This is a genomic window from Pseudomonas sp. A125, assembly GCF_055409485.1.
The window spans coordinates 1-57,671 of sequence record NZ_JBUZVP010000021.1 but is presented as its reverse complement, the minus strand read 5'-3'; the positions used below and the strand labels follow the sequence as shown (position 1 = coordinate 57,671).

At 61.5% G+C, this 57,671-nt stretch carries 46 protein-coding genes (1 of these 46 running past the window's edge); 19 read left to right on the top strand and 27 right to left on the bottom strand.

What is annotated here, in order from left to right; all coding sequences use genetic code 11:
* Together treS and ACZRN6_RS25035 are read right to left on the bottom strand one after the other, a co-directional pair.
* Positions 1–1,492 carry the 5' portion of a maltose alpha-D-glucosyltransferase gene (gene treS / locus ACZRN6_RS25040; protein WP_464009113.1) on the bottom strand. It extends 1,856 nt beyond the left edge of the window, so 1,492 of the gene's 3,348 nt are visible here — the first part of the coding sequence; its start codon is at positions 1,490–1,492; the stop codon falls past the left edge of the window.
* A gap of 107 nt (positions 1,493–1,599) precedes the next feature.
* Positions 1,600–3,597, bottom strand: a complete 1,998-nt coding sequence (locus tag ACZRN6_RS25035) for an alpha-1,4-glucan--maltose-1-phosphate maltosyltransferase (protein ID WP_322144912.1) — start codon at positions 3,595–3,597, stop codon at positions 1,600–1,602.
* Positions 3,598–3,802: 205 nt separating this feature from the next.
* On the opposite strand from ACZRN6_RS25035, the gene ACZRN6_RS25030 reads away from it, so the two are divergent.
* Positions 3,803–3,961 (top strand): hypothetical protein, encoded by a 159-nt coding sequence (locus ACZRN6_RS25030; RefSeq protein WP_167664995.1) that lies wholly within the window; start codon positions 3,803–3,805, stop codon positions 3,959–3,961.
* Here the strand turns inward: ACZRN6_RS25030 and ACZRN6_RS25025 are convergent.
* Positions 3,958–4,452: an MgtC/SapB family protein gene (locus ACZRN6_RS25025; protein ID WP_322144911.1), complete on the bottom strand. Its 495-nt coding sequence runs from the start codon at positions 4,450–4,452 to the stop codon at positions 3,958–3,960. The two genes, ACZRN6_RS25030 and ACZRN6_RS25025, sit on opposite strands and share 4 nt — an antisense overlap.
* 121 nt (positions 4,453–4,573) lie before the next feature.
* Between ACZRN6_RS25025 and ACZRN6_RS25020 the strand changes: the two genes are divergently transcribed.
* The 4 genes from ACZRN6_RS25020 to ACZRN6_RS25005 all read left to right on the top strand — a co-directional run bounded on the left by ACZRN6_RS25020 (position 4,574) and on the right by ACZRN6_RS25005 (position 8,455).
* Positions 4,574–4,813, top strand: a complete 240-nt coding sequence (locus ACZRN6_RS25020) for a DUF3203 family protein (RefSeq protein ID WP_464009112.1) — start codon at positions 4,574–4,576, stop codon at positions 4,811–4,813.
* Positions 4,814–4,998: 185 nt separating this feature from the next.
* A complete protein-coding gene (ccoG, locus tag ACZRN6_RS25015) occupies positions 4,999–6,411 on the top strand; it encodes a cytochrome c oxidase accessory protein CcoG (protein WP_464009111.1) in 1,413 nt (470 codons plus the stop codon).
* Positions 6,412–6,486: 75 nt separating this feature from the next.
* A complete protein-coding gene (mapR, locus tag ACZRN6_RS25010; protein ID WP_464009110.1) occupies positions 6,487–7,896 on the top strand; it encodes a GntR family transcriptional regulator MpaR in 1,410 nt (469 codons plus the stop codon).
* Positions 7,897–7,996: 100 nt separating this feature from the next.
* A complete protein-coding gene (locus ACZRN6_RS25005; protein ID WP_464009109.1) occupies positions 7,997–8,455 on the top strand; it encodes a hypothetical protein in 459 nt (152 codons plus the stop codon).
* A 46-nt stretch (positions 8,456–8,501) separates the two neighbouring features.
* Here the strand turns inward: ACZRN6_RS25005 and ACZRN6_RS25000 are convergent, their stop codons facing one another.
* The 17 genes from ACZRN6_RS25000 to ACZRN6_RS24920 all read right to left on the bottom strand — a co-directional run bounded on the left by ACZRN6_RS25000 (position 8,502) and on the right by ACZRN6_RS24920 (position 32,260).
* Complete coding sequence (locus ACZRN6_RS25000; RefSeq protein WP_322144906.1) at positions 8,502–9,248, bottom strand: SDR family oxidoreductase; 747 nt, start codon at positions 9,246–9,248, stop codon at positions 8,502–8,504.
* A gap of 72 nt (positions 9,249–9,320) precedes the next feature.
* Positions 9,321–11,414: a putative bifunctional diguanylate cyclase/phosphodiesterase gene (locus ACZRN6_RS24995; RefSeq protein ID WP_464009108.1), complete on the bottom strand. Its 2,094-nt coding sequence runs from the start codon at positions 11,412–11,414 to the stop codon at positions 9,321–9,323.
* A gap of 381 nt (positions 11,415–11,795) precedes the next feature.
* Positions 11,796–13,274, bottom strand: a complete 1,479-nt coding sequence (locus ACZRN6_RS24990) for an efflux transporter outer membrane subunit (protein ID WP_464009107.1) — start codon at positions 13,272–13,274, stop codon at positions 11,796–11,798.
* Positions 13,271–16,378: an efflux RND transporter permease subunit gene (locus tag ACZRN6_RS24985; protein WP_464009106.1), complete on the bottom strand. Its 3,108-nt coding sequence runs from the start codon at positions 16,376–16,378 to the stop codon at positions 13,271–13,273. The genes ACZRN6_RS24990 and ACZRN6_RS24985 overlap by 4 nt, the downstream gene beginning before the upstream one ends.
* Positions 16,375–19,476 (bottom strand): MdtB/MuxB family multidrug efflux RND transporter permease subunit, encoded by a 3,102-nt coding sequence (locus ACZRN6_RS24980; RefSeq protein WP_464009105.1) that lies wholly within the window; start codon positions 19,474–19,476, stop codon positions 16,375–16,377. The genes ACZRN6_RS24985 and ACZRN6_RS24980 overlap by 4 nt, the downstream gene beginning before the upstream one ends.
* Positions 19,473–20,780, bottom strand: a complete 1,308-nt coding sequence (locus tag ACZRN6_RS24975; RefSeq protein ID WP_322144901.1) for an MdtA/MuxA family multidrug efflux RND transporter periplasmic adaptor subunit — start codon at positions 20,778–20,780, stop codon at positions 19,473–19,475. The genes ACZRN6_RS24980 and ACZRN6_RS24975 overlap by 4 nt, the downstream gene beginning before the upstream one ends.
* Before the next feature lie 230 nt (positions 20,781–21,010).
* Positions 21,011–21,511 carry a thiol peroxidase gene (gene tpx, locus ACZRN6_RS24970; protein WP_322144900.1) on the bottom strand — a complete coding sequence of 167 codons (501 nt, stop codon included), beginning with the start codon at positions 21,509–21,511 and terminating at the stop codon, positions 21,011–21,013.
* A 108-nt stretch (positions 21,512–21,619) separates the two neighbouring features.
* Positions 21,620–24,334 (bottom strand): cystathionine beta-lyase, encoded by a 2,715-nt coding sequence (gene metC / locus ACZRN6_RS24965; RefSeq protein WP_464009104.1) that lies wholly within the window; start codon positions 24,332–24,334, stop codon positions 21,620–21,622.
* A gap of 26 nt (positions 24,335–24,360) precedes the next feature.
* Positions 24,361–25,008, bottom strand: a complete 648-nt coding sequence (locus ACZRN6_RS24960) for a glutathione S-transferase family protein (protein ID WP_464009103.1) — start codon at positions 25,006–25,008, stop codon at positions 24,361–24,363.
* Between the two features lie 147 nt (positions 25,009–25,155).
* Positions 25,156–25,752, bottom strand: coding sequence for a cysteine dioxygenase family protein (locus ACZRN6_RS24955; protein WP_464009102.1), 597 nt, complete (start codon positions 25,750–25,752; stop codon positions 25,156–25,158).
* Between the two features lie 16 nt (positions 25,753–25,768).
* Positions 25,769–26,593: an amino acid ABC transporter ATP-binding protein gene (locus ACZRN6_RS24950; protein WP_464009101.1), complete on the bottom strand. Its 825-nt coding sequence runs from the start codon at positions 26,591–26,593 to the stop codon at positions 25,769–25,771.
* Positions 26,580–27,272 carry an amino acid ABC transporter permease gene (locus ACZRN6_RS24945; RefSeq protein WP_322144895.1) on the bottom strand — a complete coding sequence of 231 codons (693 nt, stop codon included), beginning with the start codon at positions 27,270–27,272 and terminating at the stop codon, positions 26,580–26,582. Before ACZRN6_RS24945 ends, ACZRN6_RS24950 begins: the two co-directional genes overlap by 14 nt.
* Positions 27,262–27,996, bottom strand: coding sequence for an amino acid ABC transporter permease (locus ACZRN6_RS24940; protein WP_322144894.1), 735 nt, complete (start codon positions 27,994–27,996; stop codon positions 27,262–27,264). The genes ACZRN6_RS24945 and ACZRN6_RS24940 overlap by 11 nt, the downstream gene beginning before the upstream one ends.
* The gene (locus ACZRN6_RS24935) at positions 27,993–29,204 is read right to left on the bottom strand and encodes an aminotransferase class I/II-fold pyridoxal phosphate-dependent enzyme (RefSeq protein ID WP_464009100.1); all 1,212 of its coding nucleotides are present in this window, start codon (positions 29,202–29,204) and stop codon (positions 27,993–27,995) included. Before ACZRN6_RS24935 ends, ACZRN6_RS24940 begins: the two co-directional genes overlap by 4 nt.
* A complete protein-coding gene (locus ACZRN6_RS24930) occupies positions 29,201–30,622 on the bottom strand; it encodes an FAD-binding oxidoreductase (protein WP_464009099.1) in 1,422 nt (473 codons plus the stop codon). Before ACZRN6_RS24930 ends, ACZRN6_RS24935 begins: the two co-directional genes overlap by 4 nt.
* Positions 30,615–31,421 (bottom strand): transporter substrate-binding domain-containing protein, encoded by an 807-nt coding sequence (locus ACZRN6_RS24925; protein ID WP_464009098.1) that lies wholly within the window; start codon positions 31,419–31,421, stop codon positions 30,615–30,617. Before ACZRN6_RS24925 ends, ACZRN6_RS24930 begins: the two co-directional genes overlap by 8 nt.
* Positions 31,422–31,423: 2 nt before the next feature.
* On the bottom strand, positions 31,424–32,260 hold the full coding sequence (locus ACZRN6_RS24920) for a transporter substrate-binding domain-containing protein (protein ID WP_464009097.1): 837 nt from the start codon (positions 32,258–32,260) through the stop codon (positions 31,424–31,426).
* 240 nt (positions 32,261–32,500) lie between these two features.
* On the opposite strand from ACZRN6_RS24920, the gene ACZRN6_RS24915 reads away from it, so the two are divergent.
* A complete protein-coding gene (locus ACZRN6_RS24915; protein ID WP_003207477.1) occupies positions 32,501–33,361 on the top strand; it encodes a LysR substrate-binding domain-containing protein in 861 nt (286 codons plus the stop codon).
* Positions 33,362–33,364: 3 nt separating this feature from the next.
* Here ACZRN6_RS24915 and dnaQ read toward each other — a convergent pair whose 3' ends face one another.
* The 3 genes from dnaQ to ACZRN6_RS24900 all read right to left on the bottom strand — a co-directional run bounded on the left by dnaQ (position 33,365) and on the right by ACZRN6_RS24900 (position 35,489).
* Entirely contained in the window at positions 33,365–34,105 is a 741-nt protein-coding gene (gene dnaQ / locus ACZRN6_RS24910; RefSeq protein WP_322148678.1) for a DNA polymerase III subunit epsilon, read from the bottom strand.
* A 70-nt stretch (positions 34,106–34,175) separates the two neighbouring features.
* Complete coding sequence (gene rnhA, locus ACZRN6_RS24905; protein WP_069075857.1) at positions 34,176–34,628, bottom strand: ribonuclease HI; 453 nt, start codon at positions 34,626–34,628, stop codon at positions 34,176–34,178.
* A gap of 102 nt (positions 34,629–34,730) precedes the next feature.
* A complete protein-coding gene (locus ACZRN6_RS24900; RefSeq protein WP_322144889.1) occupies positions 34,731–35,489 on the bottom strand; it encodes a methyltransferase domain-containing protein in 759 nt (252 codons plus the stop codon).
* 65 nt (positions 35,490–35,554) lie between these two features.
* On the opposite strand from ACZRN6_RS24900, the gene gloB reads away from it, so the two are divergent.
* The 7 genes from gloB (at position 35,555) to ACZRN6_RS24865 (ending at position 45,392) form a co-directional block, all read left to right on the top strand.
* The gene (gene gloB / locus ACZRN6_RS24895; RefSeq protein WP_322148677.1) at positions 35,555–36,322 is read left to right on the top strand and encodes a hydroxyacylglutathione hydrolase; all 768 of its coding nucleotides are present in this window, start codon (positions 35,555–35,557) and stop codon (positions 36,320–36,322) included.
* A gap of 98 nt (positions 36,323–36,420) precedes the next feature.
* Positions 36,421–37,833, top strand: a complete 1,413-nt coding sequence (locus ACZRN6_RS24890) for a transglycosylase SLT domain-containing protein (RefSeq protein ID WP_322144888.1) — start codon at positions 36,421–36,423, stop codon at positions 37,831–37,833.
* Positions 37,834–38,025: 192 nt separating this feature from the next.
* Positions 38,026–39,855 (top strand): extracellular solute-binding protein, encoded by a 1,830-nt coding sequence (locus tag ACZRN6_RS24885; RefSeq protein ID WP_322144887.1) that lies wholly within the window; start codon positions 38,026–38,028, stop codon positions 39,853–39,855.
* Positions 39,852–41,690 (top strand): extracellular solute-binding protein, encoded by a 1,839-nt coding sequence (locus ACZRN6_RS24880; RefSeq protein ID WP_322144886.1) that lies wholly within the window; start codon positions 39,852–39,854, stop codon positions 41,688–41,690. Before ACZRN6_RS24885 ends, ACZRN6_RS24880 begins: the two co-directional genes overlap by 4 nt.
* A gap of 1 nt (position 41,691) precedes the next feature.
* Positions 41,692–42,765 carry a microcin C ABC transporter permease YejB gene (locus ACZRN6_RS24875; RefSeq protein WP_464009096.1) on the top strand — a complete coding sequence of 358 codons (1,074 nt, stop codon included), beginning with the start codon at positions 41,692–41,694 and terminating at the stop codon, positions 42,763–42,765.
* A 1-nt stretch (position 42,766) separates the two neighbouring features.
* The gene (locus tag ACZRN6_RS24870; protein ID WP_464009095.1) at positions 42,767–43,786 is read left to right on the top strand and encodes an ABC transporter permease; all 1,020 of its coding nucleotides are present in this window, start codon (positions 42,767–42,769) and stop codon (positions 43,784–43,786) included.
* Between the two features lies 1 nt (position 43,787).
* Positions 43,788–45,392, top strand: a complete 1,605-nt coding sequence (locus ACZRN6_RS24865) for an ABC transporter ATP-binding protein (RefSeq protein ID WP_464009094.1) — start codon at positions 43,788–43,790, stop codon at positions 45,390–45,392.
* A 136-nt stretch (positions 45,393–45,528) separates the two neighbouring features.
* Here ACZRN6_RS24865 and ACZRN6_RS24860 read toward each other — a convergent pair whose 3' ends face one another.
* Positions 45,529–46,374 (bottom strand): oxidoreductase, encoded by an 846-nt coding sequence (locus ACZRN6_RS24860; RefSeq protein ID WP_464009093.1) that lies wholly within the window; start codon positions 46,372–46,374, stop codon positions 45,529–45,531.
* A 111-nt stretch (positions 46,375–46,485) separates the two neighbouring features.
* On the opposite strand from ACZRN6_RS24860, the gene ACZRN6_RS24855 reads away from it, so the two are divergent.
* The 3 genes from ACZRN6_RS24855 (at position 46,486) to ACZRN6_RS24845 (ending at position 51,884) form a co-directional block, all read left to right on the top strand.
* Complete coding sequence (locus tag ACZRN6_RS24855; RefSeq protein ID WP_464009092.1) at positions 46,486–47,397, top strand: LysR family transcriptional regulator; 912 nt, start codon at positions 46,486–46,488, stop codon at positions 47,395–47,397.
* A 159-nt stretch (positions 47,398–47,556) separates the two neighbouring features.
* Positions 47,557–50,997: a hypothetical protein gene (locus tag ACZRN6_RS24850; protein WP_464009091.1), complete on the top strand. Its 3,441-nt coding sequence runs from the start codon at positions 47,557–47,559 to the stop codon at positions 50,995–50,997.
* A gap of 62 nt (positions 50,998–51,059) precedes the next feature.
* Positions 51,060–51,884 (top strand): AraC family transcriptional regulator, encoded by an 825-nt coding sequence (locus ACZRN6_RS24845; protein WP_322144880.1) that lies wholly within the window; start codon positions 51,060–51,062, stop codon positions 51,882–51,884.
* Between the two features lies 1 nt (position 51,885).
* On the opposite strand, the gene ACZRN6_RS24840 is transcribed toward ACZRN6_RS24845, so the two are convergent.
* Together ACZRN6_RS24840 and ACZRN6_RS24835 are read right to left on the bottom strand one after the other, a co-directional pair.
* The gene (locus ACZRN6_RS24840; protein ID WP_322144879.1) at positions 51,886–52,473 is read right to left on the bottom strand and encodes a LysE family translocator; all 588 of its coding nucleotides are present in this window, start codon (positions 52,471–52,473) and stop codon (positions 51,886–51,888) included.
* Positions 52,474–52,558: 85 nt separating this feature from the next.
* Positions 52,559–53,260: a FadR/GntR family transcriptional regulator gene (locus ACZRN6_RS24835; RefSeq protein WP_464009090.1), complete on the bottom strand. Its 702-nt coding sequence runs from the start codon at positions 53,258–53,260 to the stop codon at positions 52,559–52,561.
* Positions 53,261–53,547: 287 nt separating this feature from the next.
* Between ACZRN6_RS24835 and ACZRN6_RS24830 the strand changes: the two genes are divergently transcribed.
* Both ACZRN6_RS24830 and gudD read left to right on the top strand, forming a co-directional pair.
* Positions 53,548–54,897 carry an MFS transporter gene (locus ACZRN6_RS24830; protein WP_464009089.1) on the top strand — a complete coding sequence of 450 codons (1,350 nt, stop codon included), beginning with the start codon at positions 53,548–53,550 and terminating at the stop codon, positions 54,895–54,897.
* 10 nt (positions 54,898–54,907) lie between these two features.
* A complete protein-coding gene (gudD, locus tag ACZRN6_RS24825) occupies positions 54,908–56,257 on the top strand; it encodes a glucarate dehydratase (RefSeq protein ID WP_464009088.1) in 1,350 nt (449 codons plus the stop codon).
* A 97-nt stretch (positions 56,258–56,354) separates the two neighbouring features.
* On the opposite strand, the gene ACZRN6_RS24820 is transcribed toward gudD, so the two are convergent.
* Positions 56,355–56,972, bottom strand: a complete 618-nt coding sequence (locus ACZRN6_RS24820) for a TetR/AcrR family transcriptional regulator (RefSeq protein WP_464009162.1) — start codon at positions 56,970–56,972, stop codon at positions 56,355–56,357.
* A 143-nt stretch (positions 56,973–57,115) separates the two neighbouring features.
* Between ACZRN6_RS24820 and ACZRN6_RS24815 the strand changes: the two genes are divergently transcribed.
* Complete coding sequence (locus ACZRN6_RS24815; RefSeq protein ID WP_322144875.1) at positions 57,116–57,556, top strand: hotdog fold domain-containing protein; 441 nt, start codon at positions 57,116–57,118, stop codon at positions 57,554–57,556.
* Positions 57,557–57,671 lie beyond the last annotated feature (115 nt).

Here is a 57,671-nt window from a genome sequence, read left to right as displayed (position 1 = left end):
CGCCCGTGTATTCGCGGGTATACGCCAGGATGCGGCGGTTGGTGGGCGAAAGCATTTTCAGGCTGCCGCGACCAAAGGCCTTCGACTGTTTACGCACCGCCAGCATGCGTCGGGTCCAGTTCAGCAACGAGTGCGGGTCTTGGGTCTGGGTTTCGACATTGATCGACAGGTACCCGTATTGCGGGTCCATGATCGGCGGCAACACCAGGCTGGCCGGGTCGGCGCGGGAGAAGCCGCCGTTGCGGTCGATGGACCATTGCATCGGCGTACGCACGCCGTCGCGGTCACCGAGGTAAATGTTATCGCCCATGCCGATTTCATCGCCGTAGTACAGGGTTGGCGTGCCGGGCATCGACAGCAACAGGCTGTTGAGCAGCTCGATGCGCCGACGGTCTCGTTCCATCAGCGGCGCCAGGCGGCGGCGAATCCCCAGGTTGATCCGCGCACGGCGGTCGGCCGCGTAGTAATTCCAGAGGTAGTCGCGCTCTTTGTCGGTGACCATCTCCAAGGTCAGTTCATCGTGGTTTCGCAGGAAGATAGCCCATTGGCAATTGGCCGGGATCTCCGGGGTCTGGCGCAGGATGTCGGTGATCGGGAAACGGTCTTCCTGGGCCAGCGCCATGTACATGCGCGGCATCAGCGGGAAGTGAAAAGCCATGTGGCATTCGTCGCCGTCATCGCCCTTTTTGTCACCGAAATACAGCTGAGTGTCTTCCGGCCATTGGTTGGCTTCGGCCAGGAGCATGCGGTCCGGGTAGTTGGCGTCGATCTCGGCGCGGATCTGCTTGAGGACGTCGTGGGTTTCCGGGAGGTTTTCATTGTTGGTGCCGTCGCGCTCGATCAGGTACGGGATCGCGTCCAGGCGCAGGCCGTCGATGCCCATGTCGAGCCAATAGCGCATCACTGACAACACGGCTTTCATGACCTGCGGGTTGTCAAAGTTGAGGTCCGGCTGGTGGGAATAGAAGCGGTGCCAGAAGTACTGGCCGGCGACCGGGTCCCAGGTCCAGTTGGATTTTTCGGTGTCGAGGAAAATGATGCGGGTGCCGTCGTATTTCTGGTCGTCATCGGACCACACATAGAAGTCCCGCGCGGCCGAACCCGGCTTGGCCTTGCGCGCACGCTGGAACCAGGGGTGCTGGTCGGAGGTGTGGTTGATCACCAGCTCGGTGATCACCCGCAGCCCGCGCTTATGGGCTTCAGCGATGAACCGCTTGGCGTCGGCCATGGTTCCGTAGTCGCTGTGCACGCCACGGTATTCGGCAATATCGTAGCCGTCGTCGCGGCGTGGCGAGGGGTAGAACGGCAGTAGCCAGATGGTGTTTACGCCGAGGTCGGCAATGTAGTCGAGCTTGGCGATCAGCCCAGGAAAGTCACCGATACCGTCGTTGTTGGAGTCGAAATAGGATTTGACATGAACCTGATAAATCACCGCGTCCTTGTACCAGAGCGGGTCTTTGATAAAGGTGGCAGCCTTGGGTTTCTTCGCCATTGGAAACTCCTGGGAATTCGAAAAATTCTGCCTGAAGGAACTCGATCAAATGTGGGAGCTGGCTTGCCAGCTCCCACATTTGATCTCCTTTGGATTGCAGATCAGCTTCAGGAAACGCTAATGCGCCATATGCCAAACGGCTGGTGCCACGGTTCAATCCGCATCCATTGGGTCTTGCCGTACCAGGTCCAGCGGTGGCCGGTCATCAAGTCTTCGCCCTGTGTCTGGGCGTCGTCCGGCAGGCCCATCTCCCACAGCGGCAGCTCGAAATTGGCCTCTTGGGCGTTGAACGGGTCGAGGCTCACGGCGACCAGGATGAAGTTGGTGCCGTCCTCGCTACGCTTGCCGAAGTACAGGATGTTGTCGTTCCACGCGTTATAGAGCTTGAGACCCAAATGCGTCTGCAGCGCAGGGTTTTGCCGGCGGATGCGGTTGAGCTGGGCGATCTCGGCAATAATATTGCCGGGGGCCGTGAAGTCCCGCGGGCGGATCTCGTACTTCTCCGAGTCCAGGTACTCTTCCTTGCCCGGCACCGGGGCCGCCTCGCACAGTTCAAAACCCGAGTACATGCCCCACAGGCCCGAACCCATGGTGGCGAGCGCGGCGCGGATCAAAAAGCCGGGCCGCCCGGACTCATGCAGGAAGCCTGGGTTGATGTCTGGCGTGTTGACAAAGAAGTTGGGGCGAAAGCACTCGCGCCACGGTGATTCGTTCAATTCGCTCAGGTACTCACTCAACTCGGCCTTGGTGTTGCGCCAGGTAAAGTAGGTGTAGCTCTGGGAGTAACCGACCTTGCCCAGGCGCGCCATCATTGCCGGGGTAGTGAAGGCTTCGGCGAGGAAGATCACGTCGGGGTATTGGGCGCGCACATCGCTGATCAGCCATTGCCAGAATGGCAGCGGCTTGGTGTGGGGGTTGTCGACGCGAAAGGTCTTTACGCCCTCTTCCACCCAACCCACCACGATGTCACGCAGCTCAATCCACAGGCTGGGGATGGCGTCTGCCGCGTAGAAGTCCACGTTGACGATGTCCTGGTATTTTTTCGGCGGGTTCTCGGCGTACTTGATCGTGCCGTCGGGCCGCCAGTTGAACCAACCCGGATGTTGCTTGAGCCACGGATGGTCCTGGGAACACTGGATGGCAAAGTCCAGGGCGATTTCCAGGCCATGGTCGGCAGCAGCCTTGACCAGGTTGCGGAAGTCTTCACGGGTGCCCAGTTGCGAGTGGATGGCCTCGTGGCCGCCCTCCTCGCTGCCGATCGCGTAGGGGCTGCCAGGATCATCGGGCCCGGCGGTCAGGGAATTGTTCTTGCCTTTGCGGTGGCTGCGGCCGATGGGATGGATCGGCGGGAAGTACAGCACGTCAAAACCCATGTCATGGATCATCGACAGCCGCGAGTGCACATCGTTAAAGGTCCCGTGGCGCGCAGGATCGTCAGTGATCGAGCGGGGAAACAGCTCGTACCAACTGGCGAATTGCGCGGCTTCGCGCTCTACGTCGATCGGGAACACCGGGCTGATGCTCAGATAGGCGCGGTGATCGGCCTGGGTCATCAAATGTGCACTGTCTTCGTGCAGGAACAGCGCGACTTGCTCGGTTTCCAGCAGGCCGGAGAGTTCGTGGTGCAGCAGCATCAAGCGGTCGCGCAATTCGTTGTCACTGCGCTCGGCAGCTTGCAGGACCTGGCTGCGGCCTTCCTGCAATTCCAGGCTGACTGGCACCCCGGCCTCGTGTTTCTTGCTCAGTTCGTAACGAAAGCTGGCGAACGTGTCGATCCAGGCCTCGATGCAATACTCATGCGGACCTTGGGCTGCCACGGTAAACGCGCCTTCCCAGCCATTGTTGCCGACATCGGTCATCACCACGCTGTGCCAGCTTTCTTCGTTCAGCGGGCGCCAGCGGATCATCACGGCGAGCTTGTCGTGGCCATCGGCAAACACCTTGCTGGCAACCTGGACGCGCTGGCCTGTCACAGCCTTGACCGCAAACTCGCCGGCATTGATCACAGGCGTCGTGCTTTCAATTGCAATCCGTGGCAGCAACAGTGCCTGGGACAGCGGCAATATGGAGGTTGAATCGTCTTGCGTGAGTGTTTCAGCAGTCATCGAGCATCTCCCCTTTACGCCCCATGGACGCTCTTGTGCTTGATTCAAATTCTGAAACGGCATCGCTCTCCCTGAGCAGGGCCGTCTAGGTTCCGAGCATGCTGGCAGGCGAAAAGTTCAGGCGGATATACCGCCACCGGGCAGGGAATCAAATCCACCGCACGGTTGTCCACCGCTAGAGCAAAGCACAAAGGAGGCCACACCGATGAATATCCCGATCCCGGCTGAAACGCCTGATCCCAATATCGACAAGCCCACGCTGCCACCCACCGAGCCAGACCCGATTCCAGAGCAGGAACCGCCTGGAACGCAGCCGCCACCGGTCGAGGAGCCACCGACGACGATGCCGCCCGTGATCGTTTAGTCCTTCTCGAACAGGCGCACGATCCTTGGCATCAAACTGAACACCGCCAATGCCAGCAACGTGCTGAGTACGGCGGTGGACTCACGCCCCATCCCCGCTGCAACGCCGATGGCAGCGGTCATCCACAAGCCAGCGGCGGTGGTCAGGCCTTTGACGTGCTGGCCTTCTTCATCTTCCTTGCCCTTGAGGATGGTGCCGGCGCCGAGAAAGCCAATGCCCGCAATCACCCCTTGCAGCACGCGGCTCATGGCGTCGGCCTGTGAGCCGGACATACTCGGCACCAGCACAAACAGCGCGGCGCCCAAGGCCACCAACATGTGGGTACGTACCCCGGCAGCCTTGCCTTTTTGCTCACGCTCAAACCCGAGAATACCGCCCAGGACCGCTGCGATGAGCAACCGCACAGTGACCTGTGTGAGTTGCCGGGCATCGCCTATATCGGCAAATTCCGCTTGCAGGGTTTGCCAGACTTCATGCCACCAAGCGTCCATGGACGTGTCCTTTTCATGGGTCGATAGGGGATGGACAGCGCCGACCGTCAGTCAGTTGCGCCGAACCATTCAACCTGGCCAAACGCCTAATGTTCAGTCATTCCGGAAAAAGGACAGCACCATGCCCGTACGCATCGAAAACCAGACCTGTTACTTCAAGGTTGACGAGAACGGCGAGGAAAGGAGCCTTGCGGCAGCCGACGTCACCGTAATTACCGACAGCGCCAAGTCCATGTCAGCCGTTGAGCTGAACGGCGAGCGGGTCTACATCACCGAAGCCGAAGCCGACGCATTGACCGTGGCAGGCGCCACCGACGGCCGTAAGCATCTGAGGGCTACAGACGGTGATTCGGTGATTTGATTGACCTGGAGCATCACTGCGCCAAAAAGCGCTGCACCCCGCGCCACACAGGGTGCAGCACATTGTCGCAGGCGCCTGCCGCCAAAGCATCTGCTCCGCTTTTTATCGTCCCACCTGAGTCTGTTATGCAAACAGAGCGCCGGGCATAGTTCATCTGCCTGATGGAGGCTGATGAGCGAAAGACCATGAGCGATAGAATCCCCGTCCGAACCGTAGAAGTGTATGAGCCTGCGCATCCCAAGAAGATGAAGGCCAAATCCAGCGACAACCTGATTCACACCCGCAGTTTCACCGGCCTGTTTCGCACCTTGCGTGTGGCAGGCGCAGGTTTTCTGTTCCTGGCGTTTTTCGGCACCGTATGGCTGAACTGGGGGGGCCGGCAAGCGGTGCTGTGGGACTTGGCTGAAAGCAAATTCCACATCTTTGGCGCGACGTTCTGGCCCCAGGACTTCATCCTGTTGTCGGCGCTGTTGATCATCTGTGCGTTTGGCCTGTTCGCCATTACCGTGTTCGCGGGGCGTGTGTGGTGTGGCTACACCTGCCCGCAAAGCTCGTTCACCTGGCTATTTATGTGGTGCGAAAAGGTCACCGAAGGCGAGCGAAACCAGCGGATAAAACTGCAAGCCGCGCCCTGGGGCTTGAACAAGCTGGCCAGGCGCTCGGCCAAGCACACGCTGTGGCTGGGCATCAGCGTGCTGACCGGGCTGACGTTTGTCGGCTACTTCACGCCGATCCGGCCGCTGGCCGAGGAACTGCTGACCTGGCAAATGGGTGGAGTGAGCCTGTTCTGGGTGCTGTTTTTTACCGGCGCCACCTACATCAACGCCGGCTGGCTGCGCGAAGCGGTGTGCATGCACATGTGCCCGTATGCGCGGTTCCAGAGTGTGATGTTCGACAAGGACACCCTGACTATTTCCTACGACGTGGCCCGTGGCGAAAACCGCGGCCCGCGCAAACGCGATGTGCAACCAGCAGACGTCGGCCTGGGTGACTGCATCGACTGCCAGCTGTGTGTGCAGGTGTGCCCCACCGGCATCGACATTCGCGACGGCCTGCAAATGGAATGCATCGGCTGCGCCGCGTGTATCGATGCCTGCGACTCGATCATGGATAAAATGGGTTATGCCCGGGGGCTGGTCAGCTACACCTCGGAGCATCAGTTGCAAGGTGGCAAGACCCGCCTGCTCAGGCCCCGGCTGATCGGCTACAGTGTCGTGCTGCTGGTGATGATCGGCGCACTGGTGGTGGCCCTGGTGGGGCGGCCGATGGTGTCGCTGGACGTGACCAAGGACCGTGGAATGTTTCGCGAGAACAGTGAAGGCTTGATCGAGAACATCTACAGCCTCAAGGTCATCAACAAGACCCAGCAGCGTCAGGATTATCGCCTGGAGCTGGTGGACGGCGACGGCTTCCAGTTGCAGGGCAAGACCAGAATCAGCCTGGCGCCGGGGGAAATTACCGATGTACCGGTGTCGGTGGCGATGACCGCGCAGAAGCCGGCCAGCAGTTCGCAGACCATTCGCTTCAAGGTAACGGACGTGGATGAACCGTGGATTTACAGCGCGGCGGACAGCCGGTTTGTGGCGCCGATGTGGTGAGGAAGCCTTGCCCCCGTTGGGCTGCGCAGCAGCCCCATAAACACTGAACTCATTTATTTACCGTACTGAGCCTCAATGAAACGCTACGAAAAATTCGCCGACGACATCGCAGAACTGATCCGCTCTGGCGTGCTCGGCCCCGGCCAGCGCGTGCCATCGGTGCGTTATGCCAGCCAGGCCTACGGCGTCAGCCCGTCTACGGTGTTCCAGGCCTACTACCTGCTGGAGCGTCGCGGGCTGATCCGTGCACGGCCGCGCTCGGGGTACTTCGTCAACCCCCATGCGCCGAGCCCGTTTTCCGAGCCGGTGGTGAGCGCTCACGTGCACGAATCCACCGAAGTGGACGTCAGCGAACTGGTGTTCTCGGTGCTCGACTCCATCAAAGACCCGCAAACCGTGCCCTTCGGCTCGGCGTTTCCCAGCCCCACGCTGTTCCCGCTGCAACGCCTTTCCCGCTCCCTGGCCAGCGCCAGCCGGGAAATGGACCCGCGCATGGTGGTCACCGACATGTCGCCGGGCAACCCGCAACTGCGCCGGCAAATCGCCCTGCGCTACATGGTCGGCGGCCTGATGCTGCCGATGGAAGAACTGTTGATCACCAATGGCGCCCTGGAGGCGCTGAACCTGTGCCTGCAGGCCGTGACCGAGCCGGGCGATCTGGTGGCGATCGAAGCGCCAGCGTTCTACGCCAGCCTGCAAATCCTCGAACGCCTGAAACTCAAGGCGGTGGAAATTCCCGTGCACCCGCGCGACGGCATCGACCTCAAGGTGCTGGCACAAAGCCTGGAGCGCTACCCGATCAAGGCCTGTTGGTGCATGACCAGCTTTCAGAACCCCATGGGCGCGACCATGCCCGAGGCCCGGAAGCAGGAGTTGGTGGAGTTGTTGCGCAGCCATCAGGTGCCGCTGATTGAAGACGACGTGTATGCCGAGTTGTACTACGGGCAACAGGCGCCGAAACCGGCCAAGGCGTTCGACACCGAAGGCCTGGTGATGCACTGCGGCTCCTTTGCCAAAAGCCTGGCACCGGGCTATCGCATAGGCTGGGTTGCTGCCGGGCGTTACGCGCAGAAAATCGAGCGGCTGAAGCTGATGACGTCGCTGTGTGCGTCGATGCCGGCGCAGGCGGCGATTGCCGATTACCTGCAACACGGCGGCTACGACCGGCACCTGCGCAAGTTGCGGTATGCGCTGGAAGAACAGCAAAGCGCGATGCTGGCGGCCATCGCCCGCTATTTTCCTGCGCAGACGCGGGTCAGCCAGCCGGCCGGGGGTTATTTCCTGTGGCTGGAGTTGCCGGAGCAGACCGACTCATTGAAGTTGTTCCAGATGGCGCTGGCCCAAGGCATCAGCATCGCGCCGGGGCCGATCTTTTCGCCGACGCAACGCTTCAGGAACTGCATCCGCTTGAATTACGGCAGCCCGTGGGACGAGTCGTGTGAAAAGGCGATGGAGACGCTGGGGAAGATTGTGCGTTCGTTTTAGCGACGCAGGTGGAACCGAACCGGGACAGGGGCCACACAAGACTGCGCCGTTTCTCACAGCAGGAAGGGTGCATTTATTTGGTTCATATCAGAGATACCCTATGAATATTTCTTCACGCCCAAGGGTTCAACCCTTGCCCGTCCCGCCCAATTACATGCGTGCCGCAGAACAGCAACAGGTGCGCGAGATGCATGGCCCCGCCGGGTCCCCAGCCGGTGATCACCGATCCGCTGAACGGATTATCGACCAAAGCCCTGTGCTGAAGCACTTTCTCAAAGGCCGCGATCACTATCAGGTCGGCGACGACCTGAAGCGGAAACTCGGTGACTGGAGCGAAGCCAATCCGGATCCAGCCTCACGCGCCAACGCCGCCTATAAACTGGACAAGGTGCTCCGGCTCATCGACAACCTGGATGACCGCAAACTGAACGCCAGTCAGAGCCGTAACGGTATCGTGGACGGGTTCTCTGACGACGGCTACAAAACCCGGGACCATAGCGAGGCGTGGTTGCTCGGCGAGTTCTCGCGCCGCGGTTACAAAGTACTGCGCAACGCCTGATGCTGGTGTGTGGCGCAGGCTTGGCCGCGCCACACACCAGATACGTCTAACGGCCGCCTGCCAAGTCAATAAAGGTTCCGGTGGCGTAGGACGCCTTGTCCGACAGCAGCCAGATAATCCCTTCTGCGACCTCTTCGGCGCGCCCGCCCCGGGCCATGGGAATGCCCGGCTCAAGCTTGCTGACCCGGTCAGGATCGCCGCTCAGAGCATGGAAGTCGGTGAAGATGAAGCCAGGCCGTACGCCATTGACTCGAACCCCCTCACCCGCCACTTCCTTGGAAAGCCCGAGGGTGAAGGTATCCAGCGCGCCCTTGGACGCGGCGTAATCCACATATTCACCCGGCGCCCCCAGACGTGCAGCGGCCGACGAAACGTTGACGATGCTGCCGCCCTGCCCGCCATGTTTGGGCGACATGCGCAGCAGCGCATGCTTGGCACACAGGATCGGCCCCAACACATTGGTCTTGAGCGTCTTGAGGATGCGGAACTCGGACATTTCATCGACCCGCGACTTGTGCCCCACGGTCCCGGCGTTGTTGACCAGTGCCGTCACCCGGCCCAGCTCGGTATCAACCCGATGGAACAGGCCGATCACTTCGTCTTCGATACTGACATCGGCCCGCACTGCAATGGCCTGGGCGCCGAGGGCGCGCACTTGCTCAAGTACCCGGTGGGCCGCGTCCTCATCGGCCTGGTAATTGATGCAGATGCGATAGCCCTGGGCAGCGGCCAGCAACGCCGTGGCGGCGCCAATCCCACGGCTGCCACCGGTGATGATGACGACTTTGTCCATGTGTACGGTCTCCTGATTCAACGTGAGCTGATGGATCCAATACTACCTGCGCCCTACAGCTTTTGCATTGGCTCACATCATCGAATGCGCGCTCACCACTTGCTCGGCGCGCTGGATGTCGGCCATGAAACCCTCGGCGGGCAGTGGATGCCCCAGCAGATAACCTTGCAACGAATCGCAGCCCAGGCGCGTAAGGAAATTTTGCTGGACGTCGGTCTCTACCCCTTCGGCCACAATGCGCAGGCCCAGGGCCTGGCCAAGGGCAACAATGGCCGAGACGATGGCGGCGTCGTCGCTGTCGTGCTCCAGGTCACGCACAAACCCCCGGTCGATTTTCAGCTCATTGGCCGGCAGCCGCTTGAGGTACATCAGGCTCGAATAGCCGGTTCCAAAGTCGTCGATGGACAGGTCGACGCCCATGTCCGAGAGCTTTTGCAGCACCGTCATGCTCGCGTCAGCGTCACTCATGGCGGTAGTCTCGGTGATTTCCAGAGTCAGGCTGTTGGCCGGCAAGCAGTGGCGCTCCAGGGCATTGGCAACGCTATTCACCAACCCGGCGTGGCAGAACTGCAACGCCGACAGATTCACCGCGATGCGCCAGTCTTGATAGCCCTGGGCGTACCACACCTGCATCTGGCGGCAGGCTTCATTGAGTACCCAGTCGCCGATGGGGATGATCAAGCCGGTCTTTTCCGCCAGTTCGATAAACTTGTCCGGCAGCAACAACCCTTGTTGCGGGTGCTCCCAGCGCAGCAGCGCTTCGGCCCCCACCGGGCGGCCGCTGATGGCATCGAACTTGGGCTGGTAATAGAGCCTGAACTGTTCCTGCTCCAGGGCGTTGCGCAGGTCCTGCAGCAGTTGCAATTGCTTGCGCGCGTTGGTGTTCATCGACACATCGAAAAAGCTGTAGCCGTTCTTGCCCATGCCCTTGGCGTGATACATCGCCGCATCGGCGTTCATCAGCAGTTCCTGGGGAGTGGCGCCGTTGCCGGGAAACAGCGCGATACCAATGCTCGCGGAAATTTTCAGTTCATGCTCGGTGACCTGAAAAGACCGATTGATCAAACCTACCTGGCGCTCGGCCAGGCGCAGCGCATCGTCAGGCTGGGTCAGTTGAACCAGCAAGACAAACTCGTCGCCGCCGATTCGCGCCAGGGTGTCCTGGCTGCGCAAGTCTTCCCGCAGGCGCAGGCCAACCTGCTGCAACAGTTGGTCGCCCATGTGGTGGCCGAAGGCATCGTTGACGGGTTTGAAGCCGTCCAGGTCGATAAACATCAGCGCAAAGCACCCACCCTCCTCGTTCACCCGCTGTATGGCCTGTTGAATCCGGTCGGCGAGCAAGGTGCGGTTGGGCAAGCCGGTGAGCATATCGTGCAGGGCCAGGTGGGTGAGTTCCTGGTTGGCCTGGGTCAGCGAGTCTGCCAGCACTGCGGTGCGCGCCTCAAGACGCGCATCGGCCAGCGAGGTGAGCAACGCGATGATCAACACCGCGAGGGTGGTGACCAGCACCAGGTTATCCAGGCCTTTGCCGCTGAGGCCCGTCAAGGCGGCGCCGCAAAAGCTACCGTCTGCAAAACGCGCCGCGGCCATGCCGGTGTAGTGCATGCCAACTATTGCCACGCCCATCACCACCGCCGCACCACCCCGGGCCAGGCGTACGTAAGGCGTGTTGCGCCGCAGGTTGAAAGCGATCCACAAGGCCGCCGCCGAGGCACCCACGGCAATCAACAAGGAGGCAGTAAACAGTGTGGGGTCGTAGTCGATACCGGGGGTCATGCGCATCGCGGCCATGCCGGTGTAGTGCATGGCGCTGATGCCGGCGCCCATGATCAAAGCGCCAAACGCCAACTGCCACGCTGGCAAGCGCGGCTGACTGACAAGCCACAACGCAAAACCGCTGGAAAGGACCGCGATCAGCAATGACAGCAGGGTGATGCCGATGTCATAGCCCAGGCTGATGGGCAGGCGAAAGGCGAGCATGCCGATAAAATGCATCGACCAGATGCCCACGCCCATTGCCAACGCGCCACCGCCCATCCACAGGTAGACAGCGCGGCCTTTGGCCGTGGCAATGCGCCCGGTCATATCCAGCGCGGTGTAGGACGCAAGGATCGCGACAAACAGGGAAATCAGGACCAGGGCGGGGGAATAACTACCGGTGAGCATGGAGAGTCTCGTGACCAATGGGCCGAACGGCATCTGGGCCGGGCTAAAAAGTCAGGGATTGTAGCGAGAATAATTCTTGTACACCTGAAATATTGTCGTATGACCATCATTCAAATTGTGGTGAGCGGGCTTGACCAGCGTTGGGTTGCGAGGCGGGTTCAAACAGGGGGATTTGGGGGTTGGGGGTTGGGGGCTTTAGCGCGAACTGGGTGAATGGGATTGGGGCCGCTTCGCAGCCCAGCGCGGGGCAAGCCCGCTCACCACAGTAAGCTCATTCACCACAGTAAGCCCGATCACCACAGTAGGCTCGCTCACCACAGTAGGCTCGTTCACCACAGTAAGCTGCTCCCACACAAGGGGATACACCTGCGCGAGCGCTGCTTACTTTTTGTCGCTCAGTTGCATCTGCCCATCCCAACCACCGCCCAGTGCGGCGATCAGTTGCACGCTGGCAACCAGCCGGGTTTGCAGCAGGGTCAGTACCGTACGCTCGTTGCTTAGAGCCGTCGCTTGCACGGTGACCACATCAAGATAAGCGATCAGGCCGGCCTTGTACTGGTTCTGGGTCAGGCGCAGGGATTCCCGGGCAGCTTCGAGGGCCTCGTTACTGACAACCGCCTCGTCTTCCAGGACCTTGAGCTGCACCATGTAGTTTTCCACTTCGCGAAAACCGTCGAGCACGGTCTGGCGGTACTTCGCCACGGTTTCGTCGTAGGACGCTTCGGCGCGGTCGACTTCCGCCGAGCGCTGGCCGCCGTCAAACAGGGTCATGGCGAGTTTCGGCCCCACCGACCAGAAGCGGTTCGGCAGGCTGATCCAGTCGGCGTAGGTGCTGCTGGAATAGCCGCCGGCCAGGCTCAAGGTCAGGTCCGGGTAGTAGGCGGTCTTGGCCACGCCGATGTTGGCATTGGCCGCGATCACCGAGCGCTCTGCCTGGGAGATATCCGGGCGACGCTCCAACAGTTGCGACGGCAGGCTCACCGGAATCTGCGGCAGCGCCGGAATGTCCTGGCTCACGGCCAGGTTGAAGTTGGCCGGCGGTATACCGGTCAGCACGGCAATCGCGTTCTCCAGCTGCGCCCGCTGCCAGATCAGGTCGATCATGCTGGCCTGGGTGCTTTTCAGCTGGGTCTGGGCCTGGGCAATCGCGTCCTTGCCCGAGACACCGGCGCGGTATTGGTTCTGCGTCATTTGCAGCGAGCGCTGGTAGGTGTCCACCGTGGCTTGCAGCAAGCGGGTTTGCTCGTCCATGACCCGCAATTGCAGGTAATCCTGCACGAGTTCCGACTGCTGGCTCAGGCGCATTGCCGCAAGGTCTGCGGCGCTGGCTTCGGCGCTGGCTTCATTGGCTTCCAGGCCCCGGCGTAATTTGCCCCAGATATCGGCTTCCCAACTCACACCCAACTGAGCGTTCAAGGTGTCGCGAATACCGCTGCTGGAGCTGCTCAGGCTGGCGTTGCTGCTGCCGGTGCCCTGGCTGGCACGGGTTTTCCCGGCGCTCAGGTCGACGGTCGGGAAAAACGCCCCGCGGGCACTGCGCACCTGCGATGCCGCCTGGCGATAACGCGCTTCGGCCTGGGCCACGGTCTGGTTGGAGCTGTTGAGTTTTTCTACCAGCTCATTGAGTTGTTTGTCGCCATACAGCTCCCACCAGGCCCCCCGGGCCAACGAGTCGCTCGGCGCCGCCTGGCGCCAGCCGTGGGCTTGCTTGTACTGCGCCGGCTCGGCCAATTCGGGGCGCTGGTAATCCGGGCCGACCGCGCAGGCGCTGAGGATCACGCCGCACAGGGCCAGGCTCAACAACTTGGACGCGCGAGTCATGGCCAGACGTTGCACGGTGGGAAACGTTGAATCGGTCATAGCGCAGTGTCCAGGGCAGCATCGGTACGCACTCCGCGCCAGCCGTTGAAACGGTGGCGCAGGCGGTCGAGATAAAGGTAAACCACAGGTGTGGTGTAGAGGGTCAGGATCTGGCTGACGATCAGGCCGCCGATGATCGTCAGGCCCAGGGGCTGACGCATTTCCGCACCTTCGGCGGTGCTCAGTAGCAACGGCAAGGCGCCAAGGATCGCCGCCAGGGTGGTCATCAGGATCGGCCGCAGGCGCACCAGGCACGCAGCGCGAATCGATTCCAGCGGGCTCAGGCCATCGTGGCGCTCCAGTTGCAGCGCCAGGTCAATCATCAGGATCGCGTTTTTCTTCACCACCCCGATCAACAGGAACAGCCCCAGTAGCGAGATCAGGCTGAACTCGCCGCCCAGCACGTAGATCGACAACAACGCACCGACGCCTGCCGACGGCAAGGTCGACAGGATGGTCAGCGGGTGAATGTAGCTCTCGTACAGAATCCCCAGCACCAGGTATACCGCCACCAGCGCACCAAGGATCATGAACGGTTGGCCTTTCTGGGTCGCGGCGAAGGCGTCGGCGGTACCGGACATCTTCGCAATCACATCTTCGGGCAAGCCCACCTTGGCAATCGCCCGTTCGATGGCGGCCGTGCCCTGCTCTACCGTGACACCGGGGGACATGTCGAACGCAATGTTCTCCGAGGCGAATTGCCCTTCATGGCGAACCGTGTCATCGGCCAGGCTGTTTTCGTAGTGGGCAATGGTCGACAGCGGCACCCGTGCGCCTGTCGCGGTGATGACTTGCATCTGCTTCAGGGTAATCGGGTCCTGGGCGTATTTGGGGTTGACCTCCATCACCACCTGGTACTGGTTGAGGCTGTCATAAATGGTGGAAATCTGGCGCTGGCTGTAGGCGTTGTTCAGCACCGCCGTGACCATGCTCATGTCGATGCCCAGGCGCTTGGCCTGGTCGCGGTCGACAATCAGGGTTACCTGCGCCGCGCCCCGGCCTTCACGCGCGTCGATAGCGGTCAGCTCCGGCAACTCGCGCAAGGCGGCGACCACTTTCGGGTACCACAAGCGCAAGGCAGCGAGGTCACCGCTTTGCAGGATGTAGGAGTACTGCGCAGTGGTCTGGTCGCGGCTGCCACCAAACTGCAGGTCCTGGTCGGCCATCAAAAACAGCCGCCCGCCCGGCACCAGCGGCACATCTTTACGCAACCGCTCGATCACCCCCTGCGCAGAAATCTTGCGCTCGCTGATGGGTTTGAGCCGCACCAGCATCACCGCATTATTAGTACCGTTGTTGCCGCCGATAAAGCCCGCCACGCTCAGTACCGCGGGGTCCTTGAGTACTGCTTGGCGGAAGATTTCCATCTTCGGCTGCATCACGCCAAACGACAATCCGTCATCACCGCGCACAAAACCGATCAACTGGCCGGTGTCCTGCTGGGGCATGAAGGTTTTCGGCACCACCACATACAGCGCTACGTTGACCCCAATGGTGACCAACAGGCTGAACAGGGTCAGGCGCCGATGGCGCAGTACCCAGTCGAGGCTGCGGGCGTAGCCGGCAACCATGCGTGCGTGGACCTTCTCGCTCCAGCGCTGCAAACCGGTTTCCTGCCCCGGGACATGGGGCTTGAGCCAGCGGGCGCAGAGCATTGGGGTAAGGGTCAGCGACACCACCAGCGAGACGATAATGGACGCCGCCAGAGTGATCGAAAATTCGCGGAACAAACTGGTGACGATCCCACCCATGAACAGGATGGAGAGGAACACTGCCACCAGCGACACGTTCATCGACAGCAAGGTAAAGCCGACTTCCTTGGCGCCCAGGTACGCAGCTTTCATCGGCGACACGCCGTCGTCGATATGCCGGGAGATGTTCTCCAGCACCACGATGGCATCGTCCACCACCAGGCCGGTGGCGAGGATCAGCGCCATCAGCGACAGGTTGTTCAGCGAAAAGCCGAACAGGTACATCACCGCAAACGTGCCCACCAGCGACACCGGCACCGCCAGGGTAGGAATCAACGAAGCGCGGAAGTTACCGAGGAACAGGTACACCACCAGGATCACCAGGGCCACGGCAATCAGCAGGGTCATCTCGGCTTCATGCAATGTGGCGGTAATCACCGGGGAGCGGTCCATGGCCAGGTTCAGCTTGACGCTGGACGGCAGCACCGCCTGCAATGCCGGCAACTGGGCCTTGATCTGTTTAACCGTCTCGATGATGTTGGCGTCGGACTGACGGTTGATCACCAGCAGCACCGCCGAATCATTGTTGAAGAAGCCGCTGTTGTAGCGGTCCTCCACCCCGTCGCTGATCCTGGCCACGTCGCCCAGGCGCAGGGCCGCGCCATTCTGGTAGCGAATCAGCAGCGGTTCGTAGTCCTTGGCTTTTTCCAACTGGTCGTTGGCCTGGATCTGCCAGTTGCGCTGGCTGTCTTCCAGCGAGCCCTTGGGGCGGCGCACGTTGGCATTGGCGATGGTGTTGCGCACATCGTCCAGGGCCACGCCGTACTGGTCGAGGGCCTTGGGTTCAAGCTCGATACGCACGGCGGGCAAGGAGCTGCCGCCGATCTGTACTTCACCCACGCCCGGCACCTGGGACAGGCTTTGCGACAGGATGGTCGAGGCCAGGTCGTATAGCTGGCCCTTGGGCAGCACGTCCGAGGTCAGCGACAGCACCATGATCGGCGCCTGCGACGGGTTGATCTTTTTATAGGTGGGCATGCTGCGCATGCCGCTGGGCAGCAGGTTGCGCGAGGCATTGATGGCTGCCTGCACTTCCCGCGCGGCGCCGTTGATGTCGCGGTCGGAGTCGAACGCCAGAATCACCCGTGTGGAGCCCTGGCTCGAGGAACTGCTCATGGTGGTGATGCCGGAAATCGCCCCGAAAGATCGCTCCAGCGGCGTTGCCACCGTGGAGGCCATGACCTCGGGACTGGCCCCGGGCAGGCTCGCCGATACCACGATCACCGGGAAGTTGATCTGCGGTAGCGGCGACACCGGCAGCAAGTTGAACGCCACGCCACCCAGCAACATAATCGCCAGGCTCAGTAGCATGGTCGCTACCGGCCGGCGAATGAACGGTCCGGACAGGTTCATGAATCAACCGGCTCCAGGCGCACCGGCTCTTTGCGCCAGCGCCGCCCCAGGCGGTCGAAATACAGGTAGATCACCGGTGTGGTAAACAGCGTCAACACCTGGCTTACCAGCAACCCGCCGACCATCACCAGGCCCAGCGGCTGGCGCAATTCGGCGCCAGAACCGGTGGCGAGCATCAACGGCACGGCACCGAACAGCGCCGCCAGGGTGGTCATCAGGATCGGCCGGAACCGCAACAGCGCCGCTTGGTAGATCGCGGTTTGCGGGTCCAGGCCCTGGTTGCGTTCTGCGTCGAGGGCGAAGTCGATCATCATGATCGCGTTCTTCTTCACGATGCCGATCAACAGGATGATGCCAATAATCGCGATCATCCCCAGGTCATTGCCACTGAGCAGCAAGGCCAGCAAGGCCCCCACCGCCGCCGACGGCAAGGTCGAGAGAATGGTGATCGGGTGGATATAGCTCTCGTAGAGCACCCCCAGCACGATGTACATGGTCACCACCGCCGCCAAAATCAGCAGCAAGGTGCTCGACAGCGAAGCCTCGAACGCCTGGGCCGCGCCCTGGAACTGGGTCTGCACACCCACGGGCATGCCAATGTCTTTCTGGGCTTGGTTGATCAGCTCCACGCCTTTGCCCAAGGCCACGCCGGGGGCCAGGTTGAACGACATCATCACCGCCGGGAACTGGCCGATATGCGCGATTGCCAACTGCGCCTGGCGCTGCTCCACATGGGCCAGGCTCGACAGCCGGACCTGGCCGCCGTCGGTGGTTTTCACGTGGATCTGGTTCAGGGCGGCCGGGCCGAGGGTTTCGCCGGACTGGGCCTGCAACACCACGCGGTACTGGCTGGCCTGGGTGTAGATGGTGGAAATCTGCCGCTGGCCGAACGCGTCATACAGCGCATCGGTGATGGTGGAAACCGACACGCCAAGGCGCGATGCTGCGTCGCGGTCGATCACCAGGTACACCTGCAGGCCTTTGTCCTGCAGGTCGCTGGCGACGTCGGAGAGTTCCGGCACCTGGCTGAGGGCATGCACCAGCTTGTCGCTCCACAGCGCCAGCAGCTCGGCGTCCGGCGAAGACATGCTGAACTGGTACTGGGTGCGGCTGACGCGGTCTTCGATGGTCAGGTCCTGCACCGGCTGCATGAACAGGCGGATACCCACCAGCTTGTCCAGTTGCGGTTGCAGGCGCGTGATGATCTGCGCCGCGCTCAGGTCCCGTTCGCCGTGGGGCTTGAGGTTGATCAGCAACCGGCCGCTGTTGAGGGTAGCGTTATCCCCGTCCACCCCGATATAGGACGACAGGCTCTCTACCGCCGGGTCTTGGAGGATGATCTTCGCGAGTTCCTGCTGGCGCTGGCTCATGGCCGCGAAAGAGATCGACTGCGGCGCTTCGGAAATGCCCTGGATCACGCCGGTGTCCTGCACCGGGAAGAAGCCCTTGGGCACCGCCAGGTACAGCACCACGGTCAGGCCCAGGGTGGCAATGGCCACCAGCAGGGTCAGCGGCTGGTGCTTGAGCACCCACTGCAACTTGCGCCCGTAGGCCGCGACCAGCCAGTCGATCCAGGCACCGCTGGCCTTGTAGAAACGGCCCTGTTCTTCTTCCTTCGGTTCGCGTTTGAGCAAACGCGCGCACATCATCGGCGTAAGTGTGAGGGACACCACCAGGGAAATCAGGATCGCCACCGCCAGGGTGATGGCAAATTCACGGAACAAGCGCCCGACCACGTCGGCCATGAACAGCAGCGGGATCAATACCGCAATCAGCGACAGTGTCAGGGAAATCAGGGTGAAGCCAATCTGCTTCGCGCCCTTGAGCGCCGCCGCCATGGGCGTCTCGCCTTCCTCGATATAGCGGGAGATGTTCTCCAGCATCACGATGGCGTCATCCACCACAAAACCGGTGGCGATGGTCAGGGCCATCAGGGTCAGGTTATTAATGGAAAAACCGGCGAGGTACATCACCCCAAAGGTACCCACCAGGGACAGTGGCACCGCGACAGAAGGAATGAGAGTGGCGCTGAAACGGCGCAGGAACAGGAACGTCACCATCACCACCAGGGCGATGGCGATCAGCAATTCGTGTTGCACGTCCTTGACCGAGGCACGGATGGTCTGGGTACGGTCGGTGAGCACCGTCACCTCCAGGCCCGCCGGCAGGTTGTCGGTGATGCTCGGCAACAATGCCTTGATCCGGTCCACCACCTCGATGACGTTGGCCCCGGGCTGGCGCTGGATGTTCAGCAGTACCGCCTGGTTTTCATTGGCCCAGGCCGCGAGGCGCTCGTTCTCGGCGCCGTCGACAATCTGTGCCACATCCTTGAGCCGCAACGGCGCGCCATTGTTGTAGGCAAGGATCAGTTCGGCGTATTCCTTGGGCGAGACCAACTGGTCGTTGGCGTCGAGCATCGACACCCGCGTGGGGCCGTCGAAGTTGCCTTTGGGCTGGTTGACGTTGGACGCGGCGATCAGCGTGCGCACATCCGACAGGTTCAGGCCGTTGGCCGCCAGGGCCTCGGGGTTGACCTTGATCCGCACCGCCTGGCGCTGGCCACCAGCGATACTGACCATGCCCACGCCACTGATCTGAGCGATTTTCTGTGCCATGCGCGTGTCGACCAGGTCATTGAGCTTGGGCAGCAGCATGGTCTTGGAGGTGATGGCCAGGGTGAGTACCGGGGTGTCCGCCGGGTTGACCTTGTTGTACACCGGCGGCGCCGGCAAGTCCTTGGGCAACAGGTTGGTGGCGGCGTTGATCGCGGCCTGCACCTGTTGCTCGGCGACATCCATGTTGATGTCGAGGTTGAAACGCAGGGTCAGCACCGAGGCGCCGCCGGAGCTGGTGGACGCCATCTGGGTCAGGCCGGGCATTTGCCCGAACTGACGCTCCAGGGGCGCCGTTACCGCGCTGGTCATCACGTCCGGGCTGGCGCCGGGGTACAGGGTCATCACGCGGATGGTCGGGTAGTCCACCTGGGGCAAGGCCGAGACCGGCAGCAGGCGATAGGCGATGGCACCGGCCAAGACAATGGCCAGCATGCTCAGGGTGGTGGCTACCGGGCGAAGGATGAACAGCCGCGAGAGATTCATTTGCCGCCCTTTTGCGCCTTGCCGGCGTCTGCCGGACCTTGCTGCGCCTTGGCTGCCGGCTGGCCCTGAAGGTGTTCGGTCGGGGTGGTGGGCACTTGCGTGCTGTCGTTGACCACTTCGATTTCACTGCCGTCCTTCAGCCGGTCGGTGCCTTCGAGCACCACGCGGTCGCCGGCGGCCAGGCCATCCTTGATCACGGTGTTGTCGCCGTCGGAATCACCGATCACCAGCGCACGTACCTTGACCTTCTTGTCGCCGTCGAGCACGTAGACAAAGGTGCCGGTGTTGCCGAACTGAATCGCCGCCGAAGGCGCCAGCACCACGTTATGCAGGGTGTCGGCCAGCAGGTGCACATTCACGAATTGGTTGGGGAACAGCGCCTGGTCCTTGTTATCGAACCGCGCCTTGAACTTCAGGGTGCCGGTGGTGACGTCGATCTGGTTGTCCAGGCTTTGCAGCACGCCAGTGGCCTTCAACGCCACATCGCCACGGTCCCAGGCTTCTGCCGGCAGCTTGTTACCGGCGTGATAACGCGCCAGCACGGTTTCGAGGGTGTTTTCCGGCAGCGTGAAAGCCACGCTGATGGGTTGGGTCTGGGTGATCACCGCCAGGAAGGTGGTGTCGTTGGCGGCCACAAGGTTACCCACGTCCACCTGACGCAGGCCGACACGCCCGGTGATCGGGGCGCGGATTTTGGTGAATTCGAGGTTGAGCTTGGCGTCATCCACCGCGCCCTGGTTGGTCTTGACCGTGCCCTGGTACTGCAACACCAGCGCTTCGGCGGTGTCCAGGGTTTGCTTGGCGATACTGTCTTGCGCATACAGGTCGCGATAACGCTGCACGTCGACCTGGGCGTTTTTCAGCTGGGCCTGGTTTTGCAGCAACGTGCCCTGGGCCTGGAGCAAGGCATTCTGGTAGCTGCGCGGGTCGATTTCCGCCAGCAGATCGCCGGCCTTGACCATCTGCCCTTCTTCAAAGGCGATCTTGACCAGTTCGCCGCCTACCCGGCTGCGAACGTTGATGGTGTTCAATGCCGTGACCGTGCCCAACGCCTTGTAGTAGACCGGGAACTCACCCAACACCGCGGGCGCCACGCGCACCGGCACCGGGCCGGTAGAACCACCAAAGCCCGGGCGCATCATGCCCGATTTGCCAGCATGCCCGGCGGGCTTCTTCTCGGCGCTGTCTTTATGGCTGCCGGGCCAGAATTTCCAGCACAGGCCGGCAATAACCAGCAGCACGAGCAGGCCGAACAGCCAGCGACGGGAGTGACGAGGGGTGGATTGCATGGAGTGATCAACCATTGGGCGCGAGAGCTTCTTCTTTGGGAGGCTGAAAGATAAGCACTGGAGCGCGTTAAGAGAAGCGCCTTTACCGGCTATTTACCTTGGATTACAACTTTTAACTTCTTTGCTTAGTCCATTGGCTATCTGGCTAAACATCTGAAGCACAAATAAAAACGGCCTGGACTAGGCCAGGCCGCAATCATGCATCACACGTGTTACTGCAAAACGACAGTCACGCGTAGTTACAGTTACTTCAAGACAGCCAGGGCTGCCTCGTAGTTTGGCTCTTGGCCGATTTCGCTGACCAGTTCGCTGTGCAGCACGTTGTCGTTTTCATCCAGCACTACGACGGCGCGGGCGGTCAGGCCTTTGAGCGGGCCGCTGGCAATCGCTACACCGTAGTCGACCGCGAATGCTGCCTCACGGAAGTCCGACAGGTTCTTCACGTTTTCCAGGCCTTCGGCGCCGCAGAAGCGCGCCTGGGCGAATGGCAGGTCTGTGGAGATGCACAACACCACGGTGTTGGCCACGTCATTGACCTGGGTGTTGAACTTGCGAACCGACGTGGCGCAAGTCGGGGTATCAACGCTTGGGAAGATGTTCAGCACTTTGCGCTTGCCGGCAAAGGTCGCCAGGGTTGCGTCAGACAGATCGCCGGCAGTCAGGGTGAAGTCTGGCGCCTTGGCGCCGACTTGTGGCAACTCGCCTTCGACCTGGACAGGGTTGCCACGGAGGGTAACTTGAGCCATGAACGGAATCCTTCTAGTGGTGGTAGTGAAACGAATTTCAGGTGCCGAAGTTAAACACAAAGTTCGATTGGCACCTATGGTCAGACGCAAATTGTCATGACCGCAGGCCTAACGCCCCGCCGCCACGAACCCGCGCTGCAAGTCCTCGACCAACGCAGCCACATCCTCCAATCCCACATGCAGGCGCACCACAGGGTTCAACCCACGGTCGGCGGCACTCTCGCGATCCTGCGTCTCTGCCAGGGTCACCAGGCTTTCATAACCGCCCCAGGATGCGCCCAGGCCAAACAACTGCAAGCCGTCGATAAACCGCTCGACGTAACCGGCATCCGCACTGTTCAGCTCAAATGACAGCAAACCGTTACTGCCGCTGAAGTCACGCTTCCACAGCGCATGGCCAGGATGGTCTGCCAGCGCCGGATGGAACACCCGCTTGACCTGCGGCTGCGCCTGCAACCATTGGGCGATCGACAGCGCCTGGCGCTCATGCACGTCCAGCCGCGAAGCCAGGGTGCGCGCGCCACGCAGGATCAGGTAGGCGTCATCGGCACTGACGGCATTGCCAAACGTGTCGCTCATCCTTGCCAGCGCCGGCCATGCCGCTTCAGTGGTGCAGACGCTGCCCATCATCACATCGCTGTGGCCACCGAGGTATTTGGTCAGGGCCATTATCGAGATATCGGCACCCAACGCCAGCGGTCGGTACAGGTACGCCGAGCCCCAGGTGTTGTCCACCGCCAGCAAGATGCCACGTGGCTTGCACAGTGCGGCAATCGCCGGGAGGTCGCACAGTTCATATAGCAGCGAACCCGGTACTTCGGCATAGACCATTTTGGTGTTGGTTTGCAGATGCGCTTCCAGGCCACTGCCGTCCGGGCTGAAGTAACTCACTTCGATGCCGAATGGCTGGAGGAATTCGCGCGCCAGCTTGCGCACCGGCGAATACACCGCATCGGTGATCAGCACATGGTCGCCGGGCCGCAGGTAGGCCAGGAAGGTCTGCGCCGCTGCGGCCAGGCCCGTGCCATACAACCGGGTGCGATAGCCGCCTTCCAGTTCGGTGACCAGGTCTTCCAGGGCAAACCCCGTGGGATTGCCGCGTGCGCCGTAACTCAAGACGCGCTCGCTGTCGCGCCGGGAACGGGCGTCGCGCATCTGCGCCAGGTTGTCGAACAGCACGGTGCTCAGGCGGGTAACGGGTACGTTGACCGCCCGGCCGCCGCTGCCGCCTTCAGTACGCGCGGCATGAATCAGCCGGGTGCGCACGCGTGATGCCGGCAGCAAGGGTTTGAGGCTGGCGATTTCCGCTGCGCTCATCTGCGCCAACAGGCCGATTTCCCAGGCCAGGTACTGGCGGGCGGCGTCCTTGTTGCCGCTGTGGCGGTCATGCGTGAAGAACAGGAAGTCGATGCACAGGTTATCCGGTGGCGTTTGTGCATCCTCGATCACCGGCAAACCGGCTGCGACCCAGGCTGCATACCCGCCGTCGAGCAAGCGCACGCCTTCACCCAAATCCTGCGCGGCAAAAGCGGCCAGTGCCGGGTCATCGGCCAGCAGCACCAAAGGGCGCGCATTGGCGGTCAACAGCGAACGAATCGACCAACGCGAACCGGCAATCCGGCCCTTGCGATGGACCATGCTCGAACGCAGGTCCACCAAGTCCACGGCGTCGTCTTTCAGTGCATCGGCCAACGCCTGCACCGAGATCTCTGGCAACGCCTTGAACGGCACACCCTGCTTGACCGGCAACGCCAGACCACTGTGGATGCCACCCTCCAGCACATACGCCTCATGCCCCAATTGCCGCAGCCAACTGGCGACAATCGGCGCACGCACGCCGTCGCTGTCCACCAGCACCACCCGCGCCTGACGCACGCCGATGTACAGGTCGGTCGACTGAACCAACTGCCCGCCCGGCGTGTGTTGCGCCCCCGGCAAACTGCCGGCGGCAAACTCTTCAGCGGTACGCACATCACACAGGAACAGGCTGCGGGCCGCATCAGCCGCCCATTGCCGAACCTGATCCGCCTTGACAGCGACCACCCCTGCCCGCGCCGCCAGTTGCCGGGCAGCCTCGCGCTGTTGGCCCAGGCCTGTCGAGACCTGATCGGCATAACGCCGGGTACTGCCATGCTCCAGTTTGAAATCGGCCAGGTACCAACCCTGAGTACCGTTTTCCAGCGCATAAACCGGGTTTTTCACGCCGAGGTTGATCAGCGTTTGGGCACCAATAATGCTGCGGGTACGACCGGCGCAGTTGACCACGATGGGCGTCGTCTCATCCGGCACCAGGTCGTGCACGCGGTAGCCCAACTCACCGTTGGGGCAGCAGATGGAACCGGGTATGGTCATCTTGCGGTATTCATCGAACGGCCTGCCGTCCAGCACCACCAATGGCTCGCCCGTGGCCTGCCAGTCCGCCAATTGCTGCGCGGTGACATGCGGCGTATGGCTGGCCTCTTCCACCAACTCGCCAAAGGCTTTTGACGGCACATGCACCCCGGCAAACAGTTGCAGGCCGGCTGCCTGCCAACCGTGCGCGCCACCTTCCAGCACATGCACATGGCGGAAGCCCAACGCCTGCAAGCGCAACGCCGTGCGCGCCGCCACATCACCGCCGTCCTGGTCGTAAATCACCAGGCGCACCTGAGGATTCGGTGCCAGGCGCTGCACCTCAAGCTCCAGGCGGCTATAGGGCAGGTTTACCCCGTGGAACAAGTGGGCCTCGCCGTACTGGCCGTGCTCGCGTACGTCGAACAGGGCGATTTCCTGGCCGTCGAACAGCCATTGTTGCAATTGCCCGGGTGTGATGGTCTGGCTCATGAAAGTCCCGCAAAAAAAGAGATGGGTTACTGCAAGGCCAACGAACGCTCGCCGGCGGCCACTTCACGGCCCTTGGCGTAGGCCCGCTGGACCGCCGGGCGCGCCTTGATACGCTGGCGCCAGGCCTGGATGTTCGGGTAGCCCGCCAGGTCCTGGCCCTGACGCAGGGGCTGGATCCACGGGAAGATCGCCATGTCGGCCACCGAATATTCGCCCGCCACATACGGCACTTCGGCCAGGCGCTGCTCCAGCACCCGATACAGGCGCGTGGCTTCGGCGTTCAGCAGGTCCAGGGCGAAGGGAATCGGTTCCGGGGCCTTTTCCTTGAACAGTTGCAACTGGCTAAGGTACGGGGTGATGTGCCCCACCTGCCAAAACAGCCATTCCTGAACCTTCTGGCGCTCGGCGCTGCCGGCGGGCGGCAGGAAGCGCCCGGCCTGGTCGGCCAGGTAATTCAGGATCGCCCCGGATTCGAACAGGCTCAGGGGCACTTCAAGGCTGTGGTCAACAATCGCCGGAATCCGGCCGTTGGCGCTGATGCGCTGGAAGCTTTCCTGCTTCTGCGCGCCTTCGCGGATGTTCACGGGAATCAGGCGGTACTGCGCCTCCAGCTCTTCAAGCAGGATGCCGACTTTCAGGCCGTTGCCGGTGGGCCAGTAATACAGATCAATCATAAAAACCCCTGGATGAACGCGGACCAATGTGGGAGCTGGCTTGCCTGCGACGCAGGCGATGCGGTGAATCAGGTAAACCGCGTCGATGCAATCGCAGGCAAGCCAGCTCCCACATAGAGCGATTTTCACCACACGTGAGTAGCGTATTCAGGCGTAGGCCTTGATCGACGGGGCCATCTGCGAGGCGTTGTAGTTGAGGATCCGCCCGTCTGCTTCAACGCCGTAACGGCCATTGAGGGATTCCAGCGGCAAGCCGTACAGGTGGAAGTGCAAGGTCGCCTGCTCACCCTCAACGCGAATCCCGTGCAGGTCTTCACCGAGGAATGAAATGGAGGTGCCCGGCTGTACGATGACTTCCTTCTCAAGCGTCAGAGTGGTGAAACCGGCATCACGCCCTTCATCTTTGCGGCCATACACATAGTTGATTTCCTGGCCTTCTACGGCACTGATGATCGCCCAGGTTTCATGGTTGTGGGGGATGGTGCTTTTGCCCGGCAGCAACGAGTTCAGGTACAGGGTCGGCGTGTCGCCATCGTCGTTCAGGCGATAGCGGAAGGCGGTGCTGCCCTGCCCCGGCACCGGCGCGGGGAATTCGGTGAAGTTGAACAGGTCCCGGCGCTGGGCCAGGGTTTCCAGCAGGCCGACGATTTCCACCAGGGCCGCGCGGTCTACGCCGCGCTGGTTGATGACGCGGATCTGCTGCAGAAACTCTTCGATAACGGCGGCACGGTTTGCGGTACTCATGACGAGGTTCCTCTTGTTAGACAGACAGGGTGTAACGGCTAAGGTTGGTCAGCAGGTACGGATCGCTGGCGATCGGCGGGCGACGGCCGGGATCACCCAAGGCATGGCGTAGGAATTCCTGGGTGCGCTCACTGGTAGGGCGCTGGAAGATCTGCTCGGCACTGCCGTGTTCGACAATCACGCCGTTTTCGGTGAAGTAGACGATGTCGCTGATCTCTTCGGCGAAGCGCATTTCGTGGGTCACCAGCACGCAGGTCATGCCCTCTTCGGTCAGTTCGCGAATCACCGTCAGTACTTCACCGACGGTTTCCGGGTCCAGGGCCGAGGTCACTTCATCGAACAGAATCAGTTCCGGGCGCATCGCCAACGCCCGGGCAATCGCCACGCGCTGCTGTTGGCCGCCGGACAGTTGGCCGGGATAGGCATCGGCCTTGTGCTCCATGCGCACCTTGGCCAACAGCGCCCGCGCGTCTTTCTCGGCGTCGGCGCGGCTGCGGCCGAGCACCTTGCGCGGGGCGATCACCAGGTTTTCCAGCACCGACAAATGCGGGAACAGGTTGTATTGCTGGAACACAAAGCCGACGCGCTTGCGCAACTCGATGCGCTGGGCTTCCTGGGTCAGCGTATCGACCCGGGTTTGGCCCACGCGGATGGTCCCGCGCTGGGGCTGCAACAGCCCGGTGATGCAACGCAGGATGGTCGACTTGCCCGAGCCGGACGGGCCGATGATCGACACCGCCTGGCCGCGATGCACGTCGAGGTCGATGCCCTTGAGCACCCGGTTTTCACCGAACGACAGCTGCAAGTCCCGCAGGCTGACCAGGGGTTCAATAGAAGGCATAACGGCGCTCCAGGCGTTGGGTCAAACGGGAAATCGGGTAGCAATAGGCAAAGAACAGCACCAGCAGGCTCAGGTAGATCACCACCGTAAAGCCGGTCATGTTCACGGTGTTGCTGGCGATCTGCGCGGTGTCGATCACGTCATGCACGCCCACCAGCGAGGCCAGCGCGGTGCCCATGGTGACCACCGCGTAGAGGTTCATCCACGGCGGCAACATGCGCTTGAAGCACTGCGGCAGGATGATCGAGCGGAAGATCTGGCCTCGGGTGAACGCCAGTGACCGCGCGGCTTCCCACTGGGTGCTGGGGATCGAGGCGATGGCGCCGCGAAAGATCTCGGCCACGTTGGCGCTGGCCGGCAACGCCAGGCCAATGGTCACCTTGACCCAGTCCGGGAACGACACGTAGCTGCTGCCGATATGGATCTCGAACGGGAACACGTAGGTGGTGAAATAGATCAGCACCAGCCACGGCGCGTTGCGAAAAACCTGCACCCAGATGCGTGCCGGCAAGCGCAGCAGGCGCAGTGGCGACAGGGCCAACGCGCCCACCATCAGCCCCAGCAGCGAGCCAAGGGCAATCGCCACCAGGCTGATGAGGATGTTCTGGCCGAAACCGCTGACCAGCGCCGGCGACCATTGCAGCAACGCTGACAGCACCGGGAATGAATCAATGGCCATAGCCGGGCATCCTCAGGCGCGCTTCCAGCCAGCGCCCCACACAATTGACGGTAAAACTCAGCAAACCGAAAAAGCTCAGGATCAAAATCATCAGCTCCAGCACGTTGTCGCTCTGGGTCCAGATCATGATGGACGCGTAGGTGATATCGCCCACGGCAATGGCCGAGGCCACGGCAGTCATTTTCACCAGGTCGATCAGGTTGTTGATCAGCGACGGCAAGGCAAAGCGCAGGGCCAAGGGCAGTTGCACATTCCACAACAATTGCCGGCTGCTAAAGGCCAGGGAACTGGCGGCTTCAAGCGTCACCGCAGGTACCGCCTCGATGCCGGCGCGCAGGGCTTCGGCATGGAACGCGCCTTTGTGCAGCGAGATCACGATCACTACCCAGGCAAACGGTGTCAGCGGGTTGGCGGCGCCGACTGCTTGGGTCAGCAGCATGTTCAGTACCAGGAACGCGCAGTACAGCTGCACCAGCGTCGGGGTGTTGCGGGTGACTTCGATAAACACCCGCGCCGGTTTGGCCAGCCATGGGTTGCCCGAAGTCAGCAGCGCCGCCAGGCTGATCCCCGCCAACAAACTGCCGACGATGGTGAACAGGCACAACAGCACGGTGGTCAGCGCGCCCTGCTCCAGGGTGCCGCGCTGATAGGCATCCAGCAGGAAGCTGTAGTTCAGGCCGATACCCGCGGCCCAGTGCACAAAAATCTCCAGCCAATGACTCATTCGGCGCCCCGCAGTTTGCCGCAGGCGACGGCGATACGGCGCCCGGCCTCGGCCACGCTGTCGGTCGCCGTGGCGATGGACAGGCGAAACCACGGCGACAGGCCGTAGGCACTGCCGGCTACTCCGGCCACGCCCTCCTCCAGCAAATAAGCCACCACGTCACCATCATCCTTCAACTGCTGTCCGTCCGGGCGATAACGGCCGAGCAAACCGGCGCAGCGCACAAACACGAAAAAGCCGCCCTGGGGTTCGAGCACTTCCAGGCCGTCGACGGTGCCGAGGGCCATCATCAACAGGTCGCGGCGCAGTTGGTAGGCCGCCACCTGCTCGGCCAAAAAGCCCAGCCCGCCAGTGAACGCGGCCAGCGCGGCAGCTTGCCCGACGGAAGACGCACCGGAGGTCGATTGCGATTGCACCACGGCCATGGCGCTGGTCAGGGTTTGCGGCCCGGCGCCGAAACCGATGCGCCAGCCGGTCATGGCGTAGGTCTTGGACACGCCACCCACCAACAGGCAACGGTCCTGCAGATCCGGCGCAACGTTCAGCAGGCTCTGGGCCGGGCGACCGTCGAAGCGAATGTGTTCGTAGAGTTCATCCAGCAGCACCAGCACCTGGGGATGCCGACGCAGCACCTCGGCCAGCGCCTGCAGTTCAGCCTCGCTATAGACCGCGCCACTCGGGTTGCCCGGGCCATTAAGGATCAGCCAGCGCGTGCGCTCATTGATGTGCTGCTCCAGTTGAACCGGCAGCAGCTTGCAGCCCTGCTCCAGCCCGCACTCGATAAACACCGGCTCACCACCATTGAACCGCACGCTGTCGGGGAACGACGGCCAGTACGGCGTCGGCACCAGCACTTGATCACCCTCATCCAGGGTGGCAGCGAAGGCATTGAAGATGATTTGTTTTGCGCCGTTGGCGATCACGATGTTGGGCAGCGAATAGTCCAAGTGGTTTTCTTCGGCCAACTTGCGTTGCACCGCAACGCGCAAGGCTTTTACGCCAGGTGTCGGCGTGTATTTGGTGGCGCCCGCGGCGATGGCGGCGTAGGCGGCTTGCTTGATGTGGTCGGGCGTGTCGAAATCCGGCTCGCCGGTGGTCAGGTCGAGAATGTCGCGGCCGGCGTCACGCAGTTCGGTGGCGCGGGATTTGGCGGCGGCGTTGGCCGACAGCGACACACGCTGCACCCGCTGGGACAGGCGAACGGTCATGGCTGCACCTCGAGGACTTTGCCGGGATTGAGCAGGTTTTTCGGGTCGAGGGCACGCTTGATGCGGCGCATCAGGTCCAGTTCCACCGGGCTTTTGTAGCGGCCCAGCAGGCTGACCTTGCGCTGGCCAATCCCGTGCTCGGCGCTGATCGAGCCGCCGTGGGCGTGGGCGCTGTCGTGTACCAGCAGGCTCAGTTCGGCGTAGTTGCGCATGTGTTCATCCACCGTTACCCCGTGCGGGTGGGCGACGTTGTAATGCAGGTTGCCGTCCCCCAGGTGCCCGAACGTGAAGTTGCGCACCCCGGGGAAATGCGCCTGCAACAGCGCATCGGTATGGGCCACAAAGGCGACAACTTGTGAGATGGGCACCGAGATATCGTGCTTCATATTGCGCCCGGCGCGTTTCTGCGCCTCGCTCATGTTTTCGCGCAGCAGCCACAGGGCTTCGCTTTGCGCCAGGCTTTCAGCGATCAGTGCGTCAGCCAGCAATGACTGTTCGAAGGCTTCACCGAGAACGGTTTCAAACGCTTCGCGGGCGTGGGTTTCGCCGTGGTTATCCGACAGTTCAAGCAAGGCAAACCAGGGCTGGCGCGCCTTCAGGAACGGTTGCGGGCCTTCGGGAAACTGCTCGCGCAATAAGGCCAGGCAATCGGCACTGAGCAATTCGAAAGCGGTGAGGTTCGCGCCAAAACCGGCGCGGGCGTGGGACAGGAACGCCACTGCCTGGGCCAGCTCGTCAAAGGCCAGCAACGCGGTGGCCTGGGCCTTGGGCAGCGGGAACAACTTGAGGGTGGCGGCGGTGATAATGCCGAGGGTGCCTTCACTGCCGACGTACAAATCCCGCAGGTCGTAGCCGGTATTGTCCTTGCGCAAACCGCGCAGGCCGTTCCAGATTTCGCCTTCGGCGGTCACCACTTCCAGGCCCAGGGTCAGCTCGCGGGTGTTGCCATAACGCAGTACGGCAGTACCGCCGGCATTGGTGCCCAGGTTGCCGCCAATCGTGCAGCTGCCCTCGGCGCCGAGGCTCAACGCAAACAGGCGGCCGGCTTCACGGGCCACGTCCTGGATATTTTGCAGGATGCAGCCGGCCTCGACAGTCAAGGTGTCGTTGTCGGTATCGATCACACGCACCCGGTTCATACGGTCGAGCAACAGCAATACCGCACGCCCGCTGGCATCCGGCGTGGCGCCTGCCATCAGGCCAGTGTTGCCGCCCTGCACGACAATGGGTGCCTCCAGCGCCACGCACGCACGTACCACGGCGGCGACTTCTTCGGTATTGGCCGGGTGCACCACGGCGATCACCCGGCCGGTGTAGCGGCCCTGTTTGTCGGTGAGGTACTGGGCGGCCTCTTCACTGCGCTGCACATGGGCGGCGCCGAGCAGTTGTTGCAGGGTGGCAAATAGCGGTTCACTCATGGCTGTATTGCTCGTGCAAATCACGCAGGGCTTGGGATGGCGGCATGCCGGTACGTTCGCCCAAGGCAATCAACCAGCCGCTGCGATGCCAGTCGCGCACAATGGCGTCGAGCTTGGCCTGGGTGTCGTGCTCGCCCTTGCGGATCCAGATCACGGATTTGGACGGGATCAAATCCCCCGGCAACGGAATTTCGTAGCCGGACCATTCGGCATCGCCGAGCAGTGCGTGCATGGTCGGGCTGACGTGCACCGCCGCCACGCAGCCATTGCCGCGCAACGACAGCAAGGATTCGGACTGGCTGCGGAACGCCTTGATCTGCGCGCCGTAGGTTTCCTGCAACGGCTTGATGAAGTTGCTGCCCTGGGACACGCACACCGGCTTGTCCTTGAGGTCGGCCCACTGGGTGATGCCAGCGCCTTTGCGGATCAACGCCGCGCCGCCGACTTCTTCATAGGGCGTGGGCACGTAGTCGAGTATCTCGGCGCGCTCGTCGGTGTACTGCATGTTGGCGATCAGCACGTCGACCTTGCCTTGTTGCAGGAACTGCACACGGTTGGGCGCCAGCACCGAGACGGTTTTGGTTTCCACCCCCAGCGCCTGGCCGAGGCCTTTCGCCAGTTCGACGTTGTAGCCCAGGTGTTCGCCGGTCTTGGGGTCGAGGGTGCCAAATGGCGGGCCGCTGAGAATCACGCCGACGCTGATGGCGTGGCGTTGCTGGATCTTGTCGAGGGTGGCGTCGGCATGGGCCAGGCTTGCACACAAGGCCAGGCCGAGAAGGCTCAGGGTGTTTAATTTCATGCTCAGGCGCCCTTGAACTGTTGCTGCAACTCCACCAGCGCAGGTGACGCCGGGGTGATGTGATTGCGGGTCTGGGCGTCGATCAGCCAACCGCTGCGGTGCAGTTCCTTGACGATCGGGTCGAGTTTGGCCTGGGTGTCGCTTTCGCCGCGGCGGGTCCAGATCACCGACGGCGCCGGGTTCAGCTCGGGGCTTATGGTGCGGTAGTCCTTCCATTCGACGCTGTCGTTGATCAGCGGGTTGACCAGGGTGGAGTCATGCACCGCGGCGACGCAGTTGTTGCCGCGCAGGGCCAGCAGGGATTCGGAGGAGCTCTTGAACGCTTTGATCTGCGCGCCCAACTCGGTCAGCGGCTTGACGTAGCTGCTGCCCTGGGAGGTGCAAACCGGCTGGTCCTTGAGGTCTGCCCAGCGGGTGATCTTGCTGTCCTTGAGCACCGCTGCGGTGCCGCCGATCTTGTAGAACGGCGTTGGCACGAAGCCCAGGATCTCGCCACGCTCGGCGGTCCACTCCATATTGGCGATCAACAGGTCAACCTTGCCCTGTTGCAGGAACTGCACGCGATTGGCCGGTAATACCGGAACCACTTGCACCTCAGCGCCCAGTTGACGGCCCAGTTCGTTGGCCAGGTCGACGTTCAAGCCCTTGGGCTTTTGAGTCGTGGGATCGATGCCGCCAAACGGCCCGCCGGAGAGCAGCACGCCGACCACCAGCACATGGCGCTGCTGGATCTTGTCCAGGGTCGCATCGGCCTGAGCCACCGCGCTGCCGCCCAAGGCGATCAACGCGCCCAGAACCACAGGCAACCTTCGTTTTACCGCCGCGCGCACAAAACCCATGGAACTCCCCCTGATTAGTGATCGGCGTACCCCGACCTGATGTGGGGGCATGCTAGGGAGAGTGCCGGGCTAACGGAAATTCAAATATCTCATATCGTTATAACTTCCCGTATACGGGCGACCTCGCCTTTGGCCATATACTCGCAATCATTAGCCTGCGCAAAAAATCGGCGCAACAACACATAAACATCTGTAATGTTTATCTTCGCACCCTTGATATAAAAATGCCCTGGAATGGCCATGTCGACCCTCGATCTTGAACTGCTCCGCACCTTTATCGCCGTGGTCGACCACCACAGCTTTGCCGAAGCCGGCACCCACCTGGCGCGCACACAATCTTCCGTCACCCAGCATATGCAGCGCCTGGAACAACAAGTGGGCGTCAGCCTGTTTGAAAAACGTGGCCGGCAAAAGCAGCTGACGGAGCCCGGGATGCAGTTGTTGCGGCATGCCCGGCAGATGCTGTCATTGAATGACGACGCGCTTAACTCCCTGCGCGAAAGCAGCCTCAGCGGCGTACTGCGTATCGGCTCGCCCCACGACATCGCCGACACCATATTGCCGCCGATCCTCAGCCACATCGCCCGCTCGGCGCCGCGCCTGCGCCTGGAAATCGACGTGGGCCGCAGCCCGTTCCTGATGGATGACTTGCACCGGGGCAAGGTCGACATGGTGATTTCCACTCGCGCCGATGCCAACCTGGAGGGCTTTGCGTTGCGCACTTCGCCGGTGTGGTGGATTTGTTCGGCGCAATATATTCACTCACCAAGTGAGCCGCTGCCGTTGATTCTGGTGGATGAGCCGAGCATCTATCGGCGCTATGCCCTGGAGGCGCTGGAGCGGGCAAACATTCCGTGGCGCCAGGCGTATCTGGCGTCGAACCTGATCGGGATCAAGGCGGCCACCCGCGCAGGGCTGGGCGTGACCCCACGAAGCATGGAAATGCTCGGGCCAGACATGCGGGTATTGGGGGAGAACGACGGGCTGCCGAGGATGCCGGAGGTGACGTATTACCTGTGGATCCGCCCGAACACGGCGAACCCGATTGCGCGCAAGGCGTATGACTTGATCAGGGCCAGCCAGGGGCTGGCACTGGGGTGACGGTTATGGCTGGGTCAATTGGGTCCACAGCGCCGGTGCGCCGGCGGACTTTGCGATAGCCTCAAGGCGCGCCGCATGTTCGGCCATGTCTTGCTCGCTGGCCCGAATGATTGCAGTCGGCTGGCGATCCGCTGGCAAGCGGCGGATTTCCGATGGGCGATTGCCCGAGCCCTCTGCCGAACCGTTGCCGTCCGAGGCGTTACCGGCCAACGACAGGCTGGTCTGGCCGCCGGTCATGGTCAGGTAAACGTCGGCCAGAATCTCGGAGTCGAGCAAGGCGCCGTGGAGTTCACGGCCGGAGTTGTCGACGCCATAGCGCTTGCACAAGGCATCGAGGCTGTTGCGCTGGCCCGGATGACGCTCACGGGCCATCATCAAGGTGTCGAGGATCGAGCAGTGCTGGGTGATATCAGCCCGGTCGGTTGCGCCCATCAGCGCGAATTCGTTGTTGATGAAGCCAACGTCGAACGCCGCGTTATGGATGATCAGCTGTGCGCCGGTGATGAACTCGAAAAACTCATCGGCCACTTCGGCAAACCGCGGCTTGCCCACCAGGAATTCGTTGGTGATGCCGTGTACGCCGATGGCGCCTTCGTCACTTTCCCGGTCCGGCTGCAGGTAAACGTGGAAGTGCCGACCTGTGAGGCGGCGGCCCATCAGTTCGACACAGCCGATTTCAATGATCCGGTGGCCGTCGGTCACCGGCATGCCGGTGGTTTCGGTATCGAGTACAACAGATCGGATGGCCATCAGGGTTCAGCTCTCAACGGTTTGGTACATTTGAAGGGGCGGGATCTTAACACGTCGGCCAGCATCAGCTCTGCTTGTAGCCGCGCACTTCATCCACACCACGGTTGGCCAGTTGGTCGGCCCGCTCGTTACCGTGGTGGCCAATGTGCCCGCGCACCCACTTCCAGGTAATGTTGTGGCGGTTGCACTGCTCGTCGAGCAACTGCCACAGGTCGGCGTTTTTCACCGGCTCCTTGGCGGCGGTCTTCCAGCCGCGCTTCTTCCAGTTGACCATCCACTCGTTGATGCCCTTCATCACGTATTGGGAGTCGGTCACCAGCAATACGTCGCAACGACGCTTGAGTTCTTCAAGGCCACGGATCGCGCCCATCAGCTCCATGCGGTTGTTGGTGGTGTTGGCTTCGCCGCCCCACAGTTCCTTCTCCACGCCCTTGCACACCAGCAAGGCACCCCATCCGCCGGGACCGGGGTTGCCCTTGCAGGCGCCATCGGTGAAGAGTTCTACGCTATCGGTCATTTCACTATCCATTAAAGCGGGATCCATCAAAGCGGGTTGCCGATAATCGACCGACAAAGGCCCGAGGTCGAGAAGCTCGACCTGAAATCAAAAAGGTATTTTTTACTGTTCGCTCTGCTTGCGATTGACCTTGGCCATCGGCATCGGCACCAGCTTGCCCATCGGTTCGCGGCGTACCTGGCGCACCGGGCGCAGGCCAACAACGATCTTGCGGGCCACCAGCAAGTAGAAACCACCACCAGACAACTGCCAGGCACCGGCCCTGCGTTCCCAACCAGCCAGCCGGCCCTGCCACTTGGCAGACGCAAGCGGCGGACGATAGCACCCGAAGCGGCGTTTCTCCAGCGCAAAGCCCAGCAGGTTCAACCAGTCGCCAACGCGCGAGGGCGAGATGCAGCGCGCCTGGCGCAACGCATCGTGGGCGAACACATGGCGCAAACCCCAACTGCTCCAAGGGTTGATGCCGATGATCAACAAATGGCCACCTGGGCGCACACTGCTGGCGGCTTCGCGCAGCAAACCATGGGGCGACAGGCAGAAATCCAGCCCATGCTGCAACACCACCACATCGGCGGCATGCTCGCTCAACGGCCAGGCCTGCTCCTCGCAGACAATTTCCACCCCCGGCAGCGGCGCGCCCAGGCGCACATTGCGCTGCACCTGGGGCGCAGACGGCGGGGTTTGTGCCGACGGGCCGTAATGCACCAGGTAACCACCAAAGAACCGGCCCAGCTCGTCTTCGAGCATGCGCCGCTCTTCATCCAGTAAAAATTGCCCGACAGGCCCGGACAACCATTCACGGGCGGCACCAATCAGTGCCAGCCACTCGGGATCGGCCTGTGCGAACGCTTTATCAGTCATTGCATTCTCCAACTCGCCAAGAAGTTCTAAGATGCACCAATGTGTTCAGCTTGGCGAATCAAAGAATGATACAGATCAGTGCCCTGCCCGCCTTCACCGATAACTACATCTGGTTGTTACAGGACCAGCCGAACAAGCGCTGCGCCGTGGTCGATCCCGGTGATGCCGCGCCCGTGCTGGCCTGGCTCCAGCAGCACCCCGACTGGACCCTCAGCGATATCCTGGTGACTCACCATCACCATGATCATGTCGGCGGCGTCGAACAACTGAAAAGTGTTTCAGGCGCCACCGTTTACGGCCCGGGCAACGAAAAAATCCCCGCGCGGGATGTGGCCCTCCAGGACAACGACCGCATCACGGTGCTGGGCTGGGACTTCGAGGTATTTGCCGTACCAGGCCACACCCTCGGCCATATCGCCTTTTTTCACGAGGGTGTGCTGTTCTGCGGCGATACCCTGTTTGCCGCCGGCTGTGGCCGTCTGTTCGAAGGCACCCCGCAACAAATGCACACCTCTCTGGAACGCCTGGCGGCATTGCCAGCGGACACGCGGGTGTACTGCACCCATGAATACACACAAAGTAACCTGAAATTCGCCCAGGCCGTGGAACCGCATAACGCGGATATCGCCGAACGGGTGGAGAACGTGCGGCGACTACGGGCGAACGGCGAGATTACGCTGCCTTCGACCTTGGCCCTGGAAAAACTCACTAACCCTTTTCTGCGCACCTCAGAAACATCTGTTAAAGAAAAAGCGGACGAACGGAATGGGCGGGATAACCGGGCCGGGAGTGAGGTGTTTGCTAGCTTGAGGTCGTGGAAAGATACGTTCTAAGCGCGCGGAATTTAGTACGTAATTTCTGAATGGTTGACCGCAACCAAAGCGCTTTCTAGAATCGCCCGACATTTTTGCCCGGAACTTACTTCCAGCCAATGTCGTCATCTATTCGTAAAACCAACCATTCAGACGCATTGACCCGCCTGGCTCAAGCCGTGGCGGTGGCTGTGTCCGCTACTCTGGCGGGCTGCCAATCGACCCAATTTGCCGCACAATCCACCGTGCAACCCAAACCGAACCTTACCGCCAAGATCAAGCAAAAACCCCTTTGGCTCTCAGAGAAGCCAAGCCCGGAAGTGCCCCAGGATGTCTGGGAACGCATGCGCCGGGGCTTTCAACTGCAGGACGGGCTGGGCGTCAACCCGCGCATTGAACAGCAACGATTGTGGTTTGCCAGTAACCCTTCCTTTCTTGAGAACGCCGGCGAACGCGGCAGCCTCTACATTCATTACATCGTCGAACGCCTTGAAGAACGCAACATGCCCCTGGAGCTGGCGCTGCTGCCAGTGATTGAAAGCGCCTATAACCCAATGGCCTATTCGCGCAGCGATGCGGTCGGGTTGTGGCAGTTCATCCCGTCCACCGGCCGCTACTTCAACCTGCGCCAGACCCGCGCCTACGACGGCCGCCGCGACATCACTGCCTCCACCACCGCCGCCCTGGATTACCTGACACGCCTGCATGACATGTTCAACGGCGACTGGTTGCTGGCGTTGGCCGCGTATAACGCGGGGGAAGGTACGGTCAGCCGGGCCATCGAGCGTAACGAAAAGCTTGGTTTGCCAACCGACTACTGGAACCTGCCACTGCCCCAGGAAACCAAGGACTACGTGCCCAAGTTCCTGGCACTGTCCCAGGTGGTGCTGGCGCCCGAGGCCTATGGCGTCAATCTGAGCCCGATCGCCAACACGCCGTATTTCGAAGTCGTCGAAGTCAAGCAAAGCATGGACCTGTCACGGGTTGCCGCGCTGGCCGAGATCGACGAAGACGAACTGTTCCAGCTCAACCCGGCCTTGAAACAGCGCACTACCCTGGATGGCCCGCAGCATTTGCTGGTGCCTACGTCCAAGGCACAGCTGCTGGCCAGCAGCCTTTCGGCGATGAATCCGGAAGAATTGTTGAGCATGCGTCCGAAGAAGCCGGTGTTCGACGAAGTTGAGCACAAGGCCGTTGCCGGTCGCACCCGCAGCTACAAGGTGCGCAGCGGCGACAACCTGACGCTGATTGCCAAGGCCAACAAGGTCGACGTGCACGACTTGCAACGCTGGAACAAGCTCAATGGCCAGGCCCTCAAGGTCGGCCAGACCCTGATCATGCAGGACACCCGCAAGCTGGTGGCCAAGGCCGATAGCAAGAAGCCGGTGCAATACAAGGTCAAGAAAGGCGACTCGCTGTACATCGTCGCCAAGCGCTTCAACGTTGAGATGCAACATCTCAAGCGCTGGAACCCCCGCACTGGCCAGGCGCTGAAGCCCGGGCAGATGCTGGTGGTTTCCGGGCCTAGATAACACCGCAAATCCTGTAGGAGCGAGCTTGCTCGCGAACAACGCAAGGGCATCGCGTTAATTCACAATGCCAGCGTTATCGTTGGCGTCCTTCGCGAGCAAGCTTGCTCCTACAGGCATCCCGCTTTTTCCAATCGGAACAAGCTGTTACTGTACCGATCATAAAGCCCAAGCCGCCTGGATCGGATCTCTGACTTGAAGCGTCCCCTCCTTCTACTAATAAGTCTGGCCTTGAGCTTTTCCGCGAACGCGACCATTACCGAGAGCCACGGTTATGCGCAGTTCGGCATGCTCAAGTACCCGGCCAAATTCACCCACTTCGACTGGGTAAACCCCGCAGCGCCCAAAGGCGGCACCTTGCGGGTCATGGCGTTTGGCACCTTCGATACCCTCAACCCTTATACTTTCAAGGGTTCCAGCCCGGTTTCCACCGCCAACTTCCTGCAATACGGGGTCAACGAGCTCAATGAGCCACTGATGGTTGGCACCGGCCAGTACGCCCCGTCGGGCGATGAGCCGACCTCCAGCTACGGCCTGATTGCCCAATCGGTGGAATACAGCGAGGACCGCAGTTGGGTGGTGTTCAACCTGCGCCCCGAGGCGCGGTTCCACGATGGCAAGCCGATTACCGCCTATGACGTGGCGTTTTCCTATCGCACGCTGCTGACCGAAGGCCACCCGCAATACCGCACCAACCTGCAGGAAGTGGCGCGAGTCGACATCCTCAATCGGCATCGCATTCGTTTTGTATTCAAGCGCGCCGGCAACCCGCTGCTGATCCTGCGCCTGGGCGAGCTGCCGGTATTGCCTCAGCATTACTGGAAAAACCGTGACTTCAAGGCCACCACCTTCGAGCCGCCGCTGGGTAGCGGGCCATACCGCATCAGCACGGTCACGCCGGGGCGGCAATTGGTGTTCGAGCGGGTCAAGGATTACTGGGGCAAGGACCTGGCGGTCAACCGTGGGTTCTATAACTACGACAAGGTCGAGGTGGAGTTTTACCGCGACAGCGACGTGGCCTTCGAAGCCTTCAAGGCCGGCGAGTTCGATATCTATATCGAGCATCAGGCGAAGAACTGGGCCAACGGCTACAACTTTCCGGCGGTCAACCGGGGTGAGGTGATCAAGGCGCAGATCGCCCACCAGATCCCGACCCAGAGCCAGGGCCTGTTCATGAACAGCCGGCGCCCGGCTTTCAGCCAGGCCAAGGTGCGTGAAGCCCTGGGGCTGATGTTCGATTTCGAGTGGACCAACCGCACCCTGTTCAGTGGCGCCTATAAACGCACCCTCAGCTACTACCCCAACAGCGAATTCTCCGCCACCGGCGTACCCACCGGCCATGAGTGGCTGATGCTCTCGCCCTATCGCGAGCAACTGCCGGCCAATCTGTTTACCCAGCCTTTCAGCCTGCCCCAGACCGATGGTCGCGGCATCCCGCGGGAAACCATGCGCCGCGCCCTGACCTTGCTGGCCGAAGCGGGGTGGAAGCTATCCGGGCAGCGCTTGCTCAACAGTGACGGGCAGCCACTGCGCCTGGAAATTTTGCTGGTGAATCCGAACCTGGAGCGCATCCTGCAGCCCTATGTCGAGAATCTGACAAGCATCGGCGTCGACGCCCGCTTGCGCACGGTAGACCGCGCACAGTACAAACAACGCCTCGACCAATTCGACTTCGACATGATTCTGATGACCCTCAACCAGACCCTCAGCCCCGGCCTTGAGCAGTGGCAGTATTTCCACTCCAGCCAGGCGGGCATCAAGGGCAGCAAGAATTACGCAGGCATCGCCAACCCGGTGGTCGACCATCTGCTGGAACAGTTGCTGGCGGCGCAAACCCGTGAAGAACAATTGGCTGCCGGCCGAGCTCTTGACCGCGTCCTGCTGTGGCAGCACTACAGTATTCCCAACTGGTACCTCAACTATCATCGCCTGGCGTACCGCAACCGGTTCGCCTTCGTCACCACGCCGCCCTACAGCCTGGGCCTGAGCGCATGGTGGCTGAAAGCTTCGGAGAAAGCCCAATGATACCTTTGCGTACTGCATTCCTTGGCGGCCTGCTGTTTTGCGCTGCGGCCACTGCGGCCCCGCAACATGCCCTGACCCTCTACAACGAACCCCCCAAGTACCCCGCCGATTTCAAGCACGTCGACTATGTAAATCCCGACGCGCCCAAGGGCGGTACCTTTCGCGAGTCCAGCATGGGCGGCTTCGACAGCCTCAACCCGTTCATCAGCAAGGGCGTGCCGGCGGACAACATCGGCCTGATCTACGACACTCTCGCCCAGCAAAGCCTGGACGAACCCATCACCGAATATGGCCTGGTGGCCGGCAAGATCGAAAAAGCCCCGGACAACAGCTGGGTACGCTTCTACATTCGGCCCGAAGCACGCTTCCACGATGGCCACCCGATTCGTGCCGAAGACGTAGTGTTCAGCTTCCAGACGCTGATGAAGGATGGCTCGCCGATCTACAAAACCTATTACGCCGACGTCGACGAAGTGATCGCCGAAGACCCGTTGCGCGTGCTGTTCAAGTTCAAGCGCACCAACAACCGCGAGCTGCCACTGATCCTCGGGCAATTGACGGTATTGCCCAAGCATTACTGGGAGGGTCGCGATTTTTCCAGGGGCAACCTGGAGATTCCGCTGGGCAGCGGCCCGTACAAGGTGGCCGAGGTCAAGGCCGGGCGTTCGATCCGCTACGAGCGGGTCAAGGATTACTGGGCCAAGGACCTGCCGATCAACAAGGGCTTCTACAACTTCGATTACCGTGTCACCGATTATTACCGCGACAACACCGTGGCCCTCGAAGCACTCAAGGCCGGGCAGTTCGATTACTGGCTGGAAATCAGCGCAAAAAACTGGGCCAACGCCTATAACACCCCCGCCGTTGCCCAGGGCCGCCTGATCAAGGAAGAAATTCCCAACGGCAACCCCACCGGGATGCAGGGTTTCGTGTTCAACACCCGCAAACCGATGTTCCAGGACGTGCGGGTGCGCAAGGCCATCAGCCTGTTGCTGGACTTCGAATGGAGCAACAAGCAACTGTTCAACGGCGCCTACACGCGCAGCCGCAGTTATTTTGAAAACTCCGAGATGGCCGCCACCGGCCTGCCCGGCCCGGATGAGCTGGCGATTCTTGAGCCGCTGCGCGACAAGATCCCGCCGCAGGTCTTTACCGAAGCCTTCGAACCCGCCAAGACCGACGCCAGCGGCATGATCCGCACCCAGCAGCGTGAGGCCTATCAGTTGCTGCAAGAGGCCGGCTGGAAGATCGTCGATGACAAGATGGTCGACACCACCGGCAAACCGGTGACCATCGAGTTCCTGCTGGCACAGACCGAGTTCGAACGCATCCTGCTGCCGTTCAAGCGCAACCTGGCAGACCTGGGGATCGACCTGGTGATTCGCCGGGTCGACGTCTCGCAGTACATCAACCGCATCCGCTCGCGGGATTTCGACATGGTGGTGGGCAGCTTCCCGCAGTCCTCCTCGCCGGGTAACGAGCAGCGCGAGTACTGGAAGTCTTCCAGTGCCGACAAGCCCGGCAGCCGCAACTATATCGGCCTGAAAGACCCGGCCATCGACCAGTTGGTGGAAGAACTCATCGACTCCGACTCGCGCAAAAGCCTGGTGGCCCACGCCAAGGCCCTGGACCGTGTGCTGCAGTTTGGCTACTACGTGATCCCCAACTGGCACATCAAAACCTTCCGCGTAGCGTATTGGGACCATCTCGGCCACCCGAAGGTCTCGCCGCGCTATGACGTGGGCACCGCCACCTGGTGGAGCAAACCCGACGCCAAGCCGGCGGTAACCCTGGACACCAACCAGACCGCCGATCCGGCGAGCGGGGGCGACTGAGATGCTGGCCTATATTGTTCGCCGACTGCTGCTGATCATCCCGACCCTGTTCGGTATTTTGCTGATCAACTTTGTGATCATCCAGGCCGCCCCCGGAGGCCCGGTGGAGCAGATGATCGCCAAGCTCGAAGGCTTTGAAGGCGCCACCAGCCGGATCGCCGGCGGCGGTGCCGAAGTCTCGGTGGCTGGCTCCAGCTACCGCGGCGCCCAGGGTTTGGACCCGGCCCTGGTGAAGGAAATCGAGAAGATGTACGGCTTCGACAAGTCGGCGCCGGAACGCCTGTGGATCATGGTCAAGAACTACGCCAGGCTGGATTTCGGCGACAGCTTCTTCCGTGATGCCAAGGTCATCGACCTGATCAAGGAAAAGATGCCGGTGTCGGTCTCCCTCGGGTTATGGAGCACCCTGATCATGTACCTGGTGTCGATCCCGCTGGGGATCGCCAAGGCCACGCGCCACGGCAGCCATTTTGATGTGTGGACCAGTTCGGCAATCATCGTCGGCTACGCGATCCCGGCGTTCCTGTTCGCGATCCTGCTGATCGTAGTGTTCGCCGGCGGCAGTTACTTCGACTGGTTTCCGTTACGCGGGCTCACCTCCAACAACTTTGACGAGTTGAGCTGGGGCGGCAAGATCCTCGATTACTTCTGGCACCTGGCCCTGCCCGTCACCGCGCTGGTGATCGGCAACTTCGCGACTATGACCCTGCTCACCAAAAACAGCTTCCTCGACGAGATCAACAAGCAATACGTAGTCACGGCCAAAGCCAAGGGCCTGACCAACCACCGAGTGCTGTACGGCCATGTGTTTCGCAACGCGATGCTGCTGGTGATCGCCGGCTTCCCATCGGCGTTTATCGGCATCTTCTTTACCGGCTCGTTGCTGGTGGAGGTGATCTTCTCCCTCGACGGCCTGGGCCTGATGAGCTTTGAAGCGGCGATCAACCGCGACTACCCGGTGGTGTTCGGCACGCTGTTTATCTTCACCCTGCTGGGGCTGGTGGTGAAGCTGATCGGTGACCTCACCTACACCCTGGTCGATCCGCGTATCGACTTCGCCAGCCGGGAGCATTGAGATGAATCTATCCCCGCTCAATCGTCGCCGGTTCGAACGCTTCAAAGCCAACAAGCGTGGCTGGTGGTCGCTGTGGCTGTTCCTGATCCTGTTCGGCCTGAGCCTGGGCGCCGAGTTGATCGCCAACGACAAGCCGCTGGCGGTGCATTACGACGGCGACTGGTACTTCCCGGCCCTCAAGCGTTACCCCGAGACCACCTTCGGCGGTGAATTCCCGCTGGAAGCCAACTACAAGAGTCCCTACATCCAGGAGCTGCTCAAGGCCAAGGATGCCTGGACCTTGTGGGCGCCGATCCCGTTCAGCTACCAGAGCATTAACTATGACCTGAAGGTTCCGGCGCCGGCCCCGCCTTCGCGGGACAACCTGCTGGGCACCGATGACCAGGGCCGCGATGTGCTGGCGCGGGTGATCTACGGGTTCAGGGTTTCAGTGTTGTTTGCACTGACGTTGACCATACTCAGCTCGATCATCGGCGTGATCGCGGGTGCCTTGCAGGGCTTCTACGGCGGCTGGGTCGACCTCGCCGGCCAGCGCTTCCTGGAGATCTGGTCCGGCTTGCCGGTGCTGTACCTGCTGATCATCCTTGCCAGTTTCGTGCAGCCCAACTTCTGGTGGCTGCTGGGGATCATGCTGCTGTTTTCCTGGATGAGCCTGGTAGACGTGGTGCGCGCCGAGTTCCTGCGCGGGCGTAACCTGGAGTACGTGCGGGCGGCCCGGGCATTGGGCATGCAGAACGGCGCGATCATGTTCCGCCATATCCTGCCCAACGCCATGGTCTCTACCATGACCTTCATGCCATTCATCCTGACCGGGGCGATCGGCACCCTCACCGCCCTGGACTTCCTGGGCTTTGGACTGCCCGCCGGTTCGCCGTCCCTGGGTGAACTGGTGGCCCAGGGCAAATCCAATCTGCAAGCGCCGTGGCTGGGCATGAGTGCCTTTGCCGTGCTGGCGATCATGTTGAGTTTGCTGGTGTTTATCGGCGAGTCCGCTCGCGATGCCTTCGACCCGAGGAAATGAGATGAATCAGGACAATCTGATCGAAGTCCGCGACCTCTCCGTCGAGTTCGTCGTAGGCAACAGCCACCAGCGTGTGGTGAACAACGTCAGCTTCGATATCAAGCGCGGCGAAACCCTGGCGCTGGTGGGCGAAAGCGGCTCCGGCAAGTCGGTCACGGCGCACTCTATTTTGCGCCTGCTGCCCTACCCGCTGGCGCGGCACCCTTCGGGCACCATCCAGTACGCCAACCACGACTTGCTGACCCTTAAAGAGAAGACCATCCGGCATATTCGCGGCAACCGCATTGCGATGATCTTCCAGGAACCGATGACTTCGCTGAACCCGCTGCATTGCATCGAGAAGCAGATCAACGAAGTGCTCGGCCTGCACAAGGGACTGAGCGGCAAGGTCGCCACCCGGCGCACCCTGGAGTTGCTCGAACTGGTGGGCATCCCCGAACCCCACAAGCGCCTCAAGGCCCTGCCCCACGAACTGTCCGGCGGCCAGCGGCAACGGGTGATGATCGCCATGGCCCTGGCTAACGAACCAGAATTGCTGATTGCCGACGAACCAACCACCGCGCTCGACGTTACGGTGCAACTGAAGATCCTGGAGCTGCTCAAGGAGTTGCAGGCGCGCCTGGGCATGGCCTTGCTGCTGATCAGCCATGACCTGAACCTGGTAAGGCGCATTGCCCATCGGGTATGCGTGATGCAAAAAGGCTGCATTGTCGAGCAGGCCGAGTGCGAAACCCTGTTCCAGTCGCCGCAGCATCCCTACACCCAGGAGCTGCTGGCAGCCGAGCCCAGCGGCGGCCCTGCCACCAATGAAGTCGGCCCGCCGTTGCTGGAAGTCGATGACTTGAAAGTCTGGTTCCCGATCAAGAAAGGTTTCCTGCGCAACACCATCGATTACGTCAAGGCAGTAGACGGCATTAACTTCAGCCTGCCTCAGGGCCAGACCCTGGGTATCGTTGGTGAAAGTGGCTCGGGCAAATCCACCCTGGGCCTGGCGATTTTGCGGCTGATTGCGAGCAAGGGCAGCATTCGCTTCGAAGGCCATCAGATGGATAAACTCAGCCAGCAACAGGTGCGGCCGTTGCGCCGGGAAATGCAGGTGGTGTTCCAGGACCCGTTCGGCAGCCTGAGCCCACGCATGTGCGTAAGCGAGATCGTCGGCGAAGGCTTGCGCATTCACAAGATAGGCACTGCGGCCGAGCAGGAAGCGGCGATTATCGCCGCGCTCAAGGAAGTGGGGCTGGACCCGGAAACCCGCAATCGCTACCCCCATGAATTCTCCGGCGGCCAACGCCAACGCATCGCCATCGCCCGAGCCCTGGTGCTCAAGCCCCGGCTGATCCTGCTGGACGAACCGACCTCGGCCCTCGACCGCACCGTGCAGCGCCAGGTGGTGGAATTGCTGCGTAACCTGCAGGCCAAGTACAACCTTACCTACCTGTTCATCAGCCACGACCTGGCGGTGGTCAAGGCCTTGAGTCACCAGTTGATGGTGGTCAGGCATGGGCAGGTGGTAGAACAAGGCGATGCACCCGCGATTTTCGCCAACCCCCAGCACGCCTATACCCGGCAACTGCTGGCGGCGGCGTTCCTGGTGCCCGGCCCCTAGCAGTAGAACCACCGTAGCAGCTGTCGAGCCCCAGCGAGGCTGCGTTAGCCGCACCGCTGTTATCGAGCCTGGCACTGCACCGAGGCGCGCCTGACGCAGCCTCGCTGGCGCTCGACAGCTGCTACGCCATTGGGTGTCAGAAATCGGTTGAGGCCGACAACTCACGCCAGGCGTTGGTCTCTTCCTTGACGTAAGCCAGCTTGTCCTCAATCGCCTGCAACGTGTCGGTGCCCAATGCCAGGCGCATCGGCGGCTGCGGCGCCTCTACCAACTTGATCATGGCCACCGCCAGTAGCTCCGGGTTTCCCGGTTGCTGCTGGTTGTAGACCTTGGCCAGCTTGCGCACCTCGCCCGATGTGGCGGCGTAATCCTCGATAACCACGGGCGACTCCACCAGGGAGTTGCCGTCCAGGAAGTCGGTACGGAAATAACCCGGTTCAACCACCGTCACTTTGATGCCCAGGGGCGCGAGTTCCGCGTGCAGCGCCTCACTGAGCCCCTCCACGGCAAATTTGGTCGAGCAATAGGTGCCAAACCCCGCACCGGAGCGGAAGCCGCCCACCGACGAAATGTTGATAACGTGCCCGCTGCGCGCCTTGCGCATGAAGGGCAATACACCGCGTGTGACATTGAGCAGGCCGAAGACATTGGTTTCGTACAACCGGCGAACCTCCTCGGCAGACGCTTCCTCGACCGCGCCCAACAAACCAAAACCGGCATTGTTGACCAGCACATCGATACGCCCGAAGTGCTCAACCGCAGCACGGGCAACACTGGCTGCCTGGGCCTCGTCGGTCACATCCAGTTGCACCGCCAGCAGTCCGGGTTGCGCGCCGAAACGCTCGGTGACGGCCTGGGCATTGCGCGCCGTGGCCACCACTGCGTCGCCATGGGCCAGCGCCGCCGCGACGATTTTTGCGCCGATACCCCGGGAAGCTCCGGTTACCAGCCAAACACGCTTGAAAGAGTGTGCCGTTGTCATGATCCGTACCTGATGGAGTGAAAGTGAAGTAAAGGTACGCCGTGGCATTAGCCAGAAAAATCACCTCGTGCTACAAGCACTATGAAACTCAATTTCATAATGGCGCCCCAAATGAACCTTGACCCCTTCAACGGCCTGACCGAGTTCCTGGCGGTTGCAGAGCTTAAGAACTTTACCCAGGCGGCCGCGCGGCTTGGGGTAACGCCGACGGCCGTCAGCCATGCGGTGAAAACCCTCGAGAAACGCACAGGCGTGGTGCTGTTCCAGCGCACCACAAGGCGGGTGGCGCTGACGGAGGCAGGGGCCACGCTTTACAGGCGCTTGCGCCCCGCCGCCGGAGAGATTGACGACGCGCTGGCGGCCCTCAGCGGTTACCGCGACCGCCCCATGGGCACCCTGCGCCTGACGGTGCCGAGGTTGTCGGGCAAGCTGTTGATCGAGCCATTGATCCCGCGCTTTCGTGAGGCGTTTCCGGATGTGGTGCTGGATATTTCCCTGGACGATGCCGCCGTGGACCTGGTGACCCAGGGCTTCGACGCTGGCATTCGGCTGGGTGAATCCATCGACAAGGACATGGTCGCCGTGCGCCTGACACCGGACTTGAAGTGGTCGGTGGTGAGTTCTCCCGGTTATGTCGCCAAGGCCGGCACGCCGGCAACGCCGGAAGAGCTGACCACCCATCAAACCATCGGCTATCGCTTCCTGACCTCCGGCATGGCACACCGTTGGGAGTTCGAGCGTGCGGGCCGGGAATTCACGGTGGGCGTTCACGGCGGGCTGATCGTCAATGACCGCAACCTGATGATCGCCGCCGCCCGGGCCGGCCAGGGCCTGGCCTACGTGAGTGATTTTGAAGTGATGGAGGATTTGGCCTCAGGCGCGCTGGTGCAGGTGCTGCAATCCTTTGTTCCGTCGAGCAGCGGGTTGTACCTGTATTTTCCCTCCCGCACCCAGAGCCAGCCGAAACTGCGCGCGTTTATCGACTTGGCTACGGCCTGGATCGCCGAGAACCGCAAAGGCTGATCGGCTTGTTGATGAACCTGACGGGAAGACTGCCGCAGCCGTCGACTCGCGCTACACCCCATCAGGAAGCTACGTCTTTTGTTCCCGCCCCGGCCATCCGACGATGGAGGTTCCGGTTGCCCATAGCCTATGGGCAACCTCGCACAGAGCCTTCACGCCATGGATGACTTACCGTTTCTGTCGCACCTGCTGAAAAACATCTCGCCTTCCGCCCTGGGCCTGATCACGCGCCAGGCGCTGCGCCTCAAGGATGATCAAGTGCTGATCGCTGAACTGATCGCCGGTTTGATCAGCCTTGTTGCCCAAGGCACCACACCCGCCGCCGCACCCATTTTGATCCGCGTGCCCGACCACACAATGCTGGGGCAGTGGGCGCAGCTGTATGGCGATGCGATTGCTCGCCCAGCCTTTCGCGAGTGGGCCTCAGGCCACAACCTGGAACTGGCAAGCCTGGTGTTTCGTGGCGCAGACTTGCAGGCCTCGGTGTTGGAGGGCACGGTAAAAACGCCCTACACCTTCACGCTGGACAATAACGTCGGCTGGTGGCAAGTCGCGAACCCGATCCTGGAGGTGGTGCAGATCATCGACACGATCAACGCCGGCCTGCCGTTCATGGAAAACCCTGCCGAACATCATTCACGGGAGATGCCACTGGACCTGGTCTTGCCCTTCTATGGCTACCCGATACCGAAAAACCACTTGCAGGCGCAGGTCATTCTGGAGGAAATCCACACCCTGGATACGCTGCCCGGCGTGGATGAGAGCGGACGACTCAAATCAGCCCTGCGCAAACGCCTGACCGAAGAACAACGGGACTACCTGCAACTGGCCGACGCACTGCAGGCATTGCTGGGCGCTGAGACCAACGGTGGTCTGCCCTTCGATTGGATTGGACTTTACCTGCAACGTCTCAGCCTGGACTCGGACTCGATGCTGTCGAGCACGTTGAAGTACGCTGCACGGCTGTTTAAAGCCGTGACTGAAGGGGAGGAATTCTTGAGCCTCAACCCCGCGAGCCCCGGCGCTGTGCCCCGTCATTACTACGCCGTCGAGCAAAAAGCGGTCGTCGCGGTGATCGGCAGCCATGTGTTCAATACCTCGCCGGTGGATCGCTCCCACGACACACCGCTGAACCAACAATGGGACGAACTGGAACGCCTGGCCAAACTTGCCCACACAGATATCTTGCCAGACGCCAGCCTCAGCCTGGCCGCGCTGATGACCGTGTATCGACTCCCCCGGCCCGCCAGCGCAGAGGAGGCACAGGCCCTGGTCCTGCAGTTGCGTGCGACCACTGCGGCTACGTTTCCGTACGTCACTTCGATGGCGTACTCAGTGACGGCGGTGAGCAAACACAGGCGCCATATCACGGTGCTCAATGAGCGCCACACCCTGCAGGCAGCACTCAGGTCGATCACCCTCGATACACAACTTGAAAGTACCCTGGATACAACGTTCGACCTGGTGCCGGACTCGCCCTTTGCCCCGCTGATCGCCAAAGGTGCGCAATTACTCGCAGACCTGCGCCGGGAGCCGGTTTTTCAACGCATAAGCGGCGCGCACCAGTTCAACCCTGCCCGTGAGTATGTGCTCACCGTCGACGGCGACCTCAGTGGTTACGCGCTGGACGATACACCCAAGGTGCTGACACGCGTCGACACACCGCTTACACGCCTCACCTCAATGGCCGACCCCTTGCGTGAACTGGCCCGCCAATCGGGAGGGCGCATCAGCACCGATGGCCAAGTCAGCGTGCGCCAGTTGCTCAATCTCTACCAAGTGAAACTGCCTACTACCCGCGATGAAGCCCACGTCACCGCGCGCCTGCTGGCGATTGCGATACTCAAGCCCCCCCGGCACGGCAATTACTGGCGAGCGCTGCAAGTGATGCCGCTGCTGGCGGCGCAACGCCAACAGGTACTGCAGGCAGTCGCCGCCTTTCTGCCCAGCCAGGACGTAACACTGTTCGACTTCCTGAGTGAAGCGATCATTGGTGAAAGAACCAGGGAGCAGGTGCGCGCCGAGGCGGATCGGTTGCTGCTCCAATTACTGGCGTCGGCCCAGGCCCAGGCGCTGGCGGCGCGGTTGTCGGAAACAGTGGGCTGGTACGGCGAGCACGCCAGTGCCACGAACACCCGCGCCAGCCGCAATGCCCTGCTGTTTGCCGCACTGATTCTTAGCCTGGACCCGGGTGCTGGCGCCCGCCGGGCCACCGTCGCCGGCTACGACCTGACCGACTCATACAACTGGGGCCTGCCCTTTGCTGAGGTACGCAACGTTGTAGAGGCCATGGTGCGGCGCAAGGTCTCGCGCCCCAACGCCGCGACCATGGCCGCGCACCTGTTGCTGGCAGGCGTTGCCCCGGAGTTCCTGGTACGGGACATACGCGGCGAAGTGTCGTACATGAGTTCCCACACCTGGGTGCATTTCAAACAGTACGTCGACCTGATTGAAGCAGAAACGCCCGGAGCGTCACGGGCCATGAGCTTCACCGATTTTATGGCGCTGATCTACTTCGTCACCCCAGCTCGCAGGGTCCGCCGGGGCACAGCGCCCATCACCGACTGGGCCGTGGCCAACGGCGTACTCCCACCACACTCCGCAGCCCGCAGTACCGCAGACAAGAACCGCGCCATCGCGGCATTGAATGAACAGCTCAACCGGCTGCAAGTCAGCACCGAACAGCTGGAAGCCCCCGACGCCAGCCGCTACGACATGGCGGTGCAGGACCTGCAGCGGGTGTTTCCGGGCAACCTCCATCTGGAGCAATTGATTATTCAGTGGCGGCCCGCGCCCGGTGCGCCTGCCGCGACAGGCCCGGTGCCCGGCATCGCCTCCACCACCGCGGTGTCGATGGCCCAGTTGCACATGGCGGGGCTGCTGACCACCGATGCGGCGCACTGGCATTCCACCCTCAAGGAGCTTGATTTCGCCGGCATGGCGCAACGCTTCAATGAGTTGTCAGCCCTGCATACGGCCTTTGCCGTCACGTTCGAACAACGCTATGGCGACGTGCGAACTGCGCTGATGCAGTCAATTGTGTATTGGATGTCGCAACTGACGCTGCTGAGTCGCGAAGCCATGGAATACGGCGACTTGCAGTTCTATCGCCTGCGCCAGCCTCAACCCGGCGCCAGTGTCGGGCGCTATGGCGTGTTGGTACTGAGCCAATACTTTGGCGACAGGCACTTTTATGAATTTTTCCCAAGGCAACTGAAAGTGGCTCGCCTCCCGGGCCTGGCCTATCAGGCGTTTGCCACAGCCGCTGATGCCGCTAACCCCAAGGGGCGCGAATTACCGATCGATTGGTCGGCCTACCACCTGGGCACCAACCCCGTCGAGCAACAGCACGCGACCGTCAGTGCCGAGCGTTTTGCCCACCTGCCGGCCGTGTATGGCCCTCGTCCTGCAGTGCCCAACACCTTCAGTTCGCCCAGAAGCCAGGGCATCGCCGCGACCATCATCGACAAACATTTACTGGCAGGTATCGACCAGGCGAGGCAGGCAGCCGGGCGACCCCTGGCCCTGTCAGACGCCCTCGGCGGTCATGACCCAGCCAGCGCTTTTCTGCGTGCGATGATGCCGCCCCCCATGAAATGAAACGCCGGAGGCCGGTTTTTGTGCAATCATCCAGCGCTTGTTTCCCGGTGAGATGTGCATCGATGCGACCGCCCTTCGAACAGACCGCACCATTTTTCTGGCGCGATGACCGTCTGCCGTTCATCGAGGCGCGGACCATCGCCGATGGGCGCAAGGTCTGCTATACCCGCCATTCCCACGAGCATTTTTCCATCGGGGCAATCACGGCCGGGCAAAGCGGGTATATCCACGGAGCCTCCACGTTCAGGATCAGCGCCGGTACCGTGGTGCTGATGAACCCGGGCGACGTCCACGCCTGCAACCCCATCGATGATCAGCCCTGGTCCTATCACATGCTGTATATCGAGACGGCCTGGCTGACCGATCTGCAGCACCAGTTGGGCTTGCGCACCGACCAGGGTTTCCGTCCGTTCACCGCCACTCACACCACGGACGCCGTGCTGTATCAGGGGCTAAACGAGCTGTATGACGTGCTGGTCGACGAGCATGCCGAACACCTGCACAAACAAAGCGCGCTAGTAAGTTACTTCACCGAAGTACAACAACGGCTCAACCCGTCGACAACCCGGATGCGCGAGGTCAACCACAAGCTGGAGCGCGCTGCCGAGTACATTCGCGAACACTGCACCGAGGCGTTGAAACTGGAAGATATTTGCCAGGCCGCCGAGTTGTCGCCGTCGTACCTGATCCGCGCGTTCAAACAGTATTACGGCATGACGCCCCACGCGTTCCTGGTCAATCGCCGTATCCAGTTTGCCCGCACCCAACTGCGCAGCGGCCAGTTGATTGCTGACGTGGCCTTGGCGGCCGGGTTTGCTGACCAGGCGCACTTCCAGCGCACCTTCAAACTGCACCTGGCGGCGACGCCCGGGCAATACCGCAGTTGAATCAGGCGAGCAGAAGATACCCGACGCTGGCCACCAGCAGGGCCGCCATCGAGCGATTGAACAGGCGCACACCCGGCGGGTTACTCAGGTAGCGCCGCAAGAACGTGCCGGCGTAGGCCCAGCACGCCACCGACAGGTAGCAAATCACCAGGTAGATCGTCGCAAACAGCCAGACTTGTTGCACATCACCATCGGCCACGAACAACCCCATCCCCGCCACGCACGCCAGCCAGGCCTTGGGGTTGAGCCACTGCATGATCGCCCCATACAACATTGACGGCGCTGTGGCCGTGCCGTCAGCCTGCAGGCGCCCATCGTCAACCGCCAGTTTCCAGGCCATGTACAACAGGAACGCCACCCCGCCCCATTGAATCAGTTGGGTCAGCAGCGGCCAGCGCACCAGCACCTGATGCAGCCCCAGGCCGATTAATACCAGCAGCAACGTGAATCCCAACGCAGCCCCCGCCACATGCTTTTGGCTGGCGGCAAACCCGAACCGCGCCCCTGAACTGATAGCCACCACATTCACCGGTCCCGGCGTGATGGACGTGGCCAGGGCGAAGGCAGCCATGGAAATGATCAAGCTCATTGCAGTTCCTTTTTGTTGTGCGAGTATGAGCTGAACCTTAAGGAGAAGACGGGTCGCGGTATTGAAGAAAATGCCCCTGGCGAGACTACTCTCCGGTCATCCGCTCCAGGCTGTTGCTTAGATGCAACAGCATGGCCGCTCTGGCCGCGTCCGGGTCCTGGCGGCGGATGGCTTTCAGTATCGCCTCGTGTTCCAGGTTCGCCACACGCCCCAGTTCCATCAAGTCCACGTCGCCGCGTTCTTCGGCATTGATTCGGGTACGCGGGATTACCGAGTGGCCCAGGTGATAAATCACGTCGGTGAAACAGGTGTTGCCGGTGGCCTGGGCGATCAGGCGATGGAAGCGCACGTCCGGCTCAACGGCGCTGTCGTTGTGGGCCAGTGAATCCTGGTAGTCATCCAGCGCCTGGCGCATCTGCTGCAGCTGTTCGTCGGTACGGCGCAAGGCAGCCAGCGCCGCTGCCTGGGTTTCCAGACCCATGCGCAATTCAAGAATGCCGCGCACACTGGCGGCGGTGTCGTGGGTCAGGTGCAGGCCCTGGCGTTCGTCGCGCGCCAGCACGAAGGTGCCGACGCCGTGGCGCGTTTCTACCAGCCCGGCGGCCTGCAATTTGGAGAGTGCTTCGCGCACCACGGTGCGGCTGACACCGTACTCGGCAACGATGGCGGATTCGGACGGCAGCTTCTCTCCCGGCATCATCTGCCCCAGCAGAATCTGTTGAGTCAGCGCGGTGACGATGTCATGGGCCAAGCCCCTGCGATGAGGGGCCGTGTTGTCGTTTTGCATCGAGAATTCCGTCCAGGAAGGCCCGGCAATACTAGCACTCTTCTCACCCCCTACTTGTATGACAACAAACAAATCCCTGTAGGAGCGAGCTTGGTCGCGAAAAAATCATCCGCACCGCTATCATTCAATATAACCGCGCAATCGTTGACGTTTTGCGCGAACAACCGCGCTTCTACAAAGTGTTGCCATCTGTGAAATTGCAGTTGTATGATGTCTGTCAAGTTGTCAGACAACTCCGGCAACCAAAGCCATCCCCGCACAACAATAATCAGTGGGAGTTTTACCTTGTGAACCCTTCCAGCCCTGCGACAGCTGCGCCTGCCACCGACCCCGTCCTGGCCCGCGCGATCAAGAAAGTGAAGAGCCACGTGCTCCCGCTGTTCGTGATCATGTTCATCGTCAACTACATCGACCGCGTCAACATTGGCTTTGTGCGTACCCATATGGAGCACGACCTGGGCATCGGTGCAGCCGCCTACGGCTTCGGTGCGGGGTTGTTTTTCATCGGTTATGCGCTGTTTGAAGTGCCGTCCAACATGCTCCTGCAAAAAGTCGGCGCGCGCATCTGGCTCACCCGCATCATGTTCACCTGGGGCGTCACCGCCACGCTGATGGCGTTTATCCAGAACGAAACCCACTTCTACATCCTGCGCTTTTTGCTGGGCGTGGCCGAAGCCGGCTTCTTCCCGGGAGTGATCTACTACTTCACCCGCTGGTTGCCTGGGGTCGAACGCGGCAAGGCGATTGCGATTTTCCTCAGCGGCTCGGCCCTGGCCTCGTTGATCTCCGGCCCGCTGTCCGGGGTGCTGCTGCAAATCACCGGGCTGGGCCTGCATGGCTGGCAATGGATGTACATCATCGAAGGCATGGCCTCGGTGCTGCTGTGCTTTTTTGTGTGGTTCTGGCTCGACTCCAAACCCCACGACGCCAAGTGGTTGAGCCTTGAAGAAAAGGACGCGCTGGTGGGCGAGATCGACCGTGAACAGCGCGAGCGCGATGCAGCCACCACGGTCAAGCCGACCCTGGGCAAGCTGCTCAAGGACCGCCAGATCATGCTGTTCTGTGGCCTGTACTTTTGCATCCAGTTGACCATCTATGCCGCCACGTTCTGGCTGCCGAGCATCATCAAAAAGATGGGCGACCTGAGCGACATCCAAGTGGGCTTCTACAACTCGATTCCCTGGTTGATTTCGATCATCGCGATGTACGCGTTCGCCGCGTTGGCGGGCAAGTTCAAGTTCCAGCAAGCGTGGGTCGCCGTCGCCCTCTTGATCGCCGCGGTCGGCATGTTCCTGTCCACCACCGGCGGGCCGATCTTTGCCTTTATCGCCATCTGCTTCGCGGCGATTGGCTTCAAGTCAGCGTCCTCGCTGTTCTGGCCGATTCCCCAGGGTTACCTGGATGCCCGCATCGCTGCGGCGGTGATCGCGCTGATCAACTCCATCGGCAACCTTGGCGGGTTTGTCGCGCCCACCACCTTTGGTTTTCTGGAACAGACCACTGGTTCGATCCAGGGCGGTTTGTATGGTTTGGCGGGCACCTCGATCCTCGCCGCAATCCTGGTGTTCTTCGCCAAAACCCTACCCGGCCCGAGCACCAGCAGCGTGCTGCAACCCGCCCCCGTCTTGAGCAAATAAGGACTTAACAATGAACACAGAACACCAGCACTACGCGGCCAGCGCACCGCTTGTTACCGGCCTGCAAGTCATCCCGGTGGCCGGCCACGACAGCATGCTGCTCAACCTCAGCGGCGCCCACGGGCCGTTTTTCACCCGTAATATTGTGATTCTCACCGACAGCGCCGGCCGTACCGGGGTCGGCGAAGTACCGGGCGGCGAACGCATCCGCGAAACCCTGGAAGACGCTCGCAGCCTGGTGATCGGCAAACCTATCGGCCAATACCAGAGCATCCTCAACGCCATGCGCCAAACCTTCGCCGCGCGGGATTCAGCCGGCCGGGGTTTGCAGACGTTTGACCTGCGCATCACCATTCATGCCGTTACGGCGATGGAAGCGGCACTGCTGGATTTGCTCGGCCAATTTCTCGAAGTGCCGGTGGCCGCGCTGCTGGGCGAAGGTCAGCAGCGCGATGCGGTGAAGATGCTCGGCTACCTGTTCTACATTGGCGATCGTCAGCAAACCGACCTTGCGTATCGCAGCGAAGACAACGCCGAAGACTGGTTCCGCCTGCGTCACGAGCAAGCCATGACGCCCGAATCCATCGTACGCCTGGCCGAAGCCGCCAAGGCGCAATACGGCTTCAATGACTTCAAACTCAAGGGCGGCGTACTGCGCGGCGCCGAAGAAATCGAAGCGGTCACCGCCCTGGCCGAGCGCTTCCCCGATGCACGCATCACCCTGGACCCAAACGGCGCCTGGTCGCTGAAAGAAGCCATCGCCCTGTGCCGCGATCAACATCACGTACTGGCCTACGCCGAAGACCCTTGCGGTGCAGAAAACGGTTACTCCGGGCGCGAAGTCATGGCGGAGTTCCGGCGTGCCACCGGGCTGCCTACCGCCACCAACATGATCGCCACCGACTGGCGGGAGATGGGCCACGCGATCCAGTTGCAGTCGGTGGATATTCCCCTCGCCGACCCGCACTTCTGGACCATGCAAGGCTCGGTGCGGGTGGCGCAGATGTGCCATGAGTGGGGCCTGACCTGGGGCTCGCACTCCAACAATCACTTCGACATTTCCCTGGCGATGTTCACCCAGGTAGCCGCCGCCGCGCCGGGAGAAATCACTGCCATTGACACCCACTGGATCTGGCAGGACGGCCAGCGGCTGACCCAGGCCCCATTGAAGATTGTCGACGGCCATATCCGGGTACCGGCCAAACCGGGCCTGGGTGTGGACATCGACATGCACGCCGTGGCCCAGGCTCACGAGCTGTACAAGGGCATGGGCCTGGGTGCGCGCAATGACAGCGTGGCGATGCAGTTCATGATTCCGGGCTGGACGTTTGATAACAAACGGCCGTGCCTGGTGCGCTGACCTCAGCTGAGGATCATCGAAAAGTGCGCGCACGCCCTCACCTACTGCTCGGCCAACGGGCTGGCCATGGCGCCGTGCGCGTAATGCAGTGGGCGGACTAAACGCCACTCACCGAACGCCATGCGGCCTCGGCCAGGGCCTCGCGGTAGAGCCGCGGGCTACTGGCTGCCCGCCCGGCTAGCCAGGCACGGCAATAACTGTCGGCCTGGCCGATGATCAACGACGGCAACAGTTCGCCAGGCACCTGATTGAGCTGGTCACCACGGCCGGGCTGGTCCATCCATTCCTTGAGTAAGGCATTACGTGCCTGGTTGCGGTTTTCCAGCTCGGCGGCGAACGGCCCCTTGGTCACGGCGAAGCGCGCGTGGTACTGGAAGCGCGCCCATTGCGGTTCGCTGTCCACCCAGTCGACGTAGCTGTGGACAAGCGCATACACACCCTCCTTCGCCGACTCGGCCGACGCAAGATAGCGTGCGCGCAATTCGGCCTGATCCTCCAGCGCGTTAAAAAACAACGCGGCGACCAGGCCTTCCTTGTTACCGAAGTGGTGATAGATCGCGCCCACGCTGGTGTCGCACTGCGCGCGAATCATCTCGATGGTGGTGGCTTCAAGGCCTTGTTCGTTGAACAGGTCGAGTGCGGTCTTGAAGATATCGCGCTTCAATTCGGCCCTTCGGCCAGGGAAGCAACGCTGGAGCAGATCCGGGGTTTGCATGCTGAACACGAACTCAATCATTGAACGGGGTACGTCTGGGCAGCTTGACAGATTTCCCTTTTGCAGAATACTGTTCCGTTACAGAATATTATTCTGTAACGGAATTTTGTTCCGTAAACTTAACTCATCAGCGAGGCAGCCCCATGAGTCAATACCTGAGCCTGTACAACAGCGTCGGTGCCGAAGCGTTCAGCAAAATGGCGTGCCAGATGGCGCCCTACTTCAGCACCATCAACCCCCTGATGACGCAGTTGCGTCCGGGGTTGGCGTCGGTGGAGGTGCCGTTCAGCAAGGCGATTACCAACCACCTGGGGACCGTGCATGCGATCGCCATGTGCAACGCTGCGGAGTTGGCAGCGGGCACCATGACTGACGTTTCCATACCACCGGGTGCGCGCTGGATTCCCAAGGGGATGACGGTGGAGTACCTGGCCAAGGCCAAAAGCAGTGTGACGGCGACGGCCAGTGGCGAGGGGGTTGACTGGCAGACGCCGGGGGACAAGGTAGTGCCGGTCGAGATACTGGATGCGGAGGGGAAATTGGTGTTTACCGCGCGGATAACCATGGATGTGAAGTTGGGGTGATGGTGGTTGGGGGCATATCCGTTATTCAGGTGATGGCTTGTATGGGTTCCGCCCTTACGGCGGGTCACTTTTGAAAGGAGCCCAAAAGTAACCAAAAGGCTCTTGCCCCACCACT

Excerpts from the sequence above, each read along its gene's own strand:
- ACZRN6_RS25035 (WP_322144912.1), bottom strand. The coding sequence starts at position 3,597 with ATGACTGCTGAAACACTCACGCAAGACGATTCAACCTCCATATTGCCG.
- ACZRN6_RS25030 (WP_167664995.1), top strand. The coding sequence starts at position 3,803 with ATGAATATCCCGATCCCGGCTGAAACGCCTGATCCCAATATCGACAAG.
- ACZRN6_RS25025 (WP_322144911.1), bottom strand. The coding sequence starts at position 4,452 with ATGGACGCTTGGTGGCATGAAGTCTGGCAAACCCTGCAAGCGGAATTT.
- ACZRN6_RS25020 (WP_464009112.1), top strand. The coding sequence starts at position 4,574 with ATGCCCGTACGCATCGAAAACCAGACCTGTTACTTCAAGGTTGACGAG.
- ccoG (WP_464009111.1), top strand. The coding sequence starts at position 4,999 with ATGAGCGATAGAATCCCCGTCCGAACCGTAGAAGTGTATGAGCCTGCG.
- mapR (WP_464009110.1), top strand. The coding sequence starts at position 6,487 with ATGAAACGCTACGAAAAATTCGCCGACGACATCGCAGAACTGATCCGC.
- ACZRN6_RS25005 (WP_464009109.1), top strand. The coding sequence starts at position 7,997 with ATGAATATTTCTTCACGCCCAAGGGTTCAACCCTTGCCCGTCCCGCCC.
- ACZRN6_RS25000 (WP_322144906.1), bottom strand. The coding sequence starts at position 9,248 with ATGGACAAAGTCGTCATCATCACCGGTGGCAGCCGTGGGATTGGCGCC.
- ACZRN6_RS24995 (WP_464009108.1), bottom strand. The coding sequence starts at position 11,414 with ATGCTCACCGGTAGTTATTCCCCCGCCCTGGTCCTGATTTCCCTGTTT.
- ACZRN6_RS24990 (WP_464009107.1), bottom strand. The coding sequence starts at position 13,274 with ATGACCGATTCAACGTTTCCCACCGTGCAACGTCTGGCCATGACTCGC.
- ACZRN6_RS24985 (WP_464009106.1), bottom strand. The coding sequence starts at position 16,378 with ATGAACCTGTCCGGACCGTTCATTCGCCGGCCGGTAGCGACCATGCTA.
- ACZRN6_RS24980 (WP_464009105.1), bottom strand. The coding sequence starts at position 19,476 with ATGAATCTCTCGCGGCTGTTCATCCTTCGCCCGGTAGCCACCACCCTG.
- ACZRN6_RS24975 (WP_322144901.1), bottom strand. The coding sequence starts at position 20,780 with ATGGTTGATCACTCCATGCAATCCACCCCTCGTCACTCCCGTCGCTGG.
- tpx (WP_322144900.1), bottom strand. The coding sequence starts at position 21,511 with ATGGCTCAAGTTACCCTCCGTGGCAACCCTGTCCAGGTCGAAGGCGAG.
- metC (WP_464009104.1), bottom strand. The coding sequence starts at position 24,334 with ATGAGCCAGACCATCACACCCGGGCAATTGCAACAATGGCTGTTCGAC.
- ACZRN6_RS24960 (WP_464009103.1), bottom strand. The coding sequence starts at position 25,008 with ATGATTGATCTGTATTACTGGCCCACCGGCAACGGCCTGAAAGTCGGC.
- ACZRN6_RS24955 (WP_464009102.1), bottom strand. The coding sequence starts at position 25,752 with ATGAGTACCGCAAACCGTGCCGCCGTTATCGAAGAGTTTCTGCAGCAG.
- ACZRN6_RS24950 (WP_464009101.1), bottom strand. The coding sequence starts at position 26,593 with ATGCCTTCTATTGAACCCCTGGTCAGCCTGCGGGACTTGCAGCTGTCG.
- ACZRN6_RS24945 (WP_322144895.1), bottom strand. The coding sequence starts at position 27,272 with ATGGCCATTGATTCATTCCCGGTGCTGTCAGCGTTGCTGCAATGGTCG.
- ACZRN6_RS24940 (WP_322144894.1), bottom strand. The coding sequence starts at position 27,996 with ATGAGTCATTGGCTGGAGATTTTTGTGCACTGGGCCGCGGGTATCGGC.
- ACZRN6_RS24935 (WP_464009100.1), bottom strand. The coding sequence starts at position 29,204 with ATGACCGTTCGCCTGTCCCAGCGGGTGCAGCGTGTGTCGCTGTCGGCC.
- ACZRN6_RS24930 (WP_464009099.1), bottom strand. The coding sequence starts at position 30,622 with ATGAGTGAACCGCTATTTGCCACCCTGCAACAACTGCTCGGCGCCGCC.
- ACZRN6_RS24925 (WP_464009098.1), bottom strand. The coding sequence starts at position 31,421 with ATGAAATTAAACACCCTGAGCCTTCTCGGCCTGGCCTTGTGTGCAAGC.
- ACZRN6_RS24920 (WP_464009097.1), bottom strand. The coding sequence starts at position 32,260 with ATGGGTTTTGTGCGCGCGGCGGTAAAACGAAGGTTGCCTGTGGTTCTG.
- ACZRN6_RS24915 (WP_003207477.1), top strand. The coding sequence starts at position 32,501 with ATGTCGACCCTCGATCTTGAACTGCTCCGCACCTTTATCGCCGTGGTC.
- rnhA (WP_069075857.1), bottom strand. The coding sequence starts at position 34,628 with ATGACCGATAGCGTAGAACTCTTCACCGATGGCGCCTGCAAGGGCAAC.
- ACZRN6_RS24900 (WP_322144889.1), bottom strand. The coding sequence starts at position 35,489 with ATGACTGATAAAGCGTTCGCACAGGCCGATCCCGAGTGGCTGGCACTG.
- gloB (WP_322148677.1), top strand. The coding sequence starts at position 35,555 with ATGATACAGATCAGTGCCCTGCCCGCCTTCACCGATAACTACATCTGG.
- ACZRN6_RS24890 (WP_322144888.1), top strand. The coding sequence starts at position 36,421 with ATGTCGTCATCTATTCGTAAAACCAACCATTCAGACGCATTGACCCGC.
- ACZRN6_RS24880 (WP_322144886.1), top strand. The coding sequence starts at position 39,852 with ATGATACCTTTGCGTACTGCATTCCTTGGCGGCCTGCTGTTTTGCGCT.
- ACZRN6_RS24875 (WP_464009096.1), top strand. The coding sequence starts at position 41,692 with ATGCTGGCCTATATTGTTCGCCGACTGCTGCTGATCATCCCGACCCTG.
- ACZRN6_RS24870 (WP_464009095.1), top strand. The coding sequence starts at position 42,767 with ATGAATCTATCCCCGCTCAATCGTCGCCGGTTCGAACGCTTCAAAGCC.
- ACZRN6_RS24865 (WP_464009094.1), top strand. The coding sequence starts at position 43,788 with ATGAATCAGGACAATCTGATCGAAGTCCGCGACCTCTCCGTCGAGTTC.
- ACZRN6_RS24860 (WP_464009093.1), bottom strand. The coding sequence starts at position 46,374 with ATGACAACGGCACACTCTTTCAAGCGTGTTTGGCTGGTAACCGGAGCT.
- ACZRN6_RS24855 (WP_464009092.1), top strand. The coding sequence starts at position 46,486 with ATGAACCTTGACCCCTTCAACGGCCTGACCGAGTTCCTGGCGGTTGCA.
- ACZRN6_RS24850 (WP_464009091.1), top strand. The coding sequence starts at position 47,557 with ATGGATGACTTACCGTTTCTGTCGCACCTGCTGAAAAACATCTCGCCT.
- ACZRN6_RS24845 (WP_322144880.1), top strand. The coding sequence starts at position 51,060 with ATGCGACCGCCCTTCGAACAGACCGCACCATTTTTCTGGCGCGATGAC.
- ACZRN6_RS24840 (WP_322144879.1), bottom strand. The coding sequence starts at position 52,473 with ATGAGCTTGATCATTTCCATGGCTGCCTTCGCCCTGGCCACGTCCATC.
- ACZRN6_RS24835 (WP_464009090.1), bottom strand. The coding sequence starts at position 53,260 with ATGCAAAACGACAACACGGCCCCTCATCGCAGGGGCTTGGCCCATGAC.
- gudD (WP_464009088.1), top strand. The coding sequence starts at position 54,908 with ATGAACACAGAACACCAGCACTACGCGGCCAGCGCACCGCTTGTTACC.
- ACZRN6_RS24820 (WP_464009162.1), bottom strand. The coding sequence starts at position 56,972 with ATGCAAACCCCGGATCTGCTCCAGCGTTGCTTCCCTGGCCGAAGGGCC.
- ACZRN6_RS24815 (WP_322144875.1), top strand. The coding sequence starts at position 57,116 with ATGAGTCAATACCTGAGCCTGTACAACAGCGTCGGTGCCGAAGCGTTC.